At 68.8% G+C, this 57,671-nt stretch carries 46 protein-coding genes and 1 tRNA gene (2 of these 47 cut by a window edge); 25 read left to right on the top strand and 22 right to left on the bottom strand.

The features are described 5' to 3' along the window. From ACFX59_RS04355 to ACFX59_RS04340, 4 genes are all read left to right on the top strand, one after another. A protein-coding gene (locus ACFX59_RS04355; RefSeq protein ID WP_387429999.1) for an acyltransferase family protein crosses the window boundary here: on the top strand, positions 1–1,036 show its 3' portion. The gene continues 68 nt to the left of window position 1, outside the view; the window shows 1,036 of its 1,104 coding nt (coding positions 69–1,104); the start codon falls outside the window, past its left edge; its stop codon occupies positions 1,034–1,036. Between the two features lie 87 nt (positions 1,037–1,123). Beyond that, the gene (locus tag ACFX59_RS04350; RefSeq protein ID WP_387430280.1) at positions 1,124–2,554 is read left to right on the top strand and encodes a carboxylesterase/lipase family protein; all 1,431 of its coding nucleotides are present in this window, start codon (positions 1,124–1,126) and stop codon (positions 2,552–2,554) included. 43 nt (positions 2,555–2,597) lie between these two features. Continuing rightward, a complete protein-coding gene (locus ACFX59_RS04345; protein ID WP_387429997.1) occupies positions 2,598–3,953 on the top strand; it encodes a glycoside hydrolase family 27 protein in 1,356 nt (451 codons plus the stop codon). 80 nt (positions 3,954–4,033) lie between these two features. After that, positions 4,034–5,353 (top strand): glycoside hydrolase family 28 protein, encoded by a 1,320-nt coding sequence (locus ACFX59_RS04340; RefSeq protein ID WP_387429995.1) that lies wholly within the window; start codon positions 4,034–4,036, stop codon positions 5,351–5,353. Between the two features lie 9 nt (positions 5,354–5,362). On the opposite strand, the gene ACFX59_RS04335 is transcribed toward ACFX59_RS04340, so the two are convergent. After that, positions 5,363–6,496 (bottom strand): 1,4-beta-xylanase, encoded by a 1,134-nt coding sequence (locus tag ACFX59_RS04335; RefSeq protein WP_387429993.1) that lies wholly within the window; start codon positions 6,494–6,496, stop codon positions 5,363–5,365. Positions 6,497–6,628: 132 nt separating this feature from the next. On the opposite strand from ACFX59_RS04335, the gene ACFX59_RS04330 reads away from it, so the two are divergent. From ACFX59_RS04330 to ACFX59_RS04305, 6 genes are all read left to right on the top strand, one after another. Further along, positions 6,629–7,597: a family 43 glycosylhydrolase gene (locus ACFX59_RS04330; RefSeq protein WP_387429991.1), complete on the top strand. Its 969-nt coding sequence runs from the start codon at positions 6,629–6,631 to the stop codon at positions 7,595–7,597. Between the two features lie 195 nt (positions 7,598–7,792). Further along, entirely contained in the window at positions 7,793–16,984 is a 9,192-nt protein-coding gene (locus ACFX59_RS04325) for a BapA/Bap/LapF family large adhesin (protein ID WP_387429989.1), read from the top strand. Positions 16,985–17,162: 178 nt separating this feature from the next. Beyond that, positions 17,163–18,431 carry a TolC family protein gene (locus ACFX59_RS04320; RefSeq protein ID WP_387429987.1) on the top strand — a complete coding sequence of 423 codons (1,269 nt, stop codon included), beginning with the start codon at positions 17,163–17,165 and terminating at the stop codon, positions 18,429–18,431. Next, positions 18,428–20,569 carry a type I secretion system permease/ATPase gene (locus tag ACFX59_RS04315; protein ID WP_387429985.1) on the top strand — a complete coding sequence of 714 codons (2,142 nt, stop codon included), beginning with the start codon at positions 18,428–18,430 and terminating at the stop codon, positions 20,567–20,569. Before ACFX59_RS04320 ends, ACFX59_RS04315 begins: the two co-directional genes overlap by 4 nt. Beyond that, positions 20,566–21,753, top strand: a complete 1,188-nt coding sequence (locus ACFX59_RS04310; protein WP_354294415.1) for an HlyD family efflux transporter periplasmic adaptor subunit — start codon at positions 20,566–20,568, stop codon at positions 21,751–21,753. The genes ACFX59_RS04315 and ACFX59_RS04310 overlap by 4 nt, the downstream gene beginning before the upstream one ends. A 74-nt stretch (positions 21,754–21,827) precedes the next feature. Further along, a complete protein-coding gene (locus tag ACFX59_RS04305; protein WP_309693687.1) occupies positions 21,828–22,271 on the top strand; it encodes a MarR family transcriptional regulator in 444 nt (147 codons plus the stop codon). A 22-nt stretch (positions 22,272–22,293) separates the two neighbouring features. Here the strand turns inward: ACFX59_RS04305 and ACFX59_RS04300 are convergent, their stop codons facing one another. Beyond that, positions 22,294–24,528: a TonB-dependent receptor gene (locus ACFX59_RS04300; RefSeq protein WP_387429982.1), complete on the bottom strand. Its 2,235-nt coding sequence runs from the start codon at positions 24,526–24,528 to the stop codon at positions 22,294–22,296. 77 nt (positions 24,529–24,605) lie between these two features. Between ACFX59_RS04300 and ACFX59_RS04295 the strand changes: the two genes are divergently transcribed. Then, positions 24,606–27,080 carry a PepSY domain-containing protein gene (locus ACFX59_RS04295; protein WP_387429980.1) on the top strand — a complete coding sequence of 825 codons (2,475 nt, stop codon included), beginning with the start codon at positions 24,606–24,608 and terminating at the stop codon, positions 27,078–27,080. 12 nt (positions 27,081–27,092) lie between these two features. Here the strand turns inward: ACFX59_RS04295 and ACFX59_RS04290 are convergent, their stop codons facing one another. Continuing rightward, complete coding sequence (locus ACFX59_RS04290; protein ID WP_307103982.1) at positions 27,093–27,833, bottom strand: gamma-glutamyl-gamma-aminobutyrate hydrolase family protein; 741 nt, start codon at positions 27,831–27,833, stop codon at positions 27,093–27,095. Beyond that, positions 27,830–28,804 carry a serine O-acetyltransferase EpsC gene (gene epsC / locus ACFX59_RS04285; RefSeq protein ID WP_307103980.1) on the bottom strand — a complete coding sequence of 325 codons (975 nt, stop codon included), beginning with the start codon at positions 28,802–28,804 and terminating at the stop codon, positions 27,830–27,832. The genes ACFX59_RS04290 and epsC overlap by 4 nt, the downstream gene beginning before the upstream one ends. Before the next feature lie 212 nt (positions 28,805–29,016). On the opposite strand from epsC, the gene ACFX59_RS04280 reads away from it, so the two are divergent. Further along, complete coding sequence (locus ACFX59_RS04280; protein WP_309693677.1) at positions 29,017–30,036, top strand: class 1 fructose-bisphosphatase; 1,020 nt, start codon at positions 29,017–29,019, stop codon at positions 30,034–30,036. Between the two features lie 278 nt (positions 30,037–30,314). On the opposite strand, the gene ACFX59_RS04275 is transcribed toward ACFX59_RS04280, so the two are convergent. The 9 genes from ACFX59_RS04275 to ACFX59_RS04235 all read right to left on the bottom strand — a co-directional run bounded on the left by ACFX59_RS04275 (position 30,315) and on the right by ACFX59_RS04235 (position 39,035). After that, entirely contained in the window at positions 30,315–31,334 is a 1,020-nt protein-coding gene (locus tag ACFX59_RS04275) for a LacI family DNA-binding transcriptional regulator (RefSeq protein WP_387429977.1), read from the bottom strand. A 10-nt stretch (positions 31,335–31,344) separates the two neighbouring features. Next, the gene (locus ACFX59_RS04270; RefSeq protein WP_387429975.1) at positions 31,345–33,027 is read right to left on the bottom strand and encodes a GMC family oxidoreductase; all 1,683 of its coding nucleotides are present in this window, start codon (positions 33,025–33,027) and stop codon (positions 31,345–31,347) included. A 31-nt stretch (positions 33,028–33,058) separates the two neighbouring features. Then, positions 33,059–33,904: a sugar phosphate isomerase/epimerase family protein gene (locus ACFX59_RS04265; RefSeq protein WP_387429973.1), complete on the bottom strand. Its 846-nt coding sequence runs from the start codon at positions 33,902–33,904 to the stop codon at positions 33,059–33,061. Beyond that, positions 33,901–34,476 (bottom strand): gluconate 2-dehydrogenase subunit 3 family protein, encoded by a 576-nt coding sequence (locus tag ACFX59_RS04260; protein ID WP_387429971.1) that lies wholly within the window; start codon positions 34,474–34,476, stop codon positions 33,901–33,903. Before ACFX59_RS04260 ends, ACFX59_RS04265 begins: the two co-directional genes overlap by 4 nt. Continuing rightward, the gene (locus ACFX59_RS04255) at positions 34,473–35,282 is read right to left on the bottom strand and encodes a DUF1080 domain-containing protein (protein ID WP_387430278.1); all 810 of its coding nucleotides are present in this window, start codon (positions 35,280–35,282) and stop codon (positions 34,473–34,475) included. Before ACFX59_RS04255 ends, ACFX59_RS04260 begins: the two co-directional genes overlap by 4 nt. 17 nt (positions 35,283–35,299) lie before the next feature. Beyond that, positions 35,300–36,220, bottom strand: coding sequence for a hydroxypyruvate isomerase family protein (locus ACFX59_RS04250; protein WP_387429969.1), 921 nt, complete (start codon positions 36,218–36,220; stop codon positions 35,300–35,302). Further along, the gene (locus ACFX59_RS04245; protein ID WP_387429967.1) at positions 36,217–37,521 is read right to left on the bottom strand and encodes an MFS transporter; all 1,305 of its coding nucleotides are present in this window, start codon (positions 37,519–37,521) and stop codon (positions 36,217–36,219) included. Before ACFX59_RS04245 ends, ACFX59_RS04250 begins: the two co-directional genes overlap by 4 nt. A 69-nt stretch (positions 37,522–37,590) precedes the next feature. Beyond that, entirely contained in the window at positions 37,591–38,631 is a 1,041-nt protein-coding gene (locus ACFX59_RS04240) for a sugar phosphate isomerase/epimerase family protein (protein ID WP_387430276.1), read from the bottom strand. Between the two features lie 14 nt (positions 38,632–38,645). Next, positions 38,646–39,035, bottom strand: a complete 390-nt coding sequence (locus ACFX59_RS04235; RefSeq protein WP_387429965.1) for a c-type cytochrome — start codon at positions 39,033–39,035, stop codon at positions 38,646–38,648. 122 nt (positions 39,036–39,157) lie between these two features. Between ACFX59_RS04235 and ACFX59_RS04230 the strand changes: the two genes are divergently transcribed. Beyond that, positions 39,158–40,351: a Gfo/Idh/MocA family protein gene (locus ACFX59_RS04230; RefSeq protein WP_387429963.1), complete on the top strand. Its 1,194-nt coding sequence runs from the start codon at positions 39,158–39,160 to the stop codon at positions 40,349–40,351. Between the two features lie 20 nt (positions 40,352–40,371). Beyond that, entirely contained in the window at positions 40,372–40,911 is a 540-nt protein-coding gene (locus tag ACFX59_RS04225; protein ID WP_387429961.1) for a GNAT family N-acetyltransferase, read from the top strand. 5 nt (positions 40,912–40,916) lie between these two features. Here ACFX59_RS04225 and ACFX59_RS04220 read toward each other — a convergent pair whose 3' ends face one another. Continuing rightward, on the bottom strand, positions 40,917–41,369 hold the full coding sequence (locus ACFX59_RS04220; RefSeq protein ID WP_354294393.1) for a DUF4126 family protein: 453 nt from the start codon (positions 41,367–41,369) through the stop codon (positions 40,917–40,919). Between the two features lie 122 nt (positions 41,370–41,491). Between ACFX59_RS04220 and ACFX59_RS04215 the strand changes: the two genes are divergently transcribed. From ACFX59_RS04215 to ACFX59_RS04205, 3 genes are read left to right on the top strand one after another with little or no spacing between them, the layout of a single operon-like run. Then, positions 41,492–41,689, top strand: a complete 198-nt coding sequence (locus tag ACFX59_RS04215) for a hypothetical protein (protein ID WP_307103956.1) — start codon at positions 41,492–41,494, stop codon at positions 41,687–41,689. 6 nt (positions 41,690–41,695) lie between these two features. Further along, on the top strand, positions 41,696–42,652 hold the full coding sequence (locus ACFX59_RS04210; protein ID WP_387429958.1) for an aldo/keto reductase: 957 nt from the start codon (positions 41,696–41,698) through the stop codon (positions 42,650–42,652). Positions 42,653–42,712: 60 nt separating this feature from the next. Beyond that, positions 42,713–43,078 carry a response regulator gene (locus ACFX59_RS04205; RefSeq protein ID WP_307103951.1) on the top strand — a complete coding sequence of 122 codons (366 nt, stop codon included), beginning with the start codon at positions 42,713–42,715 and terminating at the stop codon, positions 43,076–43,078. Between the two features lie 19 nt (positions 43,079–43,097). On the opposite strand, the gene ACFX59_RS04200 is transcribed toward ACFX59_RS04205, so the two are convergent. Next, positions 43,098–45,143: a putative bifunctional diguanylate cyclase/phosphodiesterase gene (locus tag ACFX59_RS04200; protein WP_387429956.1), complete on the bottom strand. Its 2,046-nt coding sequence runs from the start codon at positions 45,141–45,143 to the stop codon at positions 43,098–43,100. 58 nt (positions 45,144–45,201) lie between these two features. Next, positions 45,202–46,596 (bottom strand): short-chain fatty acyl-CoA regulator family protein, encoded by a 1,395-nt coding sequence (locus tag ACFX59_RS04195; RefSeq protein WP_387429954.1) that lies wholly within the window; start codon positions 46,594–46,596, stop codon positions 45,202–45,204. A gap of 188 nt (positions 46,597–46,784) precedes the next feature. On the opposite strand from ACFX59_RS04195, the gene aceA reads away from it, so the two are divergent. The 4 genes from aceA (at position 46,785) to ACFX59_RS04175 (ending at position 49,995) form a co-directional block, all read left to right on the top strand. Beyond that, complete coding sequence (gene aceA / locus ACFX59_RS04190) at positions 46,785–48,065, top strand: isocitrate lyase (RefSeq protein ID WP_387429952.1); 1,281 nt, start codon at positions 46,785–46,787, stop codon at positions 48,063–48,065. Positions 48,066–48,093: 28 nt separating this feature from the next. Beyond that, positions 48,094–48,252: a hypothetical protein gene (locus ACFX59_RS04185; RefSeq protein WP_307103943.1), complete on the top strand. Its 159-nt coding sequence runs from the start codon at positions 48,094–48,096 to the stop codon at positions 48,250–48,252. 130 nt (positions 48,253–48,382) lie between these two features. Continuing rightward, positions 48,383–49,342: a cation diffusion facilitator family transporter gene (locus ACFX59_RS04180; protein WP_309698628.1), complete on the top strand. Its 960-nt coding sequence runs from the start codon at positions 48,383–48,385 to the stop codon at positions 49,340–49,342. Positions 49,343–49,350: 8 nt separating this feature from the next. Continuing rightward, entirely contained in the window at positions 49,351–49,995 is a 645-nt protein-coding gene (locus ACFX59_RS04175; RefSeq protein WP_387429949.1) for a hypothetical protein, read from the top strand. On the opposite strand, the gene ACFX59_RS04170 is transcribed toward ACFX59_RS04175, so the two are convergent. Beyond that, positions 49,947–50,570 (bottom strand): DUF4893 domain-containing protein, encoded by a 624-nt coding sequence (locus tag ACFX59_RS04170; RefSeq protein ID WP_387429946.1) that lies wholly within the window; start codon positions 50,568–50,570, stop codon positions 49,947–49,949. The genes ACFX59_RS04175 and ACFX59_RS04170 overlap by 49 nt on opposite strands. Continuing rightward, positions 50,555–51,340 carry a 3-hydroxybutyrate dehydrogenase gene (locus tag ACFX59_RS04165; RefSeq protein ID WP_387429943.1) on the bottom strand — a complete coding sequence of 262 codons (786 nt, stop codon included), beginning with the start codon at positions 51,338–51,340 and terminating at the stop codon, positions 50,555–50,557. Before ACFX59_RS04165 ends, ACFX59_RS04170 begins: the two co-directional genes overlap by 16 nt. A gap of 125 nt (positions 51,341–51,465) precedes the next feature. Here ACFX59_RS04165 and ACFX59_RS04160 point away from each other — a divergent pair, with 125 nt between their 5' ends. Then, positions 51,466–52,374 carry a neutral zinc metallopeptidase gene (locus tag ACFX59_RS04160; protein ID WP_307103931.1) on the top strand — a complete coding sequence of 303 codons (909 nt, stop codon included), beginning with the start codon at positions 51,466–51,468 and terminating at the stop codon, positions 52,372–52,374. Positions 52,375–52,422: 48 nt separating this feature from the next. Here ACFX59_RS04160 and ACFX59_RS04155 read toward each other — a convergent pair whose 3' ends face one another. Next, positions 52,423–53,409: an NADP-dependent oxidoreductase gene (locus tag ACFX59_RS04155; RefSeq protein WP_387430274.1), complete on the bottom strand. Its 987-nt coding sequence runs from the start codon at positions 53,407–53,409 to the stop codon at positions 52,423–52,425. Between the two features lie 99 nt (positions 53,410–53,508). Further along, positions 53,509–54,783: a DUF2171 domain-containing protein gene (locus ACFX59_RS04150; protein WP_387429940.1), complete on the bottom strand. Its 1,275-nt coding sequence runs from the start codon at positions 54,781–54,783 to the stop codon at positions 53,509–53,511. Between the two features lie 247 nt (positions 54,784–55,030). Between ACFX59_RS04150 and ACFX59_RS04145 the strand changes: the two genes are divergently transcribed. From ACFX59_RS04145 to ACFX59_RS04135, 3 genes are all read left to right on the top strand, one after another. Further along, positions 55,031–55,106 (top strand) — tRNA-Ala (locus tag ACFX59_RS04145). 97 nt (positions 55,107–55,203) lie between these two features. Next, entirely contained in the window at positions 55,204–55,986 is a 783-nt protein-coding gene (locus tag ACFX59_RS04140; protein WP_387429938.1) for an NUDIX hydrolase, read from the top strand. Continuing rightward, complete coding sequence (locus ACFX59_RS04135) at positions 55,986–56,717, top strand: extensin family protein (RefSeq protein WP_387429935.1); 732 nt, start codon at positions 55,986–55,988, stop codon at positions 56,715–56,717. The genes ACFX59_RS04140 and ACFX59_RS04135 overlap by 1 nt, the downstream gene beginning before the upstream one ends. A 35-nt stretch (positions 56,718–56,752) precedes the next feature. Here ACFX59_RS04135 and ACFX59_RS04130 read toward each other — a convergent pair whose 3' ends face one another. Continuing rightward, positions 56,753–57,310, bottom strand: a complete 558-nt coding sequence (locus tag ACFX59_RS04130) for a hypothetical protein (RefSeq protein WP_307103923.1) — start codon at positions 57,308–57,310, stop codon at positions 56,753–56,755. A gap of 296 nt (positions 57,311–57,606) precedes the next feature. Then, positions 57,607–57,671 carry the end of a hypothetical protein gene (locus ACFX59_RS04125; RefSeq protein WP_309698642.1) on the bottom strand. Its footprint extends 211 nt past the window's final position, so 65 of the gene's 276 nt are visible here — the last part of the coding sequence; its start codon lies beyond the right edge, outside the window; it ends in the stop codon at positions 57,607–57,609.

Here is a 57,671-nt window from a genome sequence, read left to right as displayed (position 1 = left end):
CACGGCGGCGCTGCTGGTCGTCGCCTTCCATATCCAGGGCATCACCGTGCTGTTCGATCCGGCGCGGCTGATGCTGCCCCATGCCTATCTCGCGGTCGATTTCTTCTTCGCGCTGTCGGGCTTCGTCATCGGCTATGCCTATGACGACCGATGGGGCACGATGACGGTGCGCAACTTTCTCACCCGGCGCCTGGTTCGCCTGCATCCGCTCGTCATGCTGGGCGCCCTGCTCGGGCTGGCGAGTTATCTGGGCGATCCCTTTGCCGATAGGCGGCAGGATGCCTCGGTCGCATGGGTGGCTCTGGCCTTCGTCGCGGCGATGCTCGCCCTGCCCTCGCCGTCGCTGCCCAACCGGCTGGGGGACAGCCATCCGCTCAATGCCCCGGCCTGGACCCTGTTTCAGGAATATATCGGCAATCTCGCCTATGCGCTGGTCCTGCGTCGGCTGCGGATGCGCGCGCTGATCGCGCTGACCGGGCTCGCGGCGATCGCCTCGCTGGTCACCGCGCTGTCGCTGGGGTCTTACGATACCGGCTGGGGGCTGGCCAATTTCTGGGGCGCGCCAGTCCGGCTGGCCTATCCGTTTCTGGTGGGATTGCTGCTCTATCGACTGGGCGACCGCCTGCCACGCATCGCCCTGGGTTTCCCGCTGTTGAGCGCGATCCTGCTGGCGCTGTTCGCCGCGCCGGTGCTGGGGACGTGGCACGGCATCGCGTTGAACGGACTGTACCAGGCCGGGTGCGTGCTGATCCTGTTTCCCGCCATCATCGTGGCGGGCCGACATTCGGCGGGCGGCCCTGCGACGCTGCGGCTGTGCAGGCTGGCGGGGCGGCTCTCCTATCCGCTCTACATCACCCATTATCCGTTCGTGTACGTCTATATGAACTGGGTGGCGACCCGACCGGCCAGCGGCGCGACGACCGCGGCGATCGCGGTTTCGCTCTATCTGTTCACGATCCTGTTCGCCGCGGCCGCCCATCATTATTGGGACGCGCCCCTGCGAAGGCGCCTGAATGCCCTGATAACAAAGCGATAAATTCACCGTCCCGCATTGCGCGGCGGCATGATCGGGTTGTACCCCTTGCCCCGGAACGCCCGAAGCGGCGCGGAGGAGAGCCCGATGATGAAGTCCCTGACCGTCCTGACCCTGTCGGCGCTCGCCCTGGCGGCCCCGGCCGCCGCCCGGTCTGACGGCGCCACGGTCCGGATCGAGACGGGGCAGGTGCGCGGCACCGTCGCGGACGGTGTGACCAGTTGGAAGGGCATTCCCTTTGCCGCGCCGCCGGTCGGCCCCCTCCGCTGGCGCGCGCCGCAACCGGCCGCGCGCTGGCAGGGCGTGCGCGACGCCACCACCTATGCCGCCGACTGCATGCAGCAACCCTTTCCCAGCGACGCCGCGCCGCTCGGCACCCGGCCGTCGGAGGACTGCCTCTACGCCAATGTCTGGAAGCCCGCCGGGAGCGGAGGCAAGCTGCCGGTGCTGGTCTGGATCTATGGCGGCGGCTTCGTCAATGGCGGGGCATCGCCGCCGACCTATGCGGGGGCGAACCTGTCACGCCAGGGGGTGATGGTCGTCAGCTTCAACTACCGGGTCGGGCGGTTCGGCACCTTCGCGCTGCCGCAGCTGACCGCCGAGAATGCCGATGGCGGGCGGCTGGGCAATTACGGCACGATGGACCAGATCGCCGCGCTGCGCTGGGTCCGGCGCAATATCGCGGCATTCGGCGGCGATCCGGCCAGGGTCACCATCGTCGGCGAGAGCGCGGGCGGCATGTCGGTGCACCAGCTCGTCACCTCGCCCGAGGCGCAAGGACTGTTCGCCCGGGCCTTCGTCATGTCGGGCGGCGATGCGCGCAGCGATCCGCGCAAGACGCTCGCCGCCGTCGAGCGGATCGGCGCGGCGTTCGCGCGCACCAAGGGGATCGACCCCGCCGCCCCCGATGCGCTGTCGCGGCTGCGCGGGCTGTCCGCCGAGCAGGTGACGGACGGGCTGAACCTGGCGCAGCTCTTCAACCCCGTGGGCGGCGAGCCGACCTTTTCCGGCCCCTTTGTCGATGGCAAGGTGATCGTCGATCCGCACGCGGCCTATCGGGCCGACCGCTTCGCGCGGGTGCCCATGGTGGTCGGCGCGACCGATGCCGATATCGGCGGCAAGACCGGCTATATGGTCGGCGGCGCACGCGCGGTGGCGGGAATGCTGGCCGACAAGCGCGTGCCGGTCTGGGAATATCGCTTTTCCTATGTCGCCTCGTCGGTCGGCCAGCCGGGCGCGCAGCATGCGACCGACATCCCCTTCTTCTTCGACAATCAGGCGATCAAATACGGCGCGGCCACGACCCCGCGCGACCGGGCGATGGGCCGGGCGATGAGCGGCTATCTCGTCAATTTCGTGAAGACCGGCGACCCCAATGGCGCGGGCCTGCCCCGCTGGGACCGCTATGGCCGTACCGCCGACACGCTGGCGGATTTCACGCCCGCCGGAACGGTCATGGTCGGTCACGATCCCTGGGGCGCGGATATCGACCGGGTTGCCGCCTCCGGGGATGCTCCCTAACCTGCCGGGATAACGACGGAATAACAGGCCGGGAGTGGTGAGGATGGATGAAAGCGGGATCAACCGGCGTCAGGCGCTGGCCGGGGCGGCATGGACGGGCACGGCGATGCTGGCCAGCGGGTCTGCCCGCGCCGCCGCGCCCGCAGGGCCGCTCGCCCCGCGCCCGCCCATGGGCTGGAACAGCTGGAACAGCTTCGCCACGACCATCACCGAGGCGCAGGCGCGCGAGACCGCCGCAATCATGCGCGACCGGCTGCTGCCCTTCGGCTATGATATCTTCACCGTCGACATCCAATGGTATGAGCCCAACGCCTCCAGCTATGAATATAGCGCCGCGCCGGTGCCCGCGATGGATGGTCATGGCCGCCTGATCCCCGCGCCCAACCGCTTTCCCTCCAGCGCCGACGGTTCGGGCTTCACGAAACTGGCGGCGGACGTGCACGCCATGGGGATGCGGTTCGGCATCCACCTGATGCGCGGCATTCCCCGGCTGGCGGTGAAGCGCAACCTGCCGATCCTCGGCACCCGCTACCGCGCCGCCGACATCGCCGACACGACCAGCATCTGCGCCTGGAATCCCGACATGTACGGCGTCGACATGACCCGGCCCGGCGCGCAGGCCTATTATGACAGCGTGTTCGCGCTCTATGCCTCCTGGGGCGTCGATTTCGTCAAGATGGACGATATGAGTCGGCCCTATGACGCCCATGCCCCCGAGATCGAGGCGGCGCACAAGGCGATCGGGAATAGCGGCCGCCCGATCATCCTCAGCCTGTCGCCCGGCGAGACGCCGGTGATCCGGGGCCCGCATGTCCGCCGCCATGCGCAGATGTGGCGCATCTCGGACGATTTCTGGGACGAATGGCCGATGCTGGAGGCACAGTTCACCCGGCTGGAGAACTGGACGCCCTATTGCGGGCCCGGCGGCTGGCCCGATGCCGACATGCTGCCGCTCGGCCGCCTCGCGCTGGGCAAGCGCGACACCAAATTCACCCCCGACGAGCAGCGGACGCTGATGACGCTGTGGTCGATCGCGCGCTCGCCGCTGATCATGGGCGGGGACCTGCGCCATCTGGACGCGCCGACGCTGGCGCTGCTGACCAACCGCGCGGTGCTGGCGGTCAACCAGGCCTCGACCGACAACCGGCCGCATTTCGTCGAGGACGGCGCGCGTATCTGGTCCGCCACGCCCGAGGGCGCCCCGCGCGACCGCTATCTCGCGCTGTTCAACACCACCGACAAGCCCAGGGAGGTGGGCCTGGCCCTGTCCTATCTGGGCCTGCCGGGCGGGGTCGGCGTGACCGACCTGTGGAGCGGACAATCGCTCGGCCGGGCGAACGGCCGTTTCGCGCAGACCCTGCCGCCGCATGGATCGGGGCTTTATCGCCTGCGTGCCTGACGCGAACCGGCATGGCGGATGAACCAACTGTCCTCCGGCGGTAAGGCGGGGTCGATCCCGACCATGGCAGGAACGGCCGCATGGCTGCCCGCTTTCCCTGCTTACGCTTCGGCCCCCTCCTCGCGCTCGGCCTGATCGCGGCGACCGCCCGGGCGCAGGATCGCCGGACGGTGACCGAGCCCGCTTTGCCCGAACGGATCTGCGCCACCCTGTCGCCCGAGGGCGCGGGCAAGGACGCGACGCGGCGCATCCAGGCCGCCATCGACCATTGCGACAGCGGAGCGGCGGTCCGGCTGGTGCCCGGTCCCGAAGGCGGACGTTTTCTCAGCGGTCCGCTGCGCATGACATCGGGCGTCACGCTGTGGCTGGATCGCGGCGTCGTCCTGACCGCCCTGTCCGATCCGCGCATCTATGATCGCGGTCAGGGCGTGTGCGGCACGATCGCGGCAAAGGGCAATGGCTGCACCGCCTTCATCCGCTTCGACGGGACGCGCGGCGGCGGCATCGTCGGGGACGGCGCAATCGACGGTGCGGGCGGCACCCCGATGACCGGCCATGCCGAAAGCTGGTGGCAACTCGCCCGCCGCGCGCAACGCGAGGGCGGCCGGCAGAACAATCCCCGGCTGATCGAGGCCGACCATGCCCGCAATCTCGTCTTCTACCGCGTCACCCTGCGCAATGCGCCCAATTTCCATGTCGTGCTGAACGACGTGCAGGGGGCGACCTTCTGGGGCGTGCGCATCGACACGCCTGCCGATGCGCGCAACACCGACGGCATCGATCCGGGCGCGTCGCAGGACATCACCATCGCGCACGCCTTCATCCGGACCGGCGACGACAATATCGCGATCAAGGCGGGCAAGGGCCCGACCCGGCATGTCTCGGTCCTCGACAGCCATTTCTATGCGGGGCACGGCATGTCGATCGGCAGCGAGACCCAGGCCGGGGTCAGCGATATCCTCGTCCGCCATCTGACGCTCGACGGCACGACCTCGGGGTTGCGGATCAAGAGCGACGCCAGCCGGGGCGGGCTGGTCACACACATCCGCTATGACGGGATATGCCTGCGCGGCAACCGGCGGCCGATCGATTTCGACACGCGCTATGACGCCTCGGCACAGGGGTTTGCGATCCCACTCTACCGCGACATCACGCTGCACGACGTGACCGGCACCGACGGCACGCTCGTGCTGCGCGGGCATGATGCGGGCCATCCGCTGGCGGTGACGATGGACGGCGTCCGCTTCGCACCCGGCGCGACATGGCAAGTAGAGAATGCACGGATCGCCGCCGGGCCGGGCGGCGTCTCCCCGCCACCGCCGGGCCCCGCCCTGCCCCCAGCCCAGGCTGTGGCGGGGGATTGTGCCGCCCGCTGGGTGCCCTTTCCCGAAGGCGGATAGCGCGAGGGATCAGGGGGCGGCGGGCACCACCCCCTTGGGCGCCGCGGCGAGGCGGCGGATCAGATCGGTCTCCGCCGGGCGATAGGGCGTGCCATCCCCGCGAAACACCTCGTGAAACCAGATGGTCGGTTCCTCAAGGACATAGGGCTTCTTCCAGCTATCCCATGGCAGCCGCGTCTGCGTCTTCCCATCGACGAAGCCCCAGTTCATCATCGCGACATTGTAGCGTTTGCCGATGGGCAGCGATCCGTCGAAGGTCGATCCGTTGCCGCGCGCCATATATTCAGTGCACAGGATCGGGCGGTTATAGGGCAGCAACTGCTTAACCCGCCGCTCGAACGTTTCGGGCCAGCTATAGTCGTGGAACGAGATCACGTCCGACTGCGCCAGTTGCAGCCTCTCCATCGGTGAGGCGCGCCCGCCCGGCGCCCAGTCCTCGCCCAGCCATACGCCCGACGTGATCGGCTGCGACGGCTCCGCCGCGCGGGCCCAGTCGAACACCTCCGCCAGCATCGCGCGGACCAGCGGCTCCTTGCCCTCCTGCCCCTTATACTGGTCGGCGCCATTGTCGGGCTCGTTCCACACGTCCCAGCCCAGGATGCGCGGATCGTCGCGAAAGGCGCCGATGACGCCCTGCACATAGGCGCGGTAGCGGGGCCAGCGCGCGCGGTCGCGCAACCCCGCCATTCCCGGCCCCTGCACCCAGCCCGAATTATGGACGCCGGGGATCGGCGGATGCTGCGGCCCCAGCCTGGGGTCCGGGTCCCAGCAGCTGTCGAACAGCACGAAGAGCGGGCGGATGCCATGCGCGCTGGCGATGGTCAGGAACGCGCCGATCCGCTGCCTGAACCCCTCCGGGTCCTGCGCCCAGAGCTGGTCGTGCAGGAACACGCGCATCGTGTTCATCCCGATGCCCTGCGCCAGCGCCAGTTCCCGGTCGATCCGCGCCGGGTCCCAGGTCGCCGCCTGCCACATCTCCAGTTGGTTGATCGCCGAGGCGGGGGTGTAGTTGGCCCCCACCAGCCAGGGCTGGCGATCATACCAGACCCGGGCCTGCGCCTCGGTCCAGCGGTCCCGCGCCTCGGCCGGTGCGGCGGGCAGCAGCGCGAGCAGCGCGATTCCGCCCAGCATCCATGGCTTCATCCCATCCTCTCCCTTGTCTTGTTGGTCTTTTGCACGAGGAGGCTAGAGAAAATTCCGTCGATGTTACAGGATATTGTACGACCAATCGGATCGACCGCGACAGGTCGGCCGCAACCATGAGAGAGGATCAGGATGAGGGCGTTCCACTATTGCGCCGCCGCCGGACTGGCGCTGGCGATCACCGTCTCGGTCGCCGCGCGGAACCCGCAATTCGAGGGGGCCGATCCGCATGCCATGATGATCGGCGACGAGATGTGGATCTTTCCCACCGGCGGGCCGGGGGGCAGTTGGGCCGCCGACCGGTTCGGCGCCTTTTCCAGCCGCGACCTCAAGGGCTGGCGGCCACGCGGCGCGCTGATCCGCCGCGACCAGATCGGCTGGATCAAGGATGACGGCGCCCGCGACCATTTCCTCTGGGCGCCCGGCGTCGCGGTGCGGGGTGGCCGCTATTATCTCTATTATTCGGTCGGCCCGCAAAATCCGACGCCCAGCCGGATCGGCGTGGCCGTCGCCGACCGGCCCGAGGGACCGTATCGCGACAGCGGCCGCCCGCTCGTCACCGGCGGCAAGGGGTTTGAGGCGATTGATCCGATGGTCTTTACCGACCGCAAGTCGGGCCGGACCTATCTCTATGCGGGCGGCAGCGCGGGGGCGAGGCTGCGCGTCTGGCAGTTGAAGCCCGACATGGTGTCGATCGCGCGCGAGATCCCGGTGCAACAGCCGCCGAACTTCACCGAAGGCGCGTTCATGCACGAACGCGGCGGGCTCTATTACCTGTCCTACAGCCATGGCCGCTTCGACGGCCCCGATTATTCGGTCCATTACGCCACCGCTCCCTCGCCCGTCGGGCCATGGCGCTATCGCGGTGCGATCCTGACCAGCGACGCGCGGCATCAGGGGCCAGGGCATCACAGCTTCGTGAAGACGCCAGACGGGCGCTGGCTGATCGTCTATCACCGCTGGGACCGCGCGGCCGGGCCCGGCCCGTTCCGGGGCGAGAGGGTCGTGGCGATCGACCGGATCCGCTACGACCCGGACGGCGGTATCCGCCGCGTGACGATGACCGACGACGATGCGCCGACCCTTTCGCCCCGGCGGTGACGGGGACGTGTAAACTTCCGTTAACCATCTGAATCAAATCCGGATTCGGAATCCCAGCATCCGCCGACCCAGGCCGTGGTTCCCGCTTCATAAGGGGCAGGCCGTGCGTCCGCATCTCTGTGCGACCCATGCGCCGTCGCCCCCGTCCGGCATTCCGTGCCGGACGCCGGGAACAGCTTTTGGGAGGAGCAGGGCATGCAGACCGAGATCATCGCCAAGGCCAGCGGAACCACGACCACCACCACCGCCAACGTCATCACCCTGGATGCGCCCAGCGTCGTCCGGCTCGACCTCGACCGCGCGCAGGTCGCCGCGATGGAACGACAGGGCAACGACCTGATCATCCGCCTGGCCGATGGCCAGACCATCCGTATCGACAATTTCTACAACGAGCAGCGCGGCACCATCAGCGACCTCGTCCTGCGCGACGATCAGGGCGGTCAGTGGCTGGCGCATCCCGCCGCCAGTGGCGCGGGGCGCTTCACCGCGCTGACCAGCCTCGACGATCTTCTGGCCGCGCAGGGGGCGGCGCAGGGCGGCGGCGCGTCGTTCATCCTGCCCGCCGTGCTGGGCGTGGCGGGGGTCGGCGGTCTGGTCGCGGCCGTCTCGGGCGGCGGCGGTGACGACGATCGCGCCCCCGCCACCCCACCGACTGCGGATACGCAAGCGCCCGCGCGGCCCACCGCCATCTTCAACCCGGCCGGAACCGGCGTCACCGGCACCGGCGAGGCCGGGGCGACGGTCCGCGTCACCGATCCCACCGGGACGGTGATCGGGACCGGCACGGTCGGCGCGGACGGCAATTATGCCGTCACGCTCAACCCGCCCCAGACCAACGGCCAGCCGGTCACCGTCACCCAGTCGGACCCGGCGGGCAATGTCTCGCCGGGCGCGAGCGTCACCGCCCCCGACATCACGCCCCCCACCGCCCCCACCGCCACCGTGAACGGCCAGGGCACGACGATCACCGGCACCGGCGAGCCCGGCGCGACCGTCACCGTCCGCGATGCCGCCGGAAACGTGCTGGGCACCGCAACGGTCGATGCGCAAGGCAATTATACGCTGACGCTGACCACGCCACAGGCCAATGGCGGCACCCTGACCGTCACCCAGGCGGATGCCGCGGGCAATGTCTCGTCCGCCGCCACGCTGACCGCACCCGACATCACCCCGCCCGCCGCACCGACCGCGACGCTCGGCCAGAATGGCACGACCGTCACCGGCACCGGCGAACCCGGCGCGACGGTTTCGGTTCGTGATGCAGCCGGACAGGTCATCGGCACCGCCACCGTCGATGCACAGGGCAACTACACGCTGACCCTAACCTCCCCACAGGCCAATGGCGGCACCCTGACCGTCACGCAGGCGGACGCGGCCGGGAATGTCTCGCCTGCCGCCACGCTGACCGTACCCGATACGACCGCGCCCGCCGCGCCGACTGCCACGCTCGGGCAGAATGGCGACACCGTGACCGGCACCGGCGAACCCGGCGCGACGGTTTCGGTTCGCGATGCAGCCGGACAGGTCATCGGCACCGCCACCGTCGATGCCCAAGGTAATTATACGCTGACCCTCACTACGCCGCAGGCCAATGGCGGCACCCTGACCGTCACCCAGGCCGACGCGGCCGGGAATGTCTCGCCCGCCGCCACGCTGACTGTGTCCGATACGACCGCGCCCGCCGCACCGACCGCGACGCTAGGGCAGAATGGCGACACCGTCACCGGCACCGGCGAGCCCGGCGCGACGGTTTCGGTTCGCGATGCAGCCGGACAGGTCATCGGCACTGCCACCGTCGATGCGCAGGGCAATTATACGCTGACGCTGACCACGCCGCAGACCAATGGCGAGACGCTGACCGTCACCCAGGCGGATGCGGCGGGCAATGTCTCGGCTGCGGCCTCGCTGACCGCGCCCGATACCAGCGCCCCCGGCGCGCCGGTCGTCGCGGTCAGCGCGGACGGCACGGTGCTGACCGGAACGGGCGAGCCCGGCGCGACCGTGCGGGTCACGGACGCCGATGGCCTGCCGATCGGTACCGCCATCGTCGGCGCGGATGGCGGCTTCAGCGTCACGCTGCCCACCGGCACCGCCGATGGCCGGACGCTGTCGGCGACGCAGACCGACGCCGCAGGCAATGTCTCCGCCGCCGTTACCACCGTCACGCCCGATCTGGCGGCACCCGACGCACCCTCGGTCGCGCTCAGCCCCGAGGGCACGGTCGTCACCGGCACCGGCGAAGCGGGGGCGATCGTCGAGATCCGCGACGCCGACGGCACGCTGATCGCGACCGCGCCCGTGGCGGCGGACGGCAGCTTTTCGGTGACGCTGCCGACGCCGCAGGCCAATGGCGAAATGCTGATGGTCACGCAGACCGACGCGGCGGGCAATATCTCGCCGCCGATGATGACGGTCGCCCCCGACATCACCCCGCCGGATGCGCCCGGCGTCACGCTGTCGGGTGACGGCGCGGCGGTCTATGGCAATGGCGAGCCTGGCGCGACGGTGCGGATCGTCGATTCGAACGGCAATCTGCTGGGCAGCGCGGTGGTCGCCGCCGACACCAGCTTCGTCGTGTCGCTCGCCACGCCGCAGACCGGCGGCCAGGTCCTGACCGCGACGCAGACCGATGCGGCGGGCAATGTCTCCGATCCCAGCATCGTCGCGGCCCCCGACGTGACCGCCCCCGATGCGCCCCTTGCGACGATCGCGCCGGATGGCAGCGCGGTCATCGGCACCGGCGAGCCCTTCGCCACGGTCACCGTGCGCGGGCCGGACGGCACCCCTCTGGCGAGCGCGGTGGTCGGCGCGGACGGCGGCTATAGCGTCCCCCTGGCCCCCGCCCAGGCCAATGGCGAGACCCTGACGGTGGGCCAGACCGATCGCGGCGGGAACAGCTCGTCCTCCGTCACCCTCACCGCGCCCGACATCACCGCCCCGACCGGGCTGACCGCGACGATCGACGGCAACGGCATCGTTGTCACCGGCAGCGGCGAGCCCGGTGCGACCGTCACCATCCGCGATGCGGGCGGCACGGCGATCGGCACCGCGCAGGTCGATGCCAATGGCGGCTATAGCGCGACGTTGACCACCCCGCAGGCCAATGGCCAGGTGCTGAGCGTGACCCAGGCCGATGCGGCGGGCAATGTCTCCGCCCCCGTCCCGCTGACCGCGCCCGATATCACCGCGCCGCTTGCGCCGACCGGATCGGTCGTCGATGCCGGGGTGACGCTGGCGGGGACCGGCGAGCCCGGCGCGACCGTCACCGTGCGGGCCGTCAACGGCACCCTGCTGGGCAGCGCGCAGGTCGGCGCGGACGGCAGCTTCGCCGTCCCGCTCGCCACGCCGCAGGCCAATGGCGAGACCGTGCAGATCGTCCAGACCGATGCGGCGGGCAATGCCTCGCCCGTCGTCATCGTCACCGCGCCGGACATCACCGCCCCCACCGAGCTGACCGCGACGGTCAGCGGCGACGGGACGCTGGTGACCGGCCTGGGCGAAGCGGGGGCGAGCGTCACCGTTCGCGATCCCGCCGGTATCGTCATCGGCACCGCCATCGTCGGCGCGGACGGCAGCTATGTCGCGACGCTGACCATCCCGCAACGCAATGCCGAAACGTTACAGGTAACGCAGGCGGATGCGGCGGGCAATGCCTCGCTCTCCGTCGCCCCCATCGCCCCCGACCTGACCGCCCCCGCCGCGCCCGTCGCCACGCTGTCGCCCGAGGGCATCACGGTCGGTGGCACCGGCGAGGTCGGCGCCACCGTCACCGTGCGCGCGGCGGACGGGACGGTGCTGGGCACCGTGCAGGTCGGGGCGGACGGCAACTTCGCCGTCACGCTGACCACGCCGCAGGTGAACGGCCAGACGCTGACCGTCACCCAGGCGGATGCGGCGGGCAATGTCTCGGCGCCGCTGGCGCTGATCGCGCTCGATACCAGCGTGCCGGTCGGGCTGACCGCCGCGATCGATGCCACCGGCTCAGTCGTGACCGGGCTGGCCGAGGCGGGCGCGACCGTTACCGTCCGCGATGCGGGCGGCACGGTGGTCGCCACCGCGACCGCCGCCGCCAACGGCGCCTATACGGTCGTCCTCGCCCCGCCCCAGATCGACGGCGACACCCTGCTGGTGACGCAGGCCGATGCGGCGGGCAATGCCTCCGCCCCGGTGACCGTGACCGCGCCCGACTTCACAGCGCCCGATGCGCCGCTGGTCGCCGTCAACGCCGACGGCACCCTGGCCAGCGGCAGCGGCGAAGCGGGGGCGACCGTCACCATCCGCGACGCCGACGGGACGGTGATCGGCAGCGGCGCGATCGGTGCCGATGGCCTGTTCGCCGTGCCCCTGACCCCCGCCCAGGCGAATGGCGGGACGATCAGCGCCACCCTGTCCGACGCGACGGGCAACGTCTCGGGCGCAACCACCGCGACCGCGCCCGACATCACCGCGCCGGGCGCGCCGCTCGCCTTGCTCGATCCGACGGGTAGGATCGTGTCGGGCACGGGCGAGGTCGGCGCGACCGTGACGGTGCGCGACGCGGGCGGCAACGTGCTGGGCACCGCGACCGTCAATGCGGGGGGAAGCTATGCCGTGCTCCTGCCCGTCGCGCAGATCGACCGGCAGATCCTGTCGGTCAGCCAGGCCGATGCCACCGGCAATATCTCGGGCAGCACGAGTGTTGCCGCGCTGGATCTGACGCCGCCGAACGCGCCCGCCGCGGTCGTGGCGGCCGACGGCGCCAGCCTGACCGGCACCGGCGAGATCGGCGCGATCGTCACCATCACCGATCCGGTCGGGCTGGTGATCGCCACCGTGCCGGTCGGCGCGGACGGCCGCTTCACCGTCACGCTCGCCCCCCCGCTGACCAACGGCCAGCTATTGACGCTGACCCAGGCAGATGCGGCGGGCAATGTCTCGGCACCGGGCGCGGCGATCGCCCCCGATCTGGTGCCCAACGACACGCCGGGCGCACCGACCGCCAGCGTCGCGCTGGACGGCGCGAGCGTATCGGGCACCGGACAGGCGGGCGCGACGATCACGGTGCGCGATGCGACCGGCACCGTCATCGGCGGCGCCACCGTCAATCCGGACGGCAGCTACAGCGCCACGCTGACCACGCCGCAGACCAATGGCGAGACGGTTCGCGTGACCCAGGCCGATGCGGACGGCGATGTCTCGCCCCCCGCCATCGCGGTCGCGCCGGACCTGACCCCGCCCGCTGCGCCGACCGCGACGATCGACGCCACCGGCTCGGTGGTGACGGGCGTCGGGGAAGTCGGTGCGACCATCCGCATCGCCGACGCAGGCGGCACGCTGCTGGGCAGCGGGGTGGTCGGCGCGACCGGCCGCTATGTGGTGGTGCTGTCCACGCCACAGACCGATGGCCAGCCGCTGACCGCGACGCAGGCGGATGCGGCGGGCAATGCCTCGCCCGGCGTCGGCGTCGTCGCGCCTGACCTCACCGCGCCGATCGCGCCGCTGGGGACCGTATCCGGGGACGGGACGACGGTCACCGGCACCGGCGAGACGGGGGCGACCGTCACTATCCGCGATGTCGGCGGCACGATCCTGGCGACCGCGCTGGTGGCTGGGGACGGCAGCTTCACCGCGACGCTGTCGCCCGCTCAGGCCGATGGCCAGTTGCTGGTGCTGACCCAGGCCGATCCGGCGGGCAATGTCTCGCCGATCGCGCAGATCGCCGCGCCCGACATCAGCGCGCCGGTCGGGCTGACCGCTGCGATCGACGGCGCAGGCATCATCGTCACGGGCCAGGGCGAAGCGGGGGCGACCGTCACCATCCGCGATACCGCCGGGACGGTGCTGGGCACCGCGCTGGTCGCCGCGAACGGCAGCTATGCCGCGCTCCTGACCACGCCGCAGGTGAACGGCCAGCTGCTGGTCGCGACCCAGGTGGATGCGGCGGGCAATAGCGGCGCCCCCGCCCCCGTCACCGCGCCCGACCTGACCGCGCCGCTCGCGCCGGTCGGCATCGTCGCGGGCGACGGCACCGCCATCACCGGCACCGGCGAGGCGGGCGCCACCGTCACCATCCGCGGCCCCGGCGGCATCGTCCTGGGCACCGCGCTGGTGGCCGGGGACGGCAGCTTCACCGCGACGCTGACCCCGCCCCAGGCCAACGGCCAGCTGCTGTCGCTCAGCCAGAGCGACCCCACGGGCAATGTCTCGCCGATCGCGCAGGTCAGCGCGCCCGACATCACCGCGCCGGTCGGCCTGACCGCCGCGATCAACGGCGCGGGAACGCTGGTCTCCGGCCAAGGCGAGGCGGGCGCGACCGTCACCATCCGCGACGCGGGCGGCACGGTGATCGCCACGGCGGTGGTGGCCCCCAACGGCACCTATGCCGCCATCCTCGCCACGCCGCAGGTCAACGGCCAGGCGCTGTCCGTGACCCAGGCCGATGCCGGGGGCAATGTCGGAGCCGCTGCCGCCGTGACCGCACCCGACCTCACCGCGCCGCTGGCGCCGGTCGGCATCGTGTCGGGGGACGGCACCACCCTGACCGGCACCGGCGAGGCGGGGGCGACCGTCACCATCCGGGGGCCGGGCGGCGCCATTCTGGGCACCGCACTGGTCGCAGCGGACGGCAGCTTCACCGTGCCGCTCGTCCCCGCCCAGGCGAACGGCCAGCTCCTGTCGCTCAGCCAGGCCGATGCCGCGGGCAATGTCTCGGCGACCGCGCAGGCGACCGCGCCCGACATCACCGCCCCGATCGGGCTGACCGCCGCGATCAACGGCGTCGGTACGCTGGTCACCGGCACCGGCGAAGCCGGAGCGACGGTCACCGTCCGCGATCCGCTGGGCACGGTCATCGGCACCGGCATCGTCGCGGCCAATGGCAGCTATAGCGTGACGCTGACCGTGCCGCAGGCCAATGGCCAGGTGCTTCAGGTGACGCAGGCCGATGTCGCGGGCAATGCCTCGCTGCCCGGCAGCGTGATCGCGCCCGACATCACCCCGCCCGCCGCCCCGCTGGCGACGGTCAACGGCACGGGCACGACCGTCACCGGCACCGGCGAGGCGGGGGCGACGATCCGCATCCTCGACCCCGCCGGGCAGCTGGTCGGCACCGCGCTGGTCGGTGCGGATGGCGGCTATAGCGCGACGCTGTCCACGCCGCAGGCCAATGGCCAGCTGCTGAGCGTGACCCAGACCGATGCGGCGGGCAATGCCTCGGTCCGGATCGTCGCCAGCGCCCCCGACATCACGCCCCCCGCGCCCCCGACCGCCACGATCAATCCGGGCGGCACGGTGGTCAGCGGCCTGGGCGAGCCGGGCGCCACGGTGGAGGTGCGCAACGCCGCCGGGACCGTCATCGGCACCGGCACGGTCGCCCCCGGAGGGCTCTATGCGGTCACCCTGCCCAGCCCGCAGCTGGCGGGCGAGACGCTGAGCGTGGGCCTGCGCGACGGGGCAGGCAATGTCTCGTCGGCGGTGTCGATCGTCGCGCCCTTCGACATCGGCGCCTTCGACAACACCGCCACGGCGCTGGTCGATCTGGTCCCGGTCCAGACCAACGAGAATCTGGGCAGCGCCAATTATACCGCGCTGGTCTCGCTGGGGCTGGTCAACCTCGATGCGCAGGTGCTGGCCATCCCCAATGTCCAGTTCACCGTCGATGCGGGCCATACGCTGGCGGCGACCTTCACCTATGACTCGCTGGCCAATGTCGGGGTCGCCAGCGGCTATTCGGTAGTGGTCCAGCGGTTCAACGGGACCAGCTGGGTCGCGGTCGATGGCAGTGGCACGTCGTCGCTGCTGGAGGTCGGGCTGCTGAACGGCAACCTCGTCGCCAATGCCGATCTGGGGCCGGGCCAGTACCGCGCCTTCGTCACCTTCGACAATACGCTGGGCGTCGGGCTGCTGGGCGGGCTGAGCGTCACCGGGGTTGATTCCGACTTCACCGACATCGCGCAGGTCATACCCGCCGTCACCAACGGCAACGTCATCACCGATCCCGGCGCCGGCGGCCAGATCGACGTGGTCAGCCCGCAGACGGTCGTGGAGAGCGTGACGCTGAACGGCGTGACGACGGCGGTGACGGCCGACGCCACGATCGTCGCGGGTCTATGGGGTACGCTGACCATCGCACGCGACGGCAGCTACACCTATATCCCCGATGCGAATGCGGCGGTGCTCGGCAAGGTCGACCGCTTCACCTACACGCTGCTCGACGCCTCGGACAATGAACGCGAGAGCGCCACGCTGACCATCACGATCGGCAGCCCCGACGTGACCGGCGTGCCCCTGGCCGTGAACGACATCGCCACCGCCGCGGCCAGCTTCGTCAACGTGGTCGAGACGCGCGCGCCGGTCGTCGACACCAGCTTCACCACGCCGCTGGCGAGCATATTGTCCGGGCCGCAGACCGGGCGGGCCGTCGACAGCTTCACGGTGGACGCGAACAGCGTCGCCAACGTCACCCTGTCGGCGGTCATCGCGCCGGGGCTGGCGCTGCTGCCCAGCTATACGATCACCGTCACCAATGCGGCAGGCACGGTGGTCGGCACCAACTCGGGCACCGGCGTGGCGGGCATTGGCGGGGTGCTGGGCACAGGGCTCAGCGTGACGATGACCGGGCTGCCCTCGGGCACCTACAACTACACCGTCACCAGCACCAACGCGCTGGGCACCGGCTATACGAGCAGCGTCTATGTCGCCCAGACGGTCACCCATCTCGACCAGTTCGCGCTGACCGGCACGACCCCGGTCAGCGGCGACCTGCTGGCGAACGACGCGCCGGGCAGCGACTTCCTGGAAATCCGGATGCTGTCGGGCGGCCGCTTCGTCGCGGTGGGCGACACGCCGCTGACGCTGACGGGCGCGCACGGCACGCTGACGATCGACGAGGTCGGACAGTATAGCTATCAGCCGAGCACGACGCTGGGCTATTCGGCGGTCGATCCGGTGGACAGCTTCACCTATCAGATCGTCCAGCCCGACGGGCAGGTGGCGACCGCGCGGCTGGACGTCGCGGTGGACATCAACAACGGCATCGCCCCGGCCTTCCCGGCCGCGACGATCACCGCGCTCGATGCCGATGGCATGGATCATCTGGCGCTCGACGTGGTGCCGATGATGGCGGACATCGACCAGCCCGCGCCGGTGGTCGCCGCCGACCATGGCGACGCACGGATCGCCCTGTCGCTGATGGAGGGCCAGGGCGATCTGGAGGCGGTGCTGACCCGCTATCTGGATACGCAGCAGCCCGCGACCGTCACCCTGACCGACGACGATCGGGGATCGACCACGATCGCCACTGATATCGGTCCCATCGATGCCGCGCCGATCGTCGACGATCCGCTGGGCTATCTGACCGTTTCGGCCGATCCCGAGCAGGAGAAACTGGCGACCATGCACATAATGTGACGAATGCGGTCACCACTCCGGAAATGGACGTGATTGGGAGTGCCGAAGGCGCCAGTCTTCGGCACTTTTCTCATATTATTAAAGCAGTTTAGCCGAACTCCGGCGCTGGAGAGGCTAGGAAAGGCGCCTGATGAGAGCAGAGTGGCGTGAACGCTACCAGCGACGATCGGAAAGGGTGATGGCGGCTATTCTGGCGGTGATCATGGCAAGCCCTCCCGTATCGGCCGAACCGGCCGTCACGATGGAAAGCGCCATGCGCGAGGTGCTGGCCTGGCACCCCTCGGTCACGCAGGCCAGCGCGACGCTGGACGCGCGCGGCGAGGATGTCGAGGTTGCGCGCGCGGGCTATCTCCCCCGGATCAGCGCGGGCGTGGGCAGTGGCTATGACAGCCGGATCAGCACCGGCTGGCGCCCCCGGCCGCAACTGTCCGCCTCGCAGATGCTGTATGATTTCGGCAAGGTCGCGGGCGCGGTGGAATCGGCGCGCGCGGGCACCCGGATCGGGCGCGCCGACCTGTTGCTGGCGGTGGACGCGCTGATCCGCGACACCGGCTTTGCGATGATCGAGGTCCAGCGCAACGCCGCGTTGCGCGCCATCGCGATGGAACAGCTGGCGCGGATCGAGGATATCAGCGCACTGGTCGAAAAGCGGTTCGGCAAGGGCGCGACGACACGCTCCGACGCGCTCCAGGCGCAGTCGCGGGTCGCCGCCGCGCGCGCGACGCTGACCCGGATCGAGGCGGAACAGCGCCGCTGGACCACCAGCCTGTCCTTCCTGCTGGGCCGCGAGAGCGCGCCTGCGGTCGATCCACAGGTGCCCGACTGGCTGTTGCGCAGCTGCGGCCGCGCGATGACGGTCGACTGGGCCGATGTGCCGTCGATCATGCGGGCCCGCGCGCAATATGAACAGGCGACCGCCGAGGCGCGGCGCGCCCATGCCGGGCGGCTGCCCACCATCGCGCTCGCGGGCGATGCCTCTGCCGATGTGTCGTCGCCCTTTTCCGACCGCAGCCTCTATAATTTCGGTTTGAACGTCACCAGCGACGTGTTCGGCGGCAATGCGGTGCGCGCCCGCGCGCGCAGCGCCGATTACGGCGTCCGCGCCGCCGAGGCGGCCGAGCGTCAGGCCCGCAATGAGGCGGGCCAGCAACTCGCCGAGGCGCAGCAGCAGATGGCCGGGCTGTCGCAACTGCTCGCCACGCTCGCCGAACGGCAGGACAATATGGTCGAGACGGGCAAGCTCTATCGCCTGCAATATCTCGACATGGGCACGCGCACGCTGGTCGACCTGCTCAACGCCGAACAGGAATTGCAGCAGGCGCGCTTCGACGCGGCGAATACCCAGCATGACCTGCGGCGACTGGCGGTGGAATGCCTCTATGTCTCGGGCCAGGCGCGCGACGATTTCGGGCTGACCGGCACCAGCATCCGGGGGGTGACGCTGTGACCGCGCCCGCCGATCCGCAGGGCTGGATCGACATGATGGGCCAGGTCGCCCGCCATTACCGCATGCCCTTTGCCGAACAGCGCGCGCGGCTGACGGCCTTGTGGCAGGGCGAGGGCGACGAGGAGACGCGGGTCCGCGCGCTCTCCCGCGCCTCGGGCCTGTCGGTGCGCTTCGCCGCCCCGGCCAGCGTCCGGCTGACCAGCTGGCGGCTGCCGGTCATCGCCTGCCTGGCGGACGGCGAGCTGGCGCTGATCACCGCGATCGATGCCGGGGGGCAGGCGCTGTTCACCGTCGCGGGCGAGGGCGATCTGGCGGTCCAGCGACCGCTCGCCGCGCTGGTCGAACAGACCCGCGTCTTCGTCATCCCCCGCCCGTCGCGCTCGGCCGCCGATGTCCGCGTCGACAGCTATATCCGCCCCTTCCAGCCGCATTGGCTGCGCGACATCCTGCTCCAGGATGCGCGGGGCTACGGCCATGTCGCCATCGCCTCGGTCGTGACCAACTGCCTGGGGCTGGCGGGCGTGCTGTTCTCGATGCAGGTCTATGACCGGGTGGTCCCCGCCCAGTCGATGCCGACGCTCTATATCCTGTTCCTGGGCGTGCTGCTGGCGACCGGGTTCGATTACGTCCTGCGGCGGCTGCGGGTCGGCATCACCGATATCCTCGGCAAGCGCGCCGATCTGCGGCTGTCCGACCGGGTGTTCGGCCATGCGCTGCGCGTCCGCAACCGCGCGCGGCCGACCTCGACCGGCACCTTCATCGCGCAGCTTCGCGACCTGGACCAGGTGCGCGACATGCTGACCTCGACCACCGTCGCGGCGGTCGCGGACCTGCCCTTCTTCCTGCTGTTCCTCGCCATCCTCTGCTTCATCGGCGGCACGCTGGCGCTGGTGCCGGTGGTGGCGCTGGTCGCGATCCTGCTGCCCAGCCTGCTCGCCCAGCGCCGCCTGCGCGCGCATGCCACCGAGTCGATGCGCGAGACCTCGCTGCGCAACGCCCTGCTGGTCGAGGCGGTGCAGGGGATCGAGGATATCAAGACGCTCCAGGCCGAGGAGCGTTTCCAGCGCCAGTGGAACCATTGCAACGCGGTGGCGGGCGAGGCGCAGCTCCGCCTGCGCGGGTTGACCGCCAGCCTGTCGACCTGGGCGCAGAGCGTGCAGAATGCAGTCTATGCGACCGTCATCTTCGTCGGCGCGCCGATGGTCATTGCGGGCGACATCACGACCGGCGCGCTGGTCGCGACCTCGATGCTGGCCAGCCGGATGATGGCGCCGATGGGGCAGGTGTCGCACCTGCTCGGCCGCTATCAGCATGCCAAGGTCGCCGCGCAGAGCCTGAACCAGATCATGGCGCTGCCGGTCGACCATCCCGATGCCGAGCATCGCATCCCCCTGCCCTCGGTCGCTGGGCGCTTCGCGCTGCGCTCGGCGGTGTTCGGCTATGCCGATCCCGATGCGCCCCCGGCGCTGACCGTCCCCCGGCTGGACATCGCGGCGGGCGAGACGATCGCGCTGCTCGGCCGCAACGGGGCGGGCAAGTCCACGTTGCTGCAGGGCCTGTCGGGGATGCTCCAGCCGATATCGGGCGAGGTGTTGCTCGACGATCTTGCGCTGCACCAGATCGATCCCGGCGATGTCCGCCGCGACGTCGCGCTGCTGACCCAGGACAGCCGCCTGTTCCACGGGACGCTGCGCGAGAACCTGACCATGGGTGCACCGATGGCGCGCGACGAGGCGATCCTGGCGGCGCTCGCCATGGTCGGCGCGGTCGATTTCGTCCGGCGGCTGCGCGACGGGCTGGAGCACCGCGTGCTGGAGGGCGGGCGTGGCCTGTCGGGCGGGCAGCAACAGGCGCTGCTGCTCGCCCGGCTGCTGATCCGCCAGCCGCAGGTCGTGCTGCTCGACGAACCGACCGCCGCGATGGACGAAACCGCCGAGCGCCAGTTCATCGAACGGTTCCGCGAATGGAGCCGGGGCCGCACCGTCATCGTCGCCACCCACCGGATGCGCGTGCTCGAACTGGTCGACCGGATCATCGTGATCGACCAGGGCCAGATATTGCTCGACCAGCCCAAGGCCAATGCGCTGGCGACCATGACCAAGGCCGCACAAGGTGGCGCGCGGAGCCAGGCGGCATGACCGCGCTGACCCATCCCGCCGACCTGCCCTTCGCCGACGAGGGCGGCGCGCCGCTGCTCGCGGCCAAGCGGATGACCTGGGTGCTGACCGCGCTGTTCGTCGTGGCGCTCGGCTGGGCCTGGTTCGCCGAGCTGGACGAGGTCGCGACGGGCAGCGGCCGGGTGGTGCCGACCAGCCGCGAACAGGTGCTGCAATCGCTGGAGGGCGGCATCCTCGCCAGGATGCTGGTGCGGCAGGACGATATCGTGAAGCCCGGCCAGATCCTGGCGCAGCTCGACCCCACGCAAGCCGGATCGACGGTCGAGGAAAGCGCCGCCAAATACCGCGCCGCGCTCGCCGCGCAGGCGCGGTTGCAGGCGGAGGTGAACGGCACGCCCCTGACCTTCTCGCCCGAGCTGAACGCTTTCCCCGCGCTCAAGGCCGAGCAGCAGCGGCTATACGATGCACGCCGCCGCAGCCTGGCCAGCTCGATCGGGCTGATCGACGAGTCGCTCGCGCTGATCGGCCGCGAAGTGGGGATCGGGGAGTCGCTGATCGCGGTCGGCGCGGCCAGCAATGTCGAGGTGCTGCGCCTGAAGCGCCAGCGCGCCGATCTGGACCTGAAGAAATCGGACCTGCGCTCGCAATATATCGTCGAGGCGCGGCAGGACCTGGCCAAGGTCAGCGAGGAGGTGGAAGCGCTCGCCCCCGTGGTGCGCGGGCGTTCGGATACGCTCAGCCGCCTGACCCTGCGCTCGCCGGTGCGCGGCGTGGTCAAGAATATCGAGGTGTCGACCATTGGCGGCGTGATCCCGCCCAATGGCAAGATCATGGAGATCGTGCCGCTGGACGAACGCCTGCTGGTCGAGGCGCGGATCGCGCCGCGCGACATCGCCTTCATCCGCCCCGGCCAGCGCGCCAGCGTCAAGATCACCGCCTATGACTATGCGATCTTCGGCGGGCTGGAGGGCAAGGTCAGCAGCATCTCGCCCGACACCATCCGCGACGAGGTGAACCCGGACGTCTATTATTACCGCGTCTTCGTGCGGACGACGGCGGACTCGCTGGTCAACAAGGCGGGCAAGCGCTTTCCGATCGTACCCGGCATGATCGCCACCGCCGACATCCACACCGGCAGCAAGACGGTGCTGCAATATCTTCTGAAACCGCTCAACCGCGCGCGCGAGGCGATGCGTGAGCGGTAGTCGCCCCACTCCCATCCCATCCCACGCCATCCCAGGGATGACCGTCATCCCCGGCCTCAGCTCAGGATATGTCGATGTCGAAAAACCTGGCAGCCCGCTACCCCGCCACCCATGGTCGCGCGGCGATGTCCGCCGCGCCGATCCGGACGCATAACGGCCCCACCCTGCTCGCCCTCGCCCGCCAGATCCAGGCGATGCGCGCCAATACCGCCAAATTCTTTCCCCGCGACGTGTTCCGCGATTCCGCCTGGGACATGATGCTGGAGCTGTTCATCGCCGAGCAGCAGAACCGCCCCCTCTGCGTCAAGGAACTGATCCTCGTGTCGGGCGAAAGCTCGACCAGCGCGCTGCGCCGCATCGACCGGCTGGAGGGGGCCGGGCTGATCCGGCGACGGACCGACCCGGCGGATCACCGGCGGCTGGCCGTCACCCTGACCCAGCGCGGCACCGATGCGATGACCGCGATGCTGCGCCACCTGGACCTGTCCATGACCGAGGACGGGCGGCCGCAAAGCTGACCCGTCCCCGGCCGCATGGCGATCAGAAGCGCTGGTCCCACCCGATGGTGAAGGTCCGCCCGCGCCCGGCGAAGAAGGCCAGGTTGTCATTGGGCAGCCGGGTGTCGCTGTTATAGTCGATATAGAAGCGATCGAAGATGTTCTGCGCGCTGACATAGAAGCCGCCGATCCGCGTCTGGTAGCGCAGATAGGCGTCGGTCACCGTATAGCCGCCGAAATTGTTGCGCGGATCGGGATTGGCCTTGCCGTGGAAATTGCGCGCCAGATACAATTGCGTCTGCACCCGCGCCGAAACCGGGCCGGAGGCGAAGTCGGCCGCCACGTTCATCCGGTCGGGCGAGATGTTGGTGCCGTCCAGATCGGTGTCGACCTTGCCGTCCGGGTTGCGCGTGTCGCTGTCATATCTGCCGATCAGATGGGCATAGCCGGTCGACAGGCGCAGCCCCTCGATCGGCATCTTCATGCCCAGATTGAGCTCCAGCCCCTGGATCTCGACCCGCTGGCGCTGCACCTCGAAGATGCCGTTGCCCAGCGCGAGCAGCACTTGGCCCTTGTCGCTGGACGACCAGAAATAGGTGGCGCTGGCGTCCATCGGCCCGCGCTTCACCTCGACGCCGATCTCGCGATTGTTCGAGATGACCGGATCGATCGCGCGGAAATTGCTGAGGTCGGTGCCGGGGGTGGACACCGCGCGGGTGATGCGGCCGATATCGGCCATGGTGAAGCCCTGCGCATAGCTGGCATAGGCGCGGATGCCCTTCCACGGCTCCAGGATCACGCCGCCATTGTACAGCAGCTGGTCGAAGCCCGGTTCGCCGCCCTTGACGCTGACGCCGCCATAGGTCGCCGCATTCTTGCCGTCATAGGTGTTGGAGGCGAGCGTGTGGTAATCGTTGATGCGGACCTTCACATTCTCCCACCGGACGCCGCCCGCCAGACGGACCACGCCGTCGAACAGCTTCAGATTGGCCTGGGCGAAGGGCGCCAGGCTGCGAAAATCGGCGGGTGGCACCCAGACGCGGTTGGTGATGATCAGCCGCTGTTCCGACTTGTCCCACAGCGCGTCGAAGCCGATCGTCGCGACCAGCGCCTCGAACCCCGGCACCGCGCGTTCATAGCTGACCCGCGCGCCCAGCTTGCGCGACCGGTTCTCCGACTGGTCGAGCAGCGTGCCGACCGGCGCGATCGCCGGGTCCTGGAAGGTCGCGATCGCCGTCGGCTCGCCGCCGAACGTGTCATAGGTGCGGTTGAAGAACAGCTGCGCCGTCAGGTTGCCGCCCGCCACATCGCTGTCGGTATAGGATAGCGACAGGGCCTCGGCCTGGTTGGCGGCGGGCTTGCCGGGCGGGTTGCCGCGCACCGCGCTGGTCGGCACGCCGGTCAGGCGATTGCCCGCCAGCGGCACGAACCGCCCCTCGCCATCCAGCGTGTAGCGATTGGCGATCAGGTCCAGCCGCCCGGTGTCGCGCAACTGCACGCCCAGCCGGGCGAACAGGTCGAGCGCGTGCGAATCCTGCGTCTCGCCCTGCGTCAGGTTGATCCCGATCCGGCGATCCTGCGCATCGTAGAAGACGCCGCGCCGTTCATAGGACGCCCCCAGCGTCGCGTCGAAGATACCGGACTTGTACTGGACAAGGCCCGCCGCCTTGCCGCCCAGCCCTTCGCCCTCGAACCCGTCGGCGGTGGTGCCCTGCACCAGCGCGCGGCCCGACCAGCCCTCGGTCCGGGGTGGGCCGACCGTCACCTGGTTGATGATACCGCCGGTCCCGCCGACGCCCTGAAGCGCGTTGGAGCCATAGATCAGCTCGACCCGGTCGATGAAGAAGCCGTCGATGGTGAAACCGTCGCGGCTGCCGTCGCGCAGCGGGGTCGTCTGCGGAATGCTGTTGATCGCATAGAGCGGCGAACGTCCGCGCAGCGTCTCCCCCGCCCCCGACAGCTTGCCGCGAGTCGGGGAAAAGCTGGGCGTCAGGACCGATATGGCATCGGTCGTGCTCCCCGAGATCGCGATCTGCTGGTCCAGCGCCGCCTTGTCGATGATGTCGATGGTCAGCGGCAGTGCGTTGGGCGGCAGGATGGTGCGCGCGGCGGTGACGACGACCTCCTGCTTGTCGGCCTCGTCCGCCGCGCCCTGCTCTGCGGCGGGTCGGACCTGCGCGACGGCGGGTGCCGCCATCGTCAACATCGCGACCGCGCTGCTGGCAAGCCACGCCCGGCGCAGACTCGACCGAGCATTCGCCCCAATCTTATGCATCATTACCCCCTCGAAACCATTGACCAGAATCGCGAGGCGCCCTAACGCTACTCATTATCAATAACAAGCCTGGTTCGACCGTGATTTCGACGCGCACGATATTGTTTCAGGTCCACTGGTTCCTGGGCATTACCGCCGGACTGGTGCTGGCGGTGATGGGCGTGACCGGCGCGCTGATCAGCTTCGAGCCCGAGATCCTGGCCGCGACCAATCCCGGTATCGTGACCGTCACCCCCGGCCGGACGCCGCCCTTGCTCGCGCCCGCGCTGATCGCGCGCATCCAGGCGGAGATACCCGGCCTGCACATCCAGCGGCTGATCGTCGAGCGCGATCCGACCCGTGCGGCGATGGTCGGCTATACGATCGGCGACAGCAAGAAGCGCGAACGCGCCTATGTCGATCCCGCGACCGGCGCGCTGCTCGGCGAACCGCAGGGCAGCGGATTCTTCGAGACGGTCGAGAATCTCCACCGCTGGCTGGCGCTGCCCGGCAAGGGCAACGGTATCGGACGGCAGCTGACCGGCTTTGCCGCGCTGTCGCTGATCTTCTTCGCGCTGTCGGGCCTCTATCTGCGCTGGCCACGCCGCCCGCTGGACTGGCGCAACTGGCTGGTGCTCGACCTGCGCAAGACGGGGCGCAACCTCTACCGCGCGCTGCATGCGGTGGTCGGCGGATGGGTGCTGGTCTTCTACCTGATCAGCGCGGGCACCGGGCTATGGTGGTCCTATGGCTGGTATCGCGACGGCGTGCGCCATCTGCTGACGACCGAACAGGTCGAGCATGAACGGCGCGGCGGCGGGGCCAAGGATGCCAGGCCCGACCTGTCGCGCGCCTGGAACAGCTTCACCCAGGCGACCGGCGGGCGCGACTATGAGCGGATCACCGCCTCTATCCGCGACGGCGCCGTCCAGTTCCGCGCCAAGCTGCCCGGCGGACGGCATGACCGCGTGTCGGACGAGGTGACGGTCGATGGCGCGACCGGGCGGATCGTCTCCGACACGCCCTATGCGACGCGGCCGCTGGGCGACGATATCGTGACCAGCGTCTATGAGATTCATCGCGGCGCCTATTTCGGGCTGGTCGGGCGGATCGTCATGACGCTGACCAGCCTGACCATGCCACTGTTCACGGTGACGGGCTTCCTCCTCTATTTCGCGCGGCGGCGACGCAAGAAGGCGCTGGGCGCGGTGCTGGCCGAGACGCCGGTCGCGGCCCCCGAGGCCACGACGACGCTGGTCGCCTATGCCAGCCAGACCGGATCGGCCGAGCGGATCGCCCGGCTGACCGCGCAGGCGCTGCCCGATGCCGCCGCCGTGCCCGTGACCGCGCTCGATCCGGCGCGGCTGGCGGGATTGCGGCAGCTGTTCGTCGTCGCCAGCACCTATGGCGAAGGCGAGCCGCCCGATGCTGCGCGCGGCTTTGCCCGGACGCTGGCCGAGGCGCCCGGCGACCTGTCGCATCTGCGCTATGCCGTGCTGGCGCTGGGCGACCGCGAATATAGCGATTTCTGCGCCTTCGGGCACCAGATCGACCGCTGGCTGCATGCGGGCGGCGCGGAGCGGCTGTTCGATGCGATCGAGCTGGACGGCGACGATGCCGATGCCCAGCGGCTCTGGCAGCAGCAGCTTGCCAGCCTGGGCGCGCGGACCGACCAGCCCGACTGGACCCCCGCGCCGATGGCCGACTGGCGGCTGGTCGAACGGCGCCTGCTCAATCCGGGCAGCCATGGCGGACCGACCTGGCACGTCGCGCTCGCCCCGGTCGACGGCGCGGCCGAATGGGCGGCGGGCGACATATTGGAAATCCTGCCGCAACAGGATGTCCGCCGGGTCATCGCCTTCCTGGCGACGACCGGCCTGCCCGACACGCCCGCGATGCGTGCGCGGCTGATGACCAGCATCCTGCCGTCCGAGGCCGGACCCGGTTTCGATCCCGACACGCTGCGCCCCCTCGCCCACCGCGAATATTCGATCGCCTCGATCGCGGCGGCGGGCCGGGTCGAACTGATCGTCCGGCTCTGCACCGCCGAGGACGGGCTACCCGGCCTGGGCTCCGGCTGGCTGTGCGGGGGCGCGGCGATCGGCTCGGTGGTCAAGGCGCGCGTCCACGCCAATCCCGCCTTCCATTCCCCCGCCGACCCCGCGACGCCGATCGTGCTGATCGGCAACGGCACCGGGCTGGCCGGGCTGATGGGGCATCTGCGCCAGCGCGCCGCGACCGGCGGCGGCCCCGCCTGGCTGTTCTGGGGCGAGCGGCATCCCGACCACGACGATTACCATGCCGCCGAGCGTCGGGCGCTGGGCCAGGCGGGCGTGCTGACCGGCATGGCGACCGCCTGGTCGCGGCTGGGGACCGGCCCGCGCTATGTGCAGGACGTGGTGGCGATGGAGCACGACACGATCCGCGCGGCGGTGGCGGCAGGCGCGACGCTCTATGTCTGCGGCAGCCTGAAGGGCATGGCGGGCGATGTGCACCGCACGCTGACCGAGCTGCTCGGCGACGCGGTGCTGGAGGAGATGGCGGCGACCGGGCGTTATGCCCGCGACATCTATTGAGGGTCCGTTCCCTCAGGCATGGCCGCGCGCCGAATGGCCCAGGCGGGTGAAGAAGCTGCGCGCGACATGGCACTGGGCGACGTCCCATTCGGGATGCCATTGCACCGCCAGCACATCCGCGCCGCAACCGGGGGCGCGGAACGCCTCGATCAGCCCGTCCTCGGCATCGCGCGCCTCGACCACCAGGCCATAGCCCAGCCGGTCGACGCCCTGCTGGTGGACCGAATTGACCTCCAGCCGCCGATCGCCGCCCCGCCCCGCCAGCACGCCGCCGGGCATCAGGTCGACGGGGTGATGATGGCCGAACAGCGACTCGTAGCTTTCGTCCCAGCTGCCGCGATGATGGCGCGCCGAGCCGCCCAGGCAGGTCAGCGACCCGCCGAACAGCACGTTGATCTCCTGCATTCCCCGGCAGATGCCATAGACGGGTTTGCCGCGCTCGATCATCCGCCCGCCCAGCGCCAGCGCGACCGAGTCGCGCCGCGGGTCGCATGCCTGGGGGGCGAGTTCGGCGCAGTCGCCATATTGCGCGGGCGCGACATGCGAGCGTCCCCCGGTCAGCAACAGGCCGTCGAGCATGTCAGCCATCATCACCGTGTCGACCGCCTCCGGGATGGCGGGGATCAGCACGACGCTGGCACCGCCCAGCTTGACCAGCGGATCGATGAAGCGCGTCGCCACCGCCTGGATCGGCCGGTTCGCCTCCTCGTTCCCGCACATCAGACCGATGATCGGCTTGCCGCCCCGGATCATGCCCGTCCCTCCAGTTCCTGGCGTAGCGCGCGGCCCTCCGCGATGGCCAGGGCCTGCGCCTCGGGCTGGACCAGCACGCTGTCGGGCGCGGCATCCGCCAGCAGCCAGACATTGCCGCCGATCACCGAGCGCGCGCCGATCGTCACCCGGCCCAGGATCGTCGCGCCGGCATAGACGATGACGTCGTCCTCGACGATCGGATGGCGCGCGAAGCGGTCGCGCGGCGAACGCGGCGCGGTGCCCAGCGCCGAACGCGCACCCAGCGTGACATGCTGGTACAGCCGCACCCGCTCGCCGATGATCGCGGTCTCGCCGATGACGACGCCGGTGCCATGGTCGATGAAGAAATGCCGCCCGATCGTCGCCCCCGGATGGATGTCGATCCCGGTCCGCTCATTGGCGAGTTCGGAGATCATCCGCGCCACGATGGGCGCCCCCAGTTCGTTCAGTTCATGCGCGATGCGATGGTGCAGGCTGGCGGTCGCGCCGGGATAGCAGAGCAGGATCTCGTCGACGCTGCGCGCTGCCGGATCGGCCAGGAAGGCAGCTTCGACATCGCTGTCGATCAGGTCGCGGACTTTGGGAAGGGTGGCGCCGAACAGTCGGGCGATCAGCGCGGCCTGTTCGGGCGGGAAGGCGGCATCGGCATCCTTCTGCCAATAGGCCAGCTCCGCCCCGATCTCGCGCTCCAGCGCGGTCAGCCCGGCGAGCAGCTTGGCGGCGACGAAACGGTCCTCCTCCACCCCCGCCCCCCGGAAATGGCCCAGACGGCGCGGATAGAGCGCGGCGGCGATCAGCGCGACGACATCCTCGACCCCGGCGCGCGACGGGAAACGCTCGACGTCGCGGCCCGCATCCTGCCGCTGCCGCCAGCCATCGCGGGCGCGGCGCAGCCCGGTGACGATCGCGTCGATGCCGGTCGCTGCATCGGGGGCGGCGCGGTCGGTCGGGGTCAGGGCTTGGGTCGACATGATGATCCTCCGACCGGCAACATATCCCACTTGGCGAATGGGATATAACAGAAATGCTACGTCCCTATAAAGCACGGGCTTTGCTTAACGGACGGTTGCGCGGCTCGGGGGGCTGGGGCAGGGTCGGTGCATCATCATGGCCCGGTCGGCGGGAGGGAGCCCGCCCGGCCGATCGTCCCACGGCCCCATCCATTCCCCGGAACACCGCGACGATGACCATAGCGCGCCAGACGACGCTGACCCGTTTCCTGATCGAGCAGCAGCGCCGCTCGCCGGAGACCTGCCCTCCCGAACTGCGCCTGCTGATCGAAACCGTGGCGCGCGCGTGCAAGGCGGTGAACCAGGCGATCTCCAAGGGCGCGCTGGGCGATGTGCTGGGCTCGCTGGGCAGCGAGAATGTGCAGGGCGAGGTCCAGAAGAAGCTGGACGTGATCGCCAACGACCTGTTGCTCGACGCCAATGAATGGGGTGGGCACCTGGCGGCGATGGCGTCGGAGGAGATGGAGACGATCCACCGCATCCCCAATCGCTACCCCAAGGGCGAATATCTGCTGCTGTTCGATCCGATCGACGGGTCGAGCAATGTCGATGTCGACCTGTCGGTCGGGACCATCTTCTCGGTCCTGCGCGCGCCCGAGGATTGCGCGGGGCGCGAGGTGACCGAGGCGGACTTCCTGCAACCCGGCCGCGCGCAGGTGGCGGCGGGCTATGCGATCTATGGGCCGCAGACGCTGCTGGTGCTGACGGTCGGCGACGGGGTGTATGAATTCACGCTCGACCGCGAGCTGGGTTCGTGGCGGCTGACCGACGGGCCGATGCGGATTCCGGCGGGGAACCGCGAGTTCGCGATCAACATGGCGCGCCGCCGCCAATGGTCGCCGGGCATCGCCCGCTATATCGAGGAACGCATCCTGGGCACCGAAGGGCCGTGCGGGGTGGATTATAATATGCGCTGGACCGCCTCGATGGTGGCGGACATCCACCGCATCCTGAAGCGCGGCGGCGTGTTCCTCTATCCGGGCGACCACCGCCAGTCGGGCAAGGCCAAGCTGCGGCTGCTGTACGAGGCCAATCCGATGAGCTTCCTGATCGAACAGGCGGGCGGCGCGGCGATCGACGGCGCCATCCCAATCATGGATGTCGAGGCGATCGGCCTGCACCAGCGCGTCGGCGTTGTGCTGGGCGATGCCGAGGAGGTGGCGCTGGTCGCGGAATATGGGCGAACGGGGTAAGGGATTCCCGTGGCCTTCGACTTCGCTCAGGCTGAACGGAGGAAGGTATCCCCTTCGACCCCGGCGAAGGCCGGGGCCCAGGCGCCACCCGGCCGATGGCGCGCCAGGCAAAGCGGGGGAGGCAGGTTCATCCCGTCATTCCGGCCACATGGCAACTGGGCCCCGGCCTCCGCCGGGGTCAACAGGGATGTTGGCCCGCTCTCCCCCCTCCGTTCAGCCTGAGCGAAGTCGAAGGCCAAGGGAATCCCCATCCGTCCGGCCCGGACCATGCACGGCCCCTACCCCCGCCCCACCGACTCGCGCGCGACCAGTTCAAAGGCCATCACCCGGTCCTCCACGATCCGCAAGCGTAGTGCCGCCAGCACCTGCTCCACCGCGCCGAACGCCATGTCCTCGACCGGCTGGCGGATGACGGTCAGCGGTGGCCAGACCCGCGATGCGATCGCGGTGTCGTCGAAGCCCGTCACCGCCAGGTCGTCGGGCAGGCGCAGGCCCATGCGGTGCGCCTCGCCGATCAGCCCGGCGGCCATGTCGTCGCTGCTGCACAGGATCGCGCTCGGCCGGTCCGCCAGCCCCAGCAGGACCCGCCCCGCCGCCGCGCCGGACAGCGGATCGAATCCGCTCTGGATCACCAGCGCGGGGTCATAGGCCAGGCCCGCAGCCACCAATCCATCGCGAAAGCCCGCCAGCCGCTCGTCGGCGACCGAAAAGCGTTGCGGCCCGGCGATGAAGCCGATCCGCCGGTGCCCCACCCGTGCGACATGCGCGGTCATCGCCGCCATCGCCGCGCGGTTGTCGATCCGGACGGTGGCGATGTCGGGCAGCGCCTGCCCCGTCGCGATCGCCGCCGCCGCGACGCCCAGTTCCTCGAACAGTCCCGATCCGCTGAGCAGTTCGGCAAAGGGCGGCACGAGCAGCACCCCCGCCGCCCCGCTCTGCACCAGCGCGCGCACCGCCGCCTCGGCCGCATCGCGGGTCAGCCCTTCCTCGCCCTGCGCGATGAATTGCAGCCCGCGCGCATTGCTGGCGCGCAAGGCCCCCAGCAGCACCGAGTCGATGAAGGGCGTGCTCCGGTCGCTATAGACCAGCCCCAGCGTGGTGGCGCGCGCCTTGGCCAGCCGACGCGCGGCCACATTGGGGACATAGCCCAGTTCCTCAATCGCCGCGAGCACCGCCGCGCGCGTGGCCGCACCGACCCGGCCCGCGCCGTTGATGACGTTAGACACCGTCATCGCCGACACGCCCGCCCGCTCGCCCACCGCGCGGATGGTGACGCCTTCGGGGCGCCTGGCGGTCATGCGCGGGAGGTCAGACGGCGCCAGCCTTCAGCCCCTTGACCGCGTGATCGGCCGCGCGCGCGGTCAGCGCCATGAAGGTCAGCGACGGGTTGACGCACGACACCGACGCCATCTGCGCACCGTCGGTCACATACAGGTTCGACGCGTCATGCGCCTGGCTCCATTTGTTGAGCACCGAGGCGCGCGGGTCCGCCCCCATGCGCGCGCCGCCCATTTCGTGGATCGCGTCGCCCGGCACATGCTCCTGCTCTCCGCTGGTCACGTTCCTCAGGCCCGCCGCGCGCAGCATCGCCTCGCCCTCGCGCCGGGCGTCGGCCATCATCTTCAATTCGTTGTCGCGGAAGGTCACGTCGAACTTCAACAGCGGCACGCCGAAGCGATCGACCTTGCTGGAGTGCAGCGAGATGCGATTGTCCTCATAGGGCAGGCATTCGCCGAACGCGCCCATGCTGAACTGCCAGGGACCATAGCGGCGCATGCCATGCTTCATCTCCGCGCCGAAGCCGACCGGCTTGGCGGCATTGCGATAGGCCGAGCCCTGATAGCCATAGCCGCGCCGGAAGCCCAGCCCTTCGTCGCCCTTCAGATTGCGGAAGCGCGGCACATAGACCCCGCCCGGACGGCGACCATATTCGATCAGATCCTCCATGCCGGGAATCTCGCCCGACACGCCGACGCGGAAGATATGGTCCATGACATAGCGGCCCAGCGTCCCGCTGCTGTCGAAATGGCTGCGCTCCGAGCCGGGCGCGCGCGAGTTCATCAGGATCTGCACCGACGCCATCGCCGAGGCGCAGACGAAGACGAGATTGGCGGCCACCGTCTGCGCCTGCCCCGTCTTCGCATCGACATAGCGGACGCCGGTGACCTTCTTGGCGGCCGGATCATAGTCGATCCCCGTAACCACCGCGTCCGATTGCAGCGTCAGCCGCCCGGTCGCGCGCGCGGCGGGCAGCGTCACGGCTTGCGTCGAGAAATAGGCGCCGAACGAGCATCCATTGCCGCACTGGTTGCGGAACTGGCATTTGGTGCGGTTCTGGTCGGGCTTGTCCTCGGTCATGTTGGACAGGCGGGTGTTGATCAGCTTGCGGCCCGGAAACTGGCCCTCCAGCCGCTCCTTCAACCACTTCTCCGCCACGTTCATCGGGATCGGCGGCTGGAACTCGCTGTCGGGCAGATAGGGCAAATTCTCGCGCGAGCCGGAAACGCCGATATATTTCTCGACATAGGAATACCACGGCGCGACGTCGTCATAGCGGATCGGCCAGTCGGCGGCGACGCCCTCGCGCTTGTTCGCCTCGAAATCGTCGGGGCTCCAGCGGAAGGACCAGCGGCCCCAGATCAGCGACTTGCCGCCGACCGCGCCGGGGCGGATCCAGTAGAATTTGCTCCCCTCGTCATAGGCATAGGGGTTCAGCCGGTCGTCATTGTAGAATTTCTGGTTGCTGGGCGCGACATAGCCCTGTTTGGCGATGAAATAATCGCTCTCTACCAGTGGCTTGGGCATGATGTTGCGCGCGGGCACCTCGAAAGGCGGCTTGCCGTCATAGGGATAGCCCTCGCCATGCTCGACCATGACGCCCCGGTCGAGCATCAGGACGCGCAGGCCCTTTTCGGTCAGTTCCTTGGCGGCGAAACCGCCGCTGATCCCCGACCCGATCACGATCGCGTCGAAACGGTTCGTCGCCGCCATGGCCTATCCTCCCTATATCGTTCTTGTCGTTTTAGAATCGAAGCGCTTGCAGCGTCTGGAAGCTGGTCGTGATGTCGGGCAGGTAAGGCGCGGGCGCCTGGTCGTTCTCGACATAGAAATGCTTCACGCCGGCCAGCCCGTTGAGCCTGAAGAGCGCAGCGAAGTCGATCTTGCCCGCCCCCACCGCGGTCATGCTGCCATCGGCGCGCGCATCCTTGACGTGATAGGCATAGATGCGCCCCGCCAGCCGCCGGATCAGCGCCGCCGCATCCTCGCCCGCATGGATCGCCCAATAGAGATCGATCTCGACCTTCACGAGCTTCGGGTCGGTGCCCTTGAGCAGCCGGTCATACAGGCTGATGCCGCCGGGCTTGTTGGTGAACTCGAAATCGTGATTGTGATAGGCGAAGCCCAGCCCCGCCTTCTTCAACTGCTCGGCAAAGCGGTTGATGTTGGGCAGCGCCGCATTCCAGCCCGCCTCGGTCCGATGCTCGTCGGTCATATAAGGCAGGATGACGGTGTCCGCGCCCAGCGTCTTCGCCATGGTCACGCATTTCCCGAAATTGCCGAGCAACGCGTCATAGGGGACATGGACCGAGGGCGCCTTCAGCCCCAGCCGGTCCTGCGTGCGGCGGAGCATGGCATGGTCCATCGCGTCGTAACCGCCCCCGCCATATTCGATCTCGCGGTATCCGATCTTCGCCACCGCCTCGAGCGTCTTGACCGGATCGGCCGCGAACAGCTCGCGGATCGTGTAGAGCTGGAGCCCGATGGCGCTCAGCCGCGCGGCCTGCGCCATGCCCGGCAGCAGCGCGCCCGCGCCCAGCCCCAATCCCATCCCCAGCCCCGCGCCCATCAGCGAACGACGATCGATCATGCCGAATATACCTTGTTGACCTGAGAATAGGGGAAGGCGCCGTTATACTCGCCGGGCACGGGCAGATATTCGCGTTCCTGCGTGATGCCGATCTCCGATGTATAATAGCCGGTGATGACCAGTTGCCGGAACGGCTCGAAGAAGGCGCGGCCCTCGGGCAGCACGCCTTCCATCGCCTCGGTCAACAGCGTGTCCTGCTGCGCCGCCGTCGCCTTGGCGGCGGGCACGCGGTGGACGCTCTGGCTGCGCGCCTCGATCGCGTTCAGCCCGGCGATGATCGGCACCCGGTCGGCAGGCAGCGACCAGTCGGCCAGCATCTTCTCGATGAATTCGGGCACCCCGGCCGCGATCGCGCCGGGCGTATCGGTGGTCGGCAGCACGCGTTCGGCCAGCGCGGTCATCGTCGCGCGCTGGACGGGGGTGAAGACCGCCCCGCTGGGCGGGCCGTTCGAAATGACGGGAATGGCGCCGCGCGTCTGCTCGACCGCCCCCGCCGCACGGGCGATGGGCGCGAACAGCGCGGAGCCGAACATGGCGGTGATCCCCGCCAGGGCATGTCTGCGGTCTATCATCGGGCATCCTCCGGCAGGTCCTGCGCGATCGCCTCGGGCGGCAGCGGGCGGACCCAGATATTGCGGAACGAGACGGGCGAGTCGTGATCCTGGAGCTGGATCGGCGCGGCATCGCCATGCGCCTGGTATTTTTCGATCTGCCGCCAGACGGTGGTGCCCAGCATCGCCTGATGGTTCTGGACGACGACGCCGTTCAGCAGCGCGGTGACATAGGCGGGGCGGAGCAGCTTGCCGTCGCCGCCGAAGCGCGGCCGCTCGAAGATGATGTCATAGCTTTGCCACGCGCCGGGCTTGCGCGCGGCGTTCACCAGCGGCGGCTTCCAGGCATAGACCGCGCCCACCTGCCCATCGGCATAGGTCGGATTGTCATAGCCGTCGAGGATCTGAACCTCATAGCGTTGCATGAACCAGATGCCGCTATTGCCCCGGTCCTGCGACGATTTGCGCGGCGGGTTGGGCGAGCGGAATTCGAGGTGCAGCTGGACATCGCCAAAGCTCTGCTTGCTGACCAGCACGCTCTCCGCCTTGCCGTCGCGCGGCGGCACGGTCAGCACGCCGCCCTGAAGCAGCCATGGCTTGCCGCTGGCCGTCCAGGCGTCGAGCGAGCGCCCGTCGAACAGCACCACCGCATCCGACGGCGCGCCGCCGGGCTGCGCGGCAGGCGTCACGACGCGCGGCGCGGGCCGGTCCGGATCATGGACATGCCATTGGCCACCAGGCAGCATCGGCGTGTCGCGAAACCCCAGGCCCGGCTTGTCCTGGGCCGTCGAGCCGCTCGCCACGGCCAGCGCGATCAACGATAGCATCCGCATCGCTCCCCTCCTCATGCTGTAGGATCGATCGCGCGGTAGGCGGCGATCAGTCTCTCTTCGCCCGCGCGGCCCTTGACCGAATTGCCATGTTCCATGCCGATCACCCCGGCATAGCCCTGTGCTTTCAGGAAGCGGCAGATACTGGCATAGTTGATCTCGCCGCTGCCCGGCTCGTTGCGGCCGGGATTGTCGCCGAACTGGATATAGCCGATCTCGTCCCAGCAGAGTTTCATGGTCGGGATCAGATTCCCCGACTGGATCTGCTCGTGATACAGGTCGGCCAGCACCTTCACGCCCGGACTGTTTGCCCCGCGCGCGACCGCATAGCCCTCCGCGATCGACTGCATGAAGACGCCGGGATGGTTGGTCCGGGTGTTGAGCGGCTCCATCACCAGCGCCATTCCGTGCGGCGCGACGATGTCCCCTGCGCGGCGCATCACGTCGATGATCCGCCCCATCTGGATCGCAGGGTGCAGACGCTTGTCCATGAAGCCGGTGACGACGGTCATCCGCGTCGCGCCGACCCGCTTGGCGACCTCGACCGCGCTCGTCACATCGGCGAGGAAGGCCTGCCGCTCGGCATCGTCGTCACCGCCCAGCAGCGGCCGGGACTCGGACCATTTGGGCATCGACGCGACGAACACGCCCATCGTCATCTTCCGGTCGCGTAGCGCCTTGGCGATCGCTTCCTGTTCGGCCACCGGGCGAAGGCGATATTCATTGTCCTCCCAGGCCCAGAAACCCTGATCGGCGGCATAGGCGATCTGCTCGACCGAGCTGTCGCCCCGGCTGGCAAAGCTGCCCAGATGCGGCGCGAAGCCCAGGGTGAAGCGCGCGGCGTTGGACGATCGGCTTGCCTTCTGCGCCGCCAGTGCGGCCACCGGCGCGGCGGCGGCGATCCCGCCCAGGATGGTGCGTCGCGACCAGCTCATGCGACGGTCTCCATGACAGGACGGCGGGGACGGCGGCGCTCGGCCAGCCAGATGCCGCCGAACACGAACAACAGGATCACCGGCACGATCGCCAGCCGCGCAAAGGACTGCGACGCCGCCGCATCCTCGACCTGGCGCAGCGCTTCGCCGGTCAGCCGCTTGAACGCCTCCGGTCCACCGGCCAGCTCGACCTTGGCGGCGTCGAACATCGCGCCGAGACGCGGCAGGACGAAGAAGCTCGCCAGCGCGCCCGCTGATCCGACCAGCCCCAATGCCCAGGCCCCACCGCGCGGATACCGCTCGGCCACCGAGGCCAGCATGGTCGGCCACATCGCACAGACGCCCAGCCCCCAGACGGTCGAGGCCAGGATCGCCGCCACCGGCGACTGCGCGCGCGACAGCAGGAACAGACCGATCCCCGCCATCAGGCTCGACACCCAGAGCAACCCTGGGTTGGACAGCCGCCCCGCGATCCGCCCGGCGAAATGGCGGAACACAAACATCAGCGCGCTGACATAGACGAGCAGCAATATGCCGCGCATCCCGACGCGGCTGCTCAGCGCCACGTCGAGCCATTGCCCCGGTGCCAGTTCGGACGCGGCGGTCAGGAACATCGCGCCGAACCAGACGAAGAAGCTGGGCCGCTTGAACACCTCCGCGATCATGCCGCCGAAACCGACATCGCGCACCTCGCGCGGCACCGGCGGAAAGCGGGTGGTCGCCGCCATCACCAGCACGCCGAGCGCAGGGATCAGCACCAGCGCCATGATCGCCTGCCACGACAAGACCTCAGCGAGGAGCACGCCCGCCAGCCCACCGACGATCAGTCCGCCGGGATACCAGGCGTGCAGCACGTTCAGCCGGTGCGTCGTCTCTTCCGGATAGAGCCGCGCGGTCAGCGGGTTGATCGACGCCTCCGCCAGACCCCAGCCGATCCCGCTGAGCAGCATCCCGCCCCAGACGATGTGATAGACCGCCATGCCGCTGGCCAGCGAGCCCGCCCCGACGATCGCCGCCGTCCCGACCAGAAAGCACAGGCCGCATCCGATCAGCATCTGCCGCGCGCCGATCCGGTCGAGCAAGGCGCTCGCCACGAACAGCGTCGCCGCAAAGCCCAGAAAGGCCGAGCCCAGCGCCGACCCGATCAGCTCCCCCGCCTGCACCGGCGCGATGGGGTCGATCCACTGCGCCTTCAGGCTGCTCGCCACCGCCGCGCGCAACGCCGCGCTGGCGGCGGCCGTGAATAGCGCCAGCACACTCAGCCAGAACAGACGCGACCGATTGTCCGGTACCGCTTCCATGCCCCACTCCCGCTTTTATTTTTTGTCAGACTTTACCTTCCGGAGCGGATGGTCAAGCCATTGAATTGCTTAAATTCCTAACCAGCGTCTATTCGCCGCCGGATCGCCCCCGCCGGCGAAATCGTCAAAGGCGCGCTCGGCCCGGCGGATCATATGGGCGGCGATGAACGGAGCCCCTTCGCGCGCGCCGTCCTCCGGGTGCTTGAGGCAGCATTCCCATTCCAGCACGGCCCAACCGGCATAGCCATATTGGGTGAGCTTGGAGAAGATACCGCCAAAATCGACCTGCCCGTCGCCCAGCGAGCGAAACCGCCCCGGCCGGTCGATCCAGTCGCTGTAACTGCCATAGACACCCGCCCGTCCGGTCGGGTTGAACTCGGCATCCTTGACGTGGAACATGCGGATGCGGTCGTGGTAAAAGTCGATGAATTGCAGATAATCCATCGCCTGCAGCACGAAATGGCTGGGGTCGTAGAGGATGTTGGCGCGGGCATGGCCGCCGACTGAATCCAGGAACCGCTCGAAGGTCGTTCCGTCGTGGAGATCCTCGCCGGGATGGAGTTCGTAGCAGAGGTCGACGCCCTCCTCCTCGAACGCATCCAGGATCGGCCGCCAGCGCTTGCCGAGTTCGGCGAACCCTTCCGCGACCAGTCCGGCGGGCCGCTGCGGCCAGGGATAGACGAAGGGCCAGAGCAGCGCGCCCGAAAAGGTCGCATGCGCCTTCAGGCCCAGCCGCCGACTCGCCCTGGCGGCATATCCGAGTTGCTCGACCGCCCATGCCTGTCGCTCGGCGGGTTTGCCCCGCACCGCCTCGGGCGCGAAGCCGTCGAAGGCGGCGTCATAGGCGGGGTGGACCGCGACCAGCTGCCCCTGCAAATGGGTCGAGAGTTCGGTGATCGCGACGCCCGCCTCGGCACAGCGCCCGGCCAAGTCGTCGCAATAATCCTGGCTCTCGGCGGCGGTCTTCAGGTCGATGCAGCGAGCGTCCCAGGTCGGGATCTGCACGCCTTCATAGCCCGCCTCCGCCATCCAGCGCGCCGCCGAGTCCAGCGTGTCGAACGGGGCCGCATCGCCCATGAACTGGGCCAGGAAGATGCCCGGCCCGCGCATGGTGGGCGCCGCACTCACTTGGCGGTCTCGGCCTTGAGATAGGCGATCAGCGCGGCGCGCTTGGCCGGATCGGCGACGCCGATCGGCATCCGCGTGCCCGGCACCTTCTTCATCGGGGCGGCGATGAACTCGTTGAGCGTCTTGTCGTCCCACTTCAAGCCGGAGGCCTTCATCGCGGGCGAATAGTTGAAGCCGGGCACCGCCCCGGCCTGCCGCCCGAACACCCCGTTCAGATTGGGACCGACGCCGTTCCGTCCGCCCTTGTTGAGCGTGTGGCAGGCGCGGCAGGCGGCAAAGGCCTGCGCCCCCGCGGCGGGGGCCGATTGCGCGGTCGATGGCGCATTGGCGGCGATGACGATGGCCATGGCGCCGGGCAATGCGGCCAGCCAGAGCAGCTGCCTCATCCTCACTCTCCTGTCATTTTCTTTCCCAGACTCGCTGGTTCGCGATCGAGTTTACCGCTAAACCGCTGGCGTGCAAGCATCGAATGTCGCCATGTGGAGCGACCGGGGCAAAGGAGAGGATGATGGCGAAGCGCAGGTTGCGGCTGGCGATGGCGGGTGGCGGCGAAGGGGCCTTTATCGGGGCGATCCATCGCATGGCCGCGGCGCTGGACGGGGATTGGGATCTGGTCGCGGGCGCGTTCAGCAGCGATCCGCAGCGCAACCGCCGGACGGGCGAGCGACTCGGCCTGTCCCCCGACCGGGTCCATGACACGCTCGACGCGCTACTGGCCGACGAGCGCGCGCGTGCCGCCGGGGACCGGATCGATGCGGTTGCGATCGTCACGCCCAATCACCTCCACGCCCCGATGGCGATCGCCGCGCTGAACGCCGGTTTCGCGGTGTTCAGCGAAAAGCCGATGGCGATGAACCTCGCCGAAGCCCGCGCCATCGCCGAGGCCGCCCGCGCCTCGGGCCGGCTCTATGCGCTCGCCTTCACCTATAGCGGCTATCCGATGGTCGAGGAGGCGCGAGCGCGGGTGGCGCGCGGCGATTTCGGCGCGATCCGGCTGATCCATGTCGAATATATCCAGGGCTGGCTGAGCCGCCCGCTCGACCGCGAGGGCAACAAACAGGCCGAATGGCGCACCGACCCGGCGCGCGCCGGGCTGGGCGGCTGCCTGGGCGATATCGGCACCCATGCCTTTCAACTGGCCGAGCATGTCTCCGGCCACCGGGTCGCGGCCTTGTCGGCGGACGTGACCACCCATGTCGACGGGCGGATGCTCGACGACGATGTGAACGTGCTTCTCCGCTTCGATGGCGGCGCGCGCGGTACGCTACGCGCGACCCAGGTGGCGGCGGGCGAGGAAAATGGTCTGCGCCTGCGCATCCATGGCGAGAAGGGCGGGCTGGAATGGTCGCAGATGGAGCCGAACACGCTGACCCTGCGCTGGCTCGACCGCCCGGCGGAGATCGTCCGCGCGGGCGGGCCGGGGCTGGCCGACACCACCCTGCCCCGCCAGCGCACGCCGGGCGGCCACCCCGAAGGCTATATCGAAGCCTTCGCCAATCTCTACCGCGCGGTCGCCCGGACGCTGGACGAGGATGGCCCGGCAGAGGGCGGCGCGATCGGCGCGGCGGAATGGTTTCCAGGATTGGTGCCGGGGTTGCGCACCATGGCCTTTGTCGAGGCCACACTCGCCAATGCCGCGTCGGACGAGAAATGGACGGCGTTTCCCGAAGTCGATAGCATCGGGAAAATGGCTGAACTTTAGGGAAAGATGGTTCGACTACGATGGCCGGCACACGCAACCTGTCGGATTATCCCGACCTGTCGACGCCCCGGCTGTCCTTGCGACGGCTGGCGACACGGGATGCGGCGGCGATCGTCCGGATCGTGGGGCAATGGGATGTCGCACGCCGACTGGCCCGCGTACCCCATCCCTATACACCGGACGACGCCCGCTTTTTCCTGGAGCAAGTGGCGCCGCAGGAATGGATCTGGGCAATCACCAGAACGGGTGCGGACGCGCTGATCGGCGTCATCGGCCTGACACCGGACAAACGCGATGACCGGGCCGAACTCGGCTATTGGCTCGATCCTGACCAATGGGGCGGCGGGCTCATGACCGAAGCGGGACAGGCGGTGCTGTCCCATGCATTCGGACCGCTCGGTCTGTCGGTCGTCACCTCGTCCTATTTCGAGGATAATCCCGCTTCGGGGCGGGTGCTGGCCAAGCTGGGTTTCATGGAAACGGCGCGGACCATGCGCTCTTGCCTGGCCATGGGCCGTGACGTTCCGTCGGTGGAGGTGCAGCAACTCAGAAGAGCGTAAAGGCGTCAGGCCTTGCGCCCCCGCACGATCCCGACCGCGCCGGCCAGTACCGCCGCGTCCTCGGCAAAGCCCGTTTTCGTCTGGCCATAACGGCCCAGCGCCGCCATGCGTCCGCGCCAGCCGGGATAGGAGGCGATCACCGCCGTCACGCCGCCGACCGCCGCGCCCAGCCAGCGATGTTTCGGGCTGGCGAGCGCCGCGCCCGCGATCGCCGAGGTGGTGAAGCGGGCCGCGAGGCCGATTGGAACGATCCGGTCGGGCGCGGTCTTCTGCTTGTCGCCCGCCATCTCGCCGATGGCGAGCGCCAGGGTGCCCGCCGCGACCAGCGGGTTGGCGAGCCATTTCAGCGGCCCCTTGCCCAGCCGCAATTCCCCACGCGCCGCCGCGATCGACACCGCGGCCAGCGGGGTCATGGCGCGCTGTCCGCCGACCAGACCCATTTTGAACGATGCGAGCATGACGCGACCCTTTTCGTGAAACCCATGACGAGCGGCACCAATCCCGCCGCCCGCCACCGGGTTCCCGGCGGCCGTCACGCGCCCCCTTTCCCACGACATCCCGGCTGCGCCATGATGCGGGCATGAAACCCATCCTCCCCCTCGCCGCGCTGCTGTCGCTGGCCGCCTGTTCCTCCAACACCCAGCCCACGGGTCTGAGCGAGGAGGAGAACCGCCAGCTCAACGAGGCCGCCGCCATGCTCGATGCCAATGCGGTCGATCTGAACGCGATGGCGCCTTCGAACGTTACGGGGGAAACATCCCATGATACCGAGGGTTAAGCGTCCATGACCCACAAGAATCTGCGCCGCCTGGGATCGACCGACCTGATGATCGCGCCCCTGGTATTGGGCGGCAACGTGTTCGGCTGGACCGCCGATCGCACGGCGAGCTTCGCGGTGCTCGACGCCTTTGTCGACCAGGGCGGCACGATGATCGACACCGCCGATGTCTATTCGGCCTGGGTAGACGGGCATCAAGGCGGCGAGTCCGAGGCAATGATCGGCGAATGGCTGAAGGCCAGCGGAAAGCGCGACCGGGTGCTGATCGCGACCAAGGTCGGGATGCTGCCCGGCGAAGGCGGCGAGAAGCTGGCGCCCGCGCGGATCGTGGCGGCGGCCGAGGCGTCGCTGAAGCGACTGGGCACCGACCATATCGACCTGTATTTCGCGCATCAGGATGACGAGGATCAGCCGCAGGAGGCGGTGATGGAGGCCTTTGCCCGGCTGGTCGAGGCGGGCAAGGTCCGCGTGATCGGCGCGTCCAACTTCCACGCCGCCCGGCTGAAATCCGCCAATGACGCGGCGCGCGACGCGGGACTGCCGCGCTTCCACGTCCTTCAGCCCGAATATAATCTGGTCAGCCGCCACAAGTTCGAGGGCGAATTGCAGGATTACTGCGTCACCGAGAATATCGGCGTCGTCCCCTATTACGGGCTCGCCGCCGGCTTCCTGACCGGCAAATATCGCAGCGAGGCCGATCTGTCACAAAGCGTGCGGGGCGCCCGGATGGGCGAGCTGCTGCACGGCAAGGGGGCCGATGTCCTCGCCGCGCTCGACGATGTGGCGGAGGAGGTGCGGGCCACCCCGGCGCAGGTGGCGCTGGCCTGGCTGATGGCCCAGGCGGGCGTCACCGCCCCGATCGCCAGCGCGACCAGCGTGACCCAGCTAAGCGAATTGACGCCCGCCATGCACCTGACCCTGACCGATGACCAGCTGGCCCGACTCGACGCCAGCGGCGCCTAGACAGCGAAATTAAACTATATTAATTTGGAAAATCTTGTCATTCCCTTGTCATCAGAGCCCATGTCCGCACCGCGACCGACCGTCCTGATCGTCGAAGACCAGCCGCTGCTGTTGCTGCATGTCCGCTTCGCGTTCGAGGATGCCGGTTATGCCGTGATTCAGGCGGCGAATGCCGACGAGGCGCTGATCGCGCTGGACCGCCATCCGGACATTCGCGCGGTCTTCACCGATGTCGCGATGCCGGGCTCGCTCGACGGCGCGGCGCTGGCGGAGCGCATCCGGGGGGCCTATCCGCGCGTCGCGGTGCTGGTCACGTCGGGACATCAGGCCTTTGCCCCCACCGACCTGCCCGACGATATTCGCTTCGTCGCCAAGCCTTATGTCGGGCACGAGATCATCCGGATGCTGGAAGAGGAAATGGCCTGACCCCAAGCTCGTTTTCGCGTCAGGCCGCCCTGGCCTGGACCACGCCCGGACGACCGATCAGATAGCCCTGGATCTGGTCGCACCCCAATTCGCGCAGGGTTGCCAGTTGCGCCTCGGTTTCCACGCCCTCGGCGACGATCGGGATGTTCAGGCTGCGGCCCAGTCCGATCGAGGCGCGGACGATCGACAAAGCGGGGCCGTGCGAATCCATGCCGCTGGTGAAGCTGCGATCGATCTTGATCTTGTCGAACCGGAATTGCTGGAGGCTGCTGAGCGAGGAATAGCCGGTGCCGAAATCGTCCATGACGATCCGCACCCCCGCCTGGCGCAGCGCGCACAGATTGGCGGTGGCGGTCTCGCGCTGCTCGATCAGCACGCCCTCGGTCACCTCCACCTCGACACGGCGCGGGTCGAAGCCATGGTCGAGGATCGTCGCCAGCATCTGCCTAGCGAGCATCGGATCGCGCAGCTGCACCGGCGACAGGTTGATCGCCAGCATCCAGTCGCGTGGCCAGGCGCGCGCGACGATCAGCGCCTCGATCAGCAGCCGGTGGCCGATCTCGCCGATCATGCCATCTTCCTCGGCGATGGCGATGAAGACATCGGGGCTGACCGGGCCGAGCACCGGGTGGGTCCAGCGCGCCAGCGCCTCCTGTCCGATGATCCGCCGGGTCCGGCAATCCGCGATCGGCTGAAACGCCAGCTGCAATTCGCCGCGCACCCCCGCATCGCGCAGTTCGTGCGCGAGCCAGCGGCGCTGGCGGCGTTCCTCGTCCATCGCCGCGTCGTAATGGCGGGCACGGTGGCGGCCGTCCGCCTTGGCCCGGTAGAGTGCGATATCGGCGCAGGCCTGAAGCTCGTCGGCTTCGCGACCATGGCGCGGCGACAGGGCGACGCCGATGCTCATCCGCACCGCCGGGCTGGCTGGATCGTTGGCGACGATGGCATAGATGCGCCGCACCAGCGCCTCGGCATCCTGTTCGTCGGGGGCCAGATGGTGGATGATGGCGAACTCGTCCCCGCCGATCCGCGCGACGGTATCGCCGCTGCCCACCGCCGCGGCGAGCAGATCGCTGGCGCGCCGGAGCATGGTGTCGCCGGTGGCATGGCCGAGCGTGTCGTTCACGCCCTTGAACCCGTCCAGATCGATCGCCAACAGCGCGATCCGGCGTCCGGCCTGCAAGGCCGCGTTGAGCCGCCGTTCAAAGACGACCCGGTTGGCCAGCCCGGTCAGCGGATCGTGATGGGCCAGATATTCGACCTGTCGCTGGATACGCTCGCGCTCCTCGGCGGCGCGGGCCAGCGCGTCCATGCCGCGCGCCAGCTCGCCCAGTTCGTCGCGACGGCGCAGGCAGAGCGGCTCCAGCGTCAGGCCCGCGCTCATCGCGCGCATCGCCGCGACGATGTTCATCAGCGGGCGCATGATCCGGTTCCGCAGCCAGAGGATCAGCCCGGACACCAGGATCACGACCAGCAACCCGGCCAGGACCATCTGGACCAGCGCACGCCTGGCCAGCGCCTCCACCTCCCGCGTCTGCCATCCCAGCCGACGGATCAGCCGTTCGTGCACGGCGTCGCGCCGCCCCTCCAGCACGTGCAGTTCGGCGATGAAGACCGGCATGGTCCGCTTCATCGAATCCCGATCGCTCGCCTGACGGATCACGTCCCGCGCCGTGCGCAGAAGCTGCCGCTCTGCCGCCAGCTCTTCGTCATAGGCCGTGACGAGGTCGGGCGGCACGCCGCCATCCTCGATCCGCGAGGCGGCCAGCCAGGCCCGGGCGCTGGCGTCCAGCATGTGCCAGCGTTGCGCAGGCACGCTGCCCCCCTGCTCGACCCGCCGGGTCAGCGCACCGATTCGGACTCGGAAATCGCGCAATTGCGCGTCCTTCTTGTCATGCTGGTCGAGCAGTGTCGCGATCCGGCGCGTCGACTGGACCATGGTAAGCAACTGGTTGTTCAACAGAAGTCCACAGCCGCCGAGCAGCATGAAAATGCCCAGGACGATGGTCAGCATCGCCGCGAAACGAAATTCCAGGGACTGAATACGACGATGAAGCCAAGTCATGGCGTTCGTTGTATACGATCAACCCTTAAAACAGGTTAAGTAATCCAGATCGTATTTCTCAATCCGGGGCAAAAACCAGCGCGTTGATCGGCCGGTCCCGTTCGCCCACGATCAGAGCCCGACTGATGGGGGGCAGGGATCTTTGCGGACAGGCGGGGCGTGGACAATGGCGACAGCCGGGCCCGATCGGCGTCGCCGGTCCGGTCAGCGCATGCCCGCGCGCGGCGGCCAGTTGCCCCGCCAGACCGGCCTCCAGTCCCAGGACCAGCGCGAAACGCGCGGTCACGCCCGACATCGACCGCCCCGCGCGGTTCCCGGCCAGTGCGATGGTCGCGAAGCGGCTGCCATCGGGCATCTCGACCAGTTGGAACACCGCCTCCCCCACACGCTCGAAGGCGGCGAAGACGGTCCATAACGGGCACCGTCCTTCGGCCTCGACCAGCACCGGATTGGCCGAACCGGCATAGCGTTTGGACACCTGCCCCGCGCGGTCCACGCGCATCAGGAAAAAGGGCAGCCCCCGCGCACCGACCCGCCCCAGGGTGGTCAGCCGATGCGCCAGTTGCTCGTACGAAACGCCGAAGCGCCGCGCGACGATCTCCAGATCATAGCCGGTCGCCTCGCACGCGCGCAGGACGCGGGCATAGGGCATGATCAAAGCCGCCGCGAAATAGCGTTGCAGGTGACGTCGGAACAGCCGCTCGGCGATCCGGTCGCCAAAGGCCGCGCCGCGCGCCAGCGCGTCGATCTCGGCGCGGGCCTCCAGCTGGGCGAGTTGCGTCGCCAGCGCAAAGACGCGCGCCGGGGCCTCCAGCATCTCCGACAGCTGCAACTGGCGCGCATGGAGGTCCAGCCGGGTCAGCAGATCGGGCAAAATGTCGATCGGCAGGATGCGGATGGTCAGCGCATGGCGGACGCGAAGCCGCTCGGCCAGAGCGCCATAGAGATCGCCCGCCGCCATGCGCAGTTCGTCGGCCAGCCCCTCGGCCGCCGCGTCGAGATCGGGGAAATGGTTGCGCCACCGCTCGATCTCGCGCCGGACGAGCAGCGTCGGATCGGGCGCGGCCGGGGCCGCAGCCGTCGCCTCCCCAACCCCCGCGATCCGGTCGAACGCGCGGGCAAAGGCCTCCGCACCGCCGGGCGCCGCCGCCAGCCATTCCTCCAGCTCGGTCCGGTCGATCTCCAGATCGGCGAACATCGGATCGGCCAGCCGCCGCCGCATCGCCGCCGTCCCGCCCCCCGGCGCATCCGCCGCCAGCGCGCGCGGGTCGAAGTCGAACGTCTCGACCAGCCGCACCAGCAACGCCGCCGAGACGGGGCGCTGATTGCGCTCGATAAGGTTGAGATAGCTGGGCGAGATGGCGAGCATCTCGGCCATCGCGGCCTGCGACAATCCATGCTGGCGACGCAACCGGCGCACCGCATGACCCGCGATCAGCTTGGCTCCGCCCATGCCCGGCTCTCCTTCGGCATCATGCTGCTATGCCGCGCAGGGGCTGTCAATTCTTTACAATCCGACATGCCGGAGGCCGCCGCATCGTGACCCCGACACGCGTCAAAACGGTGCAACCGGCTGTTTCATCGGTCTGAACAGCCGCATTCTCCGCCTCCGGGAATAGCGATTTTGTAAAGGATCATGCCATGACGCAGAGCTTCACCGACCTGGTTCCGGCCCCTGCCGGGCGGTTCGACGGGATCGCCCGTCCCTACACCCCGGCGGATGTCGCGCGGCTGCGCGGGTCGATCGCGGTGGAGCATACGCTCGCCCGGCGCGGCGCGCTGAAGCTGTGGGAATTGCTGAAGGCCGAGGATTATGTCCATGCGCTGGGCGCGCTGTCGGGCAACCAGGCGATGCAGATGGTCCGCGCGGGGCTGAAGGCCATCTATCTGTCGGGCTGGCAGGTCGCGGCCGACGCCAATACGGCGGGGCAGATGTATCCCGACCAGTCGCTCTACCCCGCCAATGCCGGGCCCGAACTGGCGCGGCGGATCAACGCGACGCTGGCGCGCGCCGACCAGATCGAACATGCCGAGGGCGGCGCGACTCGCGACTGGTTCGCCCCGATCGTCGCGGATGCCGAGGCCGGATTCGGCGGTCCGCTCAACTGCTTCGAGATCATGAAGGCCTATATCGCGGCGGGCGCGGCGGGCGTGCATTTCGAGGACCAGCTGGCGTCGGAGAAGAAGTGCGGCCATCTGGGCGGCAAGGTGCTGATCCCGACCGCCGCGCATATCCGCAATCTGGACGCGGCGCGGCTGGCGGCGGATGTGGCGGGCGTGCCGACGGTGATCTGCGCGCGCACCGACGCCGAAAGCGCGCGGCTGATCACCTCGGACGTGGACGAGCGCGATGCCGAATTCCTGACCGGCGAGCGGACGCCCGAGGGCTTTTTCCGTCTGAAGGAGGGCACCGGGGTCGATCATTGCATCAAGCGCGGCCTGGCCTTCGCACCCCATGCCGATCTGCTGTGGTGGGAGACGTCGAAGCCCAATCTCGCCGATGCCCGCCGCTTCGCCGAGGCGATCCGGCGCGTCTATCCGGACAAGATGCTCGCCTATAACTGTTCGCCCAGCTTCAACTGGGAGAAGAATCTGGACCGCGACGACATCGCCCGCTTCCAGCGGGAGATCGGGGCGATGGGGTACAAGTTCCAGTTCGTCACGCTCGCCGGGTTCCACCAGCTCAATTACGGCATGTTCGAGCTGGCGCGCGGCTATCGCGACCGGGGCATGGCGGCCTATTCCGAGCTGCAACAGGCCGAGTTCGCCGCCGAGGGCCATGGCTATACCGCGACCCGCCACCAGCGCGAGGTGGGCACCGGCTATTTCGACCTGATCGCGCAGACCGTGGCGGGCGGCGACAGCTCGACCACCGCGCTCGCTCAGTCCACCGAGGCCGCCCAGTTCGAGCGGGCCGCCTGACCCCGTTCATAAGAGAGGAGAATTTGCCATGCCGACCGAACCCCAACGCAGCCGCGCCGTCTTCTCCACCGAGGATTTCGCGCTGATGAAGGAAGCCGTCGCCGAACACGTCAAGCGTGTCGCCGACGATCCCCGATCGATCAAGTTCGCGCACCTCTACCACCGGCTGGGGCGGATCGCGTCATAAGGGTTTCTCCCGCCACCGCCACCAGCCCATCACCCCTCTTCCTTGGGGAAGGAAGCGCCCCGCCGATCCAGCATCGGCGGGGTTTGTTCGCGCTGCGGAACAAGCGGCCCGATCGCGCGCTTGACCGCCCATGCCCGACACCGGTCTGACCGCGCGCATCCGCGAGAATATCGTCCTGTACGGCGCGCTAGCCGCCAATCTGGGCATCGGCGTCGCCAAGTTCATCGCCGCCGGGATCACCGGCTCGTCCTCGATGCTGACCGAGGGCGTCCATTCGGTGGTGGACAGCGGCAACCAGATCCTGCTGCTCTATGGCCAGAAGCGCGCCAGGCGCGGGCCCGATGCGGTCCACCCCTTCGGCTATGGGCGCGAGCTGTATTTCTGGGCCTTCGTGGTCGCCATCCTGATCTTCGCGCTGGGCGCGGGCATCTCGATCTATGAGGGCTGGCTGCATGTCCAGACGCCCGAAGAGCTGCGCGATCCCACCGTCAACTATATCGTCCTGGCCATCGCCTTCGCGCTCGAAGGCGCATCCTGGACGATCGCGGTGCGCGAATTCGCGCGGGCCAAGGGCGATGGCGGCTGGTGGCAGGCGATCCACGAGTCGAAGGACCCGGCGGGCTTCATCGTGCTGTTCGAGGATTCGGCGGCACTGGCCGGGCTGGTCATCGCCGGGCTGGGCGTCTGGCTGTCGCATCGGCTGGGCGATCCGCGGATCGACGGCATCGCCTCGATCCTGATCGGGCTGGTCCTGGGGCTGGTCGCGATCCTGCTCGCGCGCGAGGCTAAGGGGCTGCTGATCGGTGAGCGCGCCGACCCGCAGGTGGTGGAGACGATCCGCACGATCGTCGCCGACCGCCCCTGGATCGCACACGTCAACCATGTCCGCACGATCCACACCGCGCCCGACAGCATCTTCGCCGCGATCAGCGCCGATTTCGTCGACTCCGTCCCGATGGGCGAGGCGGAGACGCTGATCGAGACGCTGGAGGACGATCTGCGCCGCGCGGTGCCGATGCTGTCCTCCATCTATATCCGTCCGGAAAAGCATGAAAATGCCGCTCCGCCCGTGCCTCAATCTCCGCTATAAGGGCGTTGATGACGATGCTTTTGCGGCTTGCCCTCGCTCTGGCCTTTTCGCTCCTCGGCGCGCTTCCCGCGCAGGCGGCGGTGACCATCACCTTCTGGAGCCATGAGCTGGGGAACAGCTTTCCCCATGCCTTTTTCAGCCTGCGCGGCACGGTCGACGCCACCGGCGCGCCGGTCGACGCCAATTACGGCTTCACCGCCAAGTCGGTTTCCCCGGCATTGCTGATGGGGACGGTCAAGGGGCGGCTGGATATCTCCAAGCCCTTCTATATCGCGACCAGCGACGCGCAATTTTCCTATGTGATGACCGACGCGCAATATGGCGACATCCTGGCGCTGGTCGCCGCCTGGGACGAGAAGACGGGCGATGGCCGCTACAATCTGAACCAGCGCAACTGCGTCCATTTCGTGCAGGAAGCGGCACGGCGGCTGGGACTGGTCGGGCTGGACCATCCCGAACTGATGAAGAAGCCCCGTTCCTATCTGAAGACCGTGGCGCAGGCGAATGCCGGCCGCGTGACCGTCATCGGCCAGAGCGGCAAGGCCTATCTGGCCTCGCTGCCGCCGCTCCCGGCCGCTGCCCCGTCGAGCCTCACGCCGGTGGCTCAGGCCCCGGCGGGCACCAGCTCGACGATGTCCAGCACCGATTCATAAGCGGGATAGGGAAAGGCGATCCGCCAGCGTTTGGCGTCCACCCGCTCCAAGACGCCCGCCATGTCGCGCGCCTCGTCGCGACCATAGGCATAGGACCGCTCTTCGTCGCCCAGGATCAGCGTGCCCAGGAAGATGCTGCGCGCATCGGTGTCGCCATAGATCCGCCCGGCGAGCCGCTGCGACCCGTCCAGCTTGGCCAGTTGCGTTCCGCCCGCCGAAACGCGGCAACGGAAATAGGAATAGGCGACATAGGTCAGCACCGCGCGCCCCTGCGACCCCAGCTTGATCGTCCGGCAGCGATAGTCGCCATCGGGCAGGGTCGGCTCGGCGATCGAATGATCGGGGTCGGCCAGTTCGCTCAGGCCATCGATCTCCTTGCCTGCACCCCCTGCCCGCGCCTGCCCCAGCGCCTTCATCCAGGCGGTGCGCCAGCCGCGCAGCCGGATACGGTCCGACTCGGTCGCCGCGCGTCGCCAGTCGGTCGCATCCGCATCGCGGCGCGCCGGGGCGGGCGCCGCCGTCGCCAGGACGGCGAGCGCGGCCAACAGCCCGGCCGCCTTCACTGCGCGGTCCATCCGCCATCGACCGACAGGTTCGCGCCGGTGATCGCCCTTGCCTCGTCGCGGCACAGGAACAGCGCCAGCGCCGCGACCTGTTCGACGGTGACGAACTCCTTGGTCGGCTGCGCCTTGAGCAGCACGTCCTCGATCACCTGCTCGCGGCTCAGCCCGCGCGCCTTCATCGTGTCGGGAATCTGGTTCTCGACCAGCGACGTCCAGACATAGCCGGGCGAGATGCAATTGGCGGTGATGCCGTCGGTCGCCACCTCCAGCGCCACCGTCTTGGTGATGCCGACCACGCCATGCTTGGCCGCGACATAGGCCGATTTGTTGGGGCTGGCGACCAGGCTGTGCGCCGAGGCGGTGGTGATGATCCGGCCCCAGCCCCTTTGCCGCATGTGCGGGATCGCCGCGCGCATCATGTGCCAGGCCGAGGACAGGTTGATCGCGATGATCGCATCCCATTTCTCGACCGGGAATTCGGCGATCGGGGCGACATGCTGGATACCGGCATTGTTGATGACGATGTCCACCGATCCCGTCTCCGCCGCCGCGCGCGCGATCATCGCCTCGATCTGGTCGGGCCGGGTCATGTCGGCGGCATCGTACAGCGCCGCGGCACCGCTGAGCTCCGCCAGCGCGGCGCGGTTCGCCTCGATCGCGTCCGCCTCGCCGAAACCGTTCAGCATCACCGCCGCGCCCTCGGCGGCCAGCGCCCTGGCATAGGCAAGGCCGATGCCCGAGGTGGAACCGGAAATCACCGCCGTCTTGCCCTTCAGGAACATGCCATTCTCCCTTGGTCCGCCCATACCATGCTGGCAGACGCCCCCCGGTGCAACCGCCGGAAGGCTTTGCGGGTTCAACGCATGACAGACCCGTTATAGGGGCAGGAACGAAGGGGAATGACGCCATGCGGCTCGACGATTATGACAACGACATCAATGTCGGCGAGGCGCAATCCAGCGGGGGCTTCGGCGGCGGAGGCGGTGGCGGCTTGCTCTTCGGCCTGTTGCCGCTGATCGGCAGCCGATTCGGCTGCGGCGGGATCGTCGTCGTCCTCATCATTCTGGCGGTCGTCGGCCTGAACCCGCTGAGCCTGCTGACCGGCGGCGGTGGCGGCGGCAATGCGCCCGTCACCCGCTCCGCCGGTTCGTCGGGGGAACAGAGCGTCCGACAGGTGTGCGAGGCCTCGCCCGAGCGCCGCGAAACCTGCCGGGCGTTCAGCAATGCCGACAACACCTGGGAAAAGATCTTCGCCCAGGCCGGTCAGCGCTTCGAGGCGCCGGGCCTGCGCTTCTTCAGCGGATCGGGCCGCTCGGGCTGCGGCGCGGCGCAGTCGGCGATGGGGCCCTTCTATTGCCCGACCGACAGCGGCATCTATCTCGACACCAGCTTCTTCAACGAACTGGAGACCCGTTTCGGCGCAAAGGGCGATTTCGCGCGCTATTATGTCGTGGCGCACGAGTTCGGCCATCACATCCAGAACCTGCTCGGCACCTCGACCAAAGTGCGGCAGGCGCAGCAGGCGGCGGGTGAGGCGGAGGGCAATGCCCTGTCGGTCCGGCTGGAATTGCAGGCGGATTGCTATGCGGGCGTCTGGGCCGCGAAGAACCGCGATCGGCTGGAGCCCGGCGATGTCGAGGAAGGCATGACCGCCGCCCGTGCGATCGGCGACGACACGCTCCAACGCGAGGCGACCGGCCGGGTCGTGCCCGACAGCTTCACCCATGGCACCTCGGAACAGCGCATGCGCTGGCTGCGGCGCGGGATCGAGACGGGCGATCCGGCCCAGTGCGACACCTTCTCGGGCGCGATCTGACGCCCGGTTCGCCGCCCCGGCACATGGCCGGGGCGGCAGCGTTCCGGCTTATAGCTTGACCAGCATCTTGCCCTTGTTGCCGCCGGAGAACAGCGCCAGAAAAGCCTCCGGCGTGCGGTCGAGACTTTCGAACACCGTCTCCTCGCGCTGCAGCTTCCCCTCGCCCAGCATCGCCGCCATGTCGCGGTAAAAGCCCTGCTGATCCTTGAAGTCGCTGACGATGAAGCCCTGGATCCGCACCCGGTTGCCGATCAGGCGCGCCAGATATTTCAGGCTGGTCGGCTTGGCGTCGTTATAGACGTCGATCATCCCGCAAATCGCAAAGCGCGCGCCCGGCTTGGCATGCGCCAGCGCCGCGTCGAGATGGTCGCCGCCGACATTGTCGAAATACACGTCGATCCCGTCCGGCGCGGCCTTGCCCAGCGCCTCGACCACCGACACATCGCCCTTATAGTCGATGACCGCATCGGCGCCGAGCGAACGGACCCAGTCGGTCTTGTCCCGGCCGCCTGCCGAGCCGATCACCGTCATACCCTTGGCCTTGGCGATCTGGACCACGGTCGACCCGACCGCCCCCGCCGCCGCCGAGACGAAGACGGTGTCGCCGGGCTTGGCCTCGGCCACCTGAAGCAGGCCGTAATAGGCGGTCATGCCCGGCATGCCGAACTGCCCCAGAAACGCCTGCGGATCGACGCCCAGATCGGGGAGCGGCTGGACATGCTGCGCCGGGATCACCGCCTCGTCGCGCCAGCCCGCCATATGGCTGACCAGCGTACCGACCGGGACGGCTTCCGCGCGGCTCTCGACCACCTCGCCGATCGCCCCGCCCTGCATCGGCTCGCCCAGTTGGAAGGGCGGGACATAGCTTTTCCCGTCATTCATCCGGCCGCGCATATAGGGATCGACCGACAGCCAGCGGTTCGCCACGCGCACTTGTCCGTCGGCCAGTTCGGGAAGCGGCTGTTCGACCAGCGCGAAATCCTCGTCGCGCGGCATCCCCTTGGGACGCGCCGCCAGAGTCCAGGCCTTCATCATCTTGTCCTTTTCGTCGTGGGTTGCGGACATGGGAAAGGGCCCGGATGTTGTCCACCCGAGCCCCCGAGAAAAAGTCACCGATGCGTGACGATTTCGGCCTTAATAGCCTCGATTGCCGTCCTGGCCCGTGGTCGAGGCGGTCGTGGCACCCGTCGTCGTCGTGCTGCCGGTGCCGGTGGTCGTGCCGGTCGCCGTGCTGCCAGCCGCATTGCCGGTCGTGGCGGTCTGGCCGGTCGCGGACGTCTGGCCATAGCCGTTCGACTGACCATAGGACGAATTCTGGCCGTAACGGTTCGTGCCCTGCTCACTGGTGCGGTCGCCGAACATCGCGCGGGCATTCTCCTCCTCGCGCCACTGGGCCTTGGCTTCCTCGGCGGTCTTGGTCAGCGTGACCTTGTCCTCGACCGACTTCAGCCAGCGCGACGGGATCGAATGATGCTGGCCGCCCGCATCCTTGTCGTTCTTGGTCAGCAGGATGCGGTCGCCGCGCACCTTGTCCACCGTGCCGACATGGCTGCCGTCCGAACCGACGACTTCCTGATGCTCGGTCACCTTGCCCAGCAGGCCGCGCTGGCCCTCGCGCTCGGTGCGCCAGTTGTTGAATTCATTGTGGAACTTGGTGCGGTTCTCGCTGCGATATTCGTCATAATCGCGGTCGAGCGCGGCGATCTGGCCCGAGCGCCAGCTGTCATAGTCGCGGTCCTGCGCCGCATAGTAACGCTCGTCGTACTGCGCATCCGCCTCGCGACGGCGCTCGGCCTCCTCGTCGCCGAACCACGAGCGGACCTCGTCCCCGGCGCGGGCGAAGAAGCCGCGATCCTCATAGTCATAGCCCTGGGGCTGGCGACCATAATCGCCACCCGATTGCGGACGACGGTCCTGGCCCCGCCCTTGCTCGTAACGACCCTGATCGTAACGGCCCTGGCGGTCGTCGCGTCCATAACGGTCGCCGGTATAGCCATAACCGCGCGACGAATCGCCATAGCTCGCCGTCCGATAACCCTGATCGCGGTCGCTCGAGCGATAGGAGTCGCGGCCCTGGTCGCGCTCGTTGCGATAGCCATAATCGCCAGAGCGGCCTTCGCCGTAGCGCCCTTCGTTGTAACGGCCGCCGAAATCCTGACGCGAACCGCCGCGATATTCACCGCGCTGGTCATAGCCCTGGCGGCCATAGCCCTGATGGCCATAGTCGCGCGCGCCATAACCGCGACGGCTGTCGTTGCGGTCGTTGCCGCGATCGTCGTCGAACGCACCGGCGGCTTCGTAATCGCGCGCGCTGGAATAGGTGTAATCCCGCCCCGAGCCGTAGTCCCGGCCATAGTCGAAGTCGCGGTTTCCGCCATTGGCGCCGCGGGAATAGCGATCGTAAGCCATTCAAACCCTCCTGAAATTCGGTCCTGCGGGGGCCGACGCCACTCGATCGGCGGGTCGTGCCTTCCGGATGTTTCAATGAGGCAGATCAAGACATGGTTCCGTTGCCGCCATGCCACGCGCGACGGGATGCCCGAGGCGAAGGACCGGAGGCGCGCGAATTTTTTTGCCCATATCGCGCGAAGCGGTGTTGCGTCGCCCCCGATGACCGGCTAATGGCGTCGCTCCCGACGATAGTCGGGCACGGGGCGGGGCTGTAGCTCAGATGGGAGAGCGCTGCAATCGCACTGCAGAGGTCAGGGGTTCGATTCCCCTCAGCTCCACCACCCCGCCTTTTATTCCCACATCGCAACAGCATGGCGGTCCGCCCGGACTTTCGACGCATCGTCTTGCCGTTCGCCGTCGTGATGCGTTGATCGGGCGATGACCCTAGACGCGATCCCCCCTGCCCCTTCCGACGCCATCCCCGCCGCCACGCTGATCCTGATGCGCGAGGGCGCGGAGACGGGCGACCCGCCCGAAATCCTGATGATCGAGCGCGGGGCGGCGTTGGCCTTTCTGGGTGGCGCCATGGTATTTCCCGGCGGGCGGGTCGATCCGGGCGACCGGGCGATGGTCGTCGCCGCCGATGTCGATCCGGAGGACAGCGCCGCGCGGATCGCCGCCATTCGCGAGACGATCGAGGAGGTCGGGCTGGTAGTCGGCATCGCCCCGACGCCTGACGGCGCCCGACAGGAAAGACTGCGCGACGGGGTGCGACGGGGCGAAAGCCTCGCCACACTACTGGCCGAGACCGGATCGACGCTGACCCCGGAGGCGCTGACGCCGTTTGCCCGCTGGTGCCCCGAGCATGTCCCGGTCCGGCGGTTCGATGCGCGCTTCTATCTCGCCGCGATCGACCGGAGCCGGTCCACGCCCCGGATCGACGGCGGCGAGACCGTCCGCGCCGAATGGCTGCCTGCCGCCGAGGCGCTGTCCCGCGCCGATCGGGACGAGATACGGATCATCTATCCGACCCGCCGGACGCTGGAACGATTGGCGCTCTATCGGGATTTCCCCTCTGCCGTCGCCGATGCCCGTGCATGGCCGGTCCGGCGGATCATCCCCTTCCTGGCGGAGCGTGACGGCGTGCCCAGCATCTGCATTCCCGACGATCTGGGCTTTCCGATCACCGCCGAGCCGGTGGCACAGGCCCGACGCGGCTGATGCGTGCGCTCCGCCGCTGGACGACCCTGGTGGTCGCGCTGGCGGGAGCGGCGATGCTGGGCCTGTTGCTCTGGAGCATGGCGCGGCGCCACCCCCAGGACATGCCCTGGGCGCCGCTCGACCTGGGGCAGCCGGTCGGACTGTTTACCGGGCGAAAGCTGACGGCGCTCACCCAGGATCACGCGCAATGCCTCGCGCTGCTGGAGCGGGCGGGGATTCGGCATAATCGCCTTCCCGACCGCCGCGACGGGCCGCAATGCGGCTATGACGATGTCGTGCGGTTCACTGCCGGCGGCGCGCGGACGATCGGCTATCGCCCCGCCTCGCTAGGCATATCCTGCCCGGTCGCGGCCTCGCTCGCGCTATGGGAATGGGACAGCGTCCAGCCCGCCGCGCGCGACCTGTTGGGCGCACAGGTCGTCGCGATCGACCATCTGGGCAGCTATAATTGCCGCCGGATCAGCGGCCGTTCGTCCAGCGACTGGAGCGAGCATGCCAGCGCCAATGCGATCGACGTGGCGGGCTTTCGCCTGAACGACGGGCGGCGGATCAGCGTCGCGCGCGACTGGAAGGACGATGGCCCGGCCGGTCGCTTCCTGCACCGCGTGCGCGACGATGCCTGTCGGCTGTTCGCCACGACCCTGTCACCCGATTACAATGCCGCCCATGCCGACCATTTCCATCTGGACCAGGCCTATCGCGGCCCGATGGGCTGGCGCGCGTGTCGATAGGGTGACGGGGCCCCCCGCTCCGCCACCGCCATGGTTCAGTTGGCCAGCGACGTGCCGTTGGTGTCGACCTTCTCCACCCAATGTGGGAAGAAGGCAGGCTGGCGGCTGGACCAGCCCGAAGCGGTCGCCGCCGCCTCGCTGATCGACTGGAGCAGTTGCCGCCGCAGTTCGGGATGCAGATGTGGCAGCGCCGCCGCCGAGCAGAAGACCGCGGGCAGCCAGGGCCGGACCTCGGCCCCGACCAGCCGTTCGTACAGGAAGCGGAAGGCCGAGAAGCTGGTCAGCCGCCCCTGCCCCAGATCGAAGGCGGCGATCGTCACGAACGGCGCCATGAAGGGTTCGAGCGACTCCAGCCCGCTGTCGACGGGGATATGGTGCCGGATCTCGGGCAGGTTGCGATACAGCCGCGCCTGCGCCCGGATGCTCGCCGCCTCGACCACGTCGCGCGACCAGCGCGCCATCGCATCCTCGCGGTCCAGCCCGATGTCCAGCGAGCGGCGGATATAACGCTGGGTCGCCGCCGCGAAACCTGCAAATTCCTTCATCTCGGCCAGTGTCATCGCGCCTTCGGCCGGTCTGTTCTTCGATCCCATGTGCTCACCCCGCCCATCGAAACTAACCCGATCATCATGCGCGCATTAGGTTAACGCAACGCTGAACGACCGGGCACAGAGCATCATGAAATTCGCCGCGCCGCAACATTGATTGCGACGAAGTGCAGGATGACGTTCGGAATTCTTCCAAATAGGCATGCCGGGGATGTTTTAGGCCCGTCGCGGCGGATAGGCGTTTCGCACGCGGCCATAGGGTCGGCGGGCCTCTTGCCCGGCCGACGGGCGCGATGCCGGGGACGCGGTCGCCCCCGACATGGCTTTACCGCGGAACCGCCTCAACGTTCCTCTTCGGTGTAGCCCGACGACTCCGCCGGGCCGTCACGGCCGGGCTGGGTGTTGG

This window comes from Sphingomonas sp. NCPPB 2930, assembly GCF_042867205.1.
GTDB lineage: Bacteria > Pseudomonadota > Alphaproteobacteria > Sphingomonadales > Sphingomonadaceae > Sphingomonas.
The sequence above is the reverse complement of the archived record's forward strand: the minus strand, read 5'-3'. Positions and strand labels throughout refer to the sequence as shown.

Excerpts from the sequence above, each read along its gene's own strand:
- ACFX59_RS04235 (WP_387429965.1), bottom strand. The coding sequence starts at position 39,035 with ATGAGGCAGCTGCTCTGGCTGGCCGCATTGCCCGGCGCCATGGCCATC.
- ACFX59_RS04290 (WP_307103982.1), bottom strand. The coding sequence starts at position 27,833 with ATGATCCGGGGCGGCAAGCCGATCATCGGTCTGATGTGCGGGAACGAG.
- ACFX59_RS04255 (WP_387430278.1), bottom strand. The coding sequence starts at position 35,282 with ATGCTATCGTTGATCGCGCTGGCCGTGGCGAGCGGCTCGACGGCCCAG.
- ACFX59_RS04155 (WP_387430274.1), bottom strand. The coding sequence starts at position 53,409 with ATGATGAAGGCCTGGACTCTGGCGGCGCGTCCCAAGGGGATGCCGCGC.
- ACFX59_RS04340 (WP_387429995.1), top strand. The coding sequence starts at position 4,034 with ATGGCTGCCCGCTTTCCCTGCTTACGCTTCGGCCCCCTCCTCGCGCTC.
- ACFX59_RS04200 (WP_387429956.1), bottom strand. The coding sequence starts at position 45,143 with ATGACTTGGCTTCATCGTCGTATTCAGTCCCTGGAATTTCGTTTCGCG.
- ACFX59_RS04260 (WP_387429971.1), bottom strand. The coding sequence starts at position 34,476 with ATGATAGACCGCAGACATGCCCTGGCGGGGATCACCGCCATGTTCGGC.
- ACFX59_RS04245 (WP_387429967.1), bottom strand. The coding sequence starts at position 37,521 with ATGGAAGCGGTACCGGACAATCGGTCGCGTCTGTTCTGGCTGAGTGTG.
- ACFX59_RS04185 (WP_307103943.1), top strand. The coding sequence starts at position 48,094 with ATGCCGACCGAACCCCAACGCAGCCGCGCCGTCTTCTCCACCGAGGAT.
- ACFX59_RS04220 (WP_354294393.1), bottom strand. The coding sequence starts at position 41,369 with ATGCTCGCATCGTTCAAAATGGGTCTGGTCGGCGGACAGCGCGCCATG.
- aceA (WP_387429952.1), top strand. The coding sequence starts at position 46,785 with ATGACGCAGAGCTTCACCGACCTGGTTCCGGCCCCTGCCGGGCGGTTC.
- ACFX59_RS04210 (WP_387429958.1), top strand. The coding sequence starts at position 41,696 with ATGACCCACAAGAATCTGCGCCGCCTGGGATCGACCGACCTGATGATC.
- ACFX59_RS04265 (WP_387429973.1), bottom strand. The coding sequence starts at position 33,904 with ATGATCGATCGTCGTTCGCTGATGGGCGCGGGGCTGGGGATGGGATTG.
- epsC (WP_307103980.1), bottom strand. The coding sequence starts at position 28,804 with ATGTCGACCCAAGCCCTGACCCCGACCGACCGCGCCGCCCCCGATGCA.
- ACFX59_RS04350 (WP_387430280.1), top strand. The coding sequence starts at position 1,124 with ATGAAGTCCCTGACCGTCCTGACCCTGTCGGCGCTCGCCCTGGCGGCC.
- ACFX59_RS04180 (WP_309698628.1), top strand. The coding sequence starts at position 48,383 with ATGCCCGACACCGGTCTGACCGCGCGCATCCGCGAGAATATCGTCCTG.
- ACFX59_RS04225 (WP_387429961.1), top strand. The coding sequence starts at position 40,372 with ATGGCCGGCACACGCAACCTGTCGGATTATCCCGACCTGTCGACGCCC.
- ACFX59_RS04165 (WP_387429943.1), bottom strand. The coding sequence starts at position 51,340 with ATGTTCCTGAAGGGCAAGACGGCGGTGATTTCCGGTTCCACCTCGGGC.
- ACFX59_RS04280 (WP_309693677.1), top strand. The coding sequence starts at position 29,017 with ATGACCATAGCGCGCCAGACGACGCTGACCCGTTTCCTGATCGAGCAG.
- ACFX59_RS04270 (WP_387429975.1), bottom strand. The coding sequence starts at position 33,027 with ATGGCGGCGACGAACCGTTTCGACGCGATCGTGATCGGGTCGGGGATC.
- ACFX59_RS04135 (WP_387429935.1), top strand. The coding sequence starts at position 55,986 with ATGCGTGCGCTCCGCCGCTGGACGACCCTGGTGGTCGCGCTGGCGGGA.
- ACFX59_RS04345 (WP_387429997.1), top strand. The coding sequence starts at position 2,598 with ATGGATGAAAGCGGGATCAACCGGCGTCAGGCGCTGGCCGGGGCGGCA.
- ACFX59_RS04170 (WP_387429946.1), bottom strand. The coding sequence starts at position 50,570 with ATGGACCGCGCAGTGAAGGCGGCCGGGCTGTTGGCCGCGCTCGCCGTC.
- ACFX59_RS04240 (WP_387430276.1), bottom strand. The coding sequence starts at position 38,631 with ATGCGCGGGCCGGGCATCTTCCTGGCCCAGTTCATGGGCGATGCGGCC.
- ACFX59_RS04130 (WP_307103923.1), bottom strand. The coding sequence starts at position 57,310 with ATGGGATCGAAGAACAGACCGGCCGAAGGCGCGATGACACTGGCCGAG.
- ACFX59_RS04140 (WP_387429938.1), top strand. The coding sequence starts at position 55,204 with ATGACCCTAGACGCGATCCCCCCTGCCCCTTCCGACGCCATCCCCGCC.
- ACFX59_RS04195 (WP_387429954.1), bottom strand. The coding sequence starts at position 46,596 with ATGGGCGGAGCCAAGCTGATCGCGGGTCATGCGGTGCGCCGGTTGCGT.
- ACFX59_RS04275 (WP_387429977.1), bottom strand. The coding sequence starts at position 31,334 with ATGACCGCCAGGCGCCCCGAAGGCGTCACCATCCGCGCGGTGGGCGAG.
- ACFX59_RS04320 (WP_387429987.1), top strand. The coding sequence starts at position 17,163 with ATGGCGGCTATTCTGGCGGTGATCATGGCAAGCCCTCCCGTATCGGCC.
- ACFX59_RS04310 (WP_354294415.1), top strand. The coding sequence starts at position 20,566 with ATGACCGCGCTGACCCATCCCGCCGACCTGCCCTTCGCCGACGAGGGC.
- ACFX59_RS04335 (WP_387429993.1), bottom strand. The coding sequence starts at position 6,496 with ATGAAGCCATGGATGCTGGGCGGAATCGCGCTGCTCGCGCTGCTGCCC.
- ACFX59_RS04150 (WP_387429940.1), bottom strand. The coding sequence starts at position 54,783 with ATGGCTTACGATCGCTATTCCCGCGGCGCCAATGGCGGAAACCGCGAC.
- ACFX59_RS04160 (WP_307103931.1), top strand. The coding sequence starts at position 51,466 with ATGCGGCTCGACGATTATGACAACGACATCAATGTCGGCGAGGCGCAA.
- ACFX59_RS04305 (WP_309693687.1), top strand. The coding sequence starts at position 21,828 with ATGTCGAAAAACCTGGCAGCCCGCTACCCCGCCACCCATGGTCGCGCG.
- ACFX59_RS04230 (WP_387429963.1), top strand. The coding sequence starts at position 39,158 with ATGGCGAAGCGCAGGTTGCGGCTGGCGATGGCGGGTGGCGGCGAAGGG.
- ACFX59_RS04330 (WP_387429991.1), top strand. The coding sequence starts at position 6,629 with ATGAGGGCGTTCCACTATTGCGCCGCCGCCGGACTGGCGCTGGCGATC.
- ACFX59_RS04215 (WP_307103956.1), top strand. The coding sequence starts at position 41,492 with ATGAAACCCATCCTCCCCCTCGCCGCGCTGCTGTCGCTGGCCGCCTGT.
- ACFX59_RS04205 (WP_307103951.1), top strand. The coding sequence starts at position 42,713 with ATGTCCGCACCGCGACCGACCGTCCTGATCGTCGAAGACCAGCCGCTG.
- ACFX59_RS04300 (WP_387429982.1), bottom strand. The coding sequence starts at position 24,528 with ATGATGCATAAGATTGGGGCGAATGCTCGGTCGAGTCTGCGCCGGGCG.
- ACFX59_RS04250 (WP_387429969.1), bottom strand. The coding sequence starts at position 36,220 with ATGAGCTGGTCGCGACGCACCATCCTGGGCGGGATCGCCGCCGCCGCG.
- ACFX59_RS04175 (WP_387429949.1), top strand. The coding sequence starts at position 49,351 with ATGACGATGCTTTTGCGGCTTGCCCTCGCTCTGGCCTTTTCGCTCCTC.
- ACFX59_RS04325 (WP_387429989.1), top strand. The coding sequence starts at position 7,793 with ATGCAGACCGAGATCATCGCCAAGGCCAGCGGAACCACGACCACCACC.